This window comes from Streptosporangium brasiliense (assembly GCF_030811595.1).
GTDB lineage: Bacteria > Actinomycetota > Actinomycetes > Streptosporangiales > Streptosporangiaceae > Streptosporangium > Streptosporangium brasiliense.
The window spans coordinates 968,809-1,025,627 of sequence record NZ_JAUSRB010000001.1 but is presented as its reverse complement, the minus strand read 5'-3'; the positions used below and the strand labels follow the sequence as shown (position 1 = coordinate 1,025,627).

The 56,819-nt window shown below is 72.6% G+C and carries 50 protein-coding genes and 1 pseudogene (2 of these 51 only partly in view); 26 read left to right on the top strand and 25 right to left on the bottom strand.

From position 1 onward, the window contains the following. On the bottom strand, positions 1-208 hold the beginning of the coding sequence (locus J2S55_RS04520) for a hypothetical protein (protein ID WP_306857514.1). 329 nt of this gene lie to the left of the window's left edge; the window shows 208 of its 537 coding nt (coding positions 1-208); its start codon is at positions 206-208; its stop codon lies off the left edge, out of view. Between the two features lie 379 nt (positions 209-587). On the opposite strand from J2S55_RS04520, the gene J2S55_RS04515 reads away from it, so the two are divergent. Further along, a complete protein-coding gene (locus J2S55_RS04515; RefSeq protein WP_306857512.1) occupies positions 588-1,199 on the top strand; it encodes a C40 family peptidase in 612 nt (203 codons plus the stop codon). Positions 1,200-1,234: 35 nt separating this feature from the next. After that, entirely contained in the window at positions 1,235-2,071 is an 837-nt protein-coding gene (locus J2S55_RS04510) for an LLM class flavin-dependent oxidoreductase (RefSeq protein ID WP_306857509.1), read from the top strand. A 380-nt stretch (positions 2,072-2,451) separates the two neighbouring features. Here the strand turns inward: J2S55_RS04510 and J2S55_RS04505 are convergent, their stop codons facing one another. Beyond that, positions 2,452-2,634, bottom strand: coding sequence for a hypothetical protein (locus tag J2S55_RS04505; RefSeq protein ID WP_306857507.1), 183 nt, complete (start codon positions 2,632-2,634; stop codon positions 2,452-2,454). 705 nt (positions 2,635-3,339) lie between these two features. Between J2S55_RS04505 and J2S55_RS48210 the strand changes: the two are divergent. Together J2S55_RS48210 and J2S55_RS04500 are read left to right on the top strand one after the other, a co-directional pair. Next, positions 3,340-3,543: pseudogene (locus tag J2S55_RS48210) on the top strand (helix-turn-helix domain-containing protein); the annotation flags it as partial. A 156-nt stretch (positions 3,544-3,699) separates the two neighbouring features. Continuing rightward, a complete protein-coding gene (locus J2S55_RS04500; protein WP_306857505.1) occupies positions 3,700-4,170 on the top strand; it encodes a hypothetical protein in 471 nt (156 codons plus the stop codon). Positions 4,171-4,243: 73 nt separating this feature from the next. Here J2S55_RS04500 and J2S55_RS04495 read toward each other — a convergent pair whose 3' ends face one another. The 3 genes from J2S55_RS04495 to J2S55_RS04485 form a co-directional block, all read right to left on the bottom strand. Beyond that, positions 4,244-5,323: a hypothetical protein gene (locus tag J2S55_RS04495; protein WP_306857503.1), complete on the bottom strand. Its 1,080-nt coding sequence runs from the start codon at positions 5,321-5,323 to the stop codon at positions 4,244-4,246. A gap of 150 nt (positions 5,324-5,473) precedes the next feature. Further along, entirely contained in the window at positions 5,474-8,443 is a 2,970-nt protein-coding gene (locus tag J2S55_RS04490) for a bifunctional [glutamine synthetase] adenylyltransferase/[glutamine synthetase]-adenylyl-L-tyrosine phosphorylase (RefSeq protein ID WP_306858557.1), read from the bottom strand. 68 nt (positions 8,444-8,511) lie between these two features. Then, positions 8,512-9,213 carry a type 1 glutamine amidotransferase gene (locus tag J2S55_RS04485; protein WP_306857501.1) on the bottom strand — a complete coding sequence of 234 codons (702 nt, stop codon included), beginning with the start codon at positions 9,211-9,213 and terminating at the stop codon, positions 8,512-8,514. Positions 9,214-9,467: 254 nt separating this feature from the next. Between J2S55_RS04485 and J2S55_RS04480 the strand changes: the two genes are divergently transcribed. Beyond that, positions 9,468-10,331, top strand: a complete 864-nt coding sequence (locus tag J2S55_RS04480; RefSeq protein ID WP_306857499.1) for an alpha/beta hydrolase — start codon at positions 9,468-9,470, stop codon at positions 10,329-10,331. A 122-nt stretch (positions 10,332-10,453) separates the two neighbouring features. Here J2S55_RS04480 and J2S55_RS04475 read toward each other — a convergent pair whose 3' ends face one another. The 4 genes from J2S55_RS04475 to J2S55_RS04460 form a co-directional block, all read right to left on the bottom strand. Next, positions 10,454-11,389, bottom strand: a complete 936-nt coding sequence (locus tag J2S55_RS04475) for an acyl-CoA desaturase (RefSeq protein ID WP_306857497.1) — start codon at positions 11,387-11,389, stop codon at positions 10,454-10,456. A gap of 79 nt (positions 11,390-11,468) precedes the next feature. After that, complete coding sequence (locus J2S55_RS04470; RefSeq protein WP_306857495.1) at positions 11,469-14,894, bottom strand: serine/threonine-protein kinase; 3,426 nt, start codon at positions 14,892-14,894, stop codon at positions 11,469-11,471. A 227-nt stretch (positions 14,895-15,121) separates the two neighbouring features. Continuing rightward, positions 15,122-15,847 (bottom strand): hotdog fold domain-containing protein, encoded by a 726-nt coding sequence (locus tag J2S55_RS04465; protein WP_306857493.1) that lies wholly within the window; start codon positions 15,845-15,847, stop codon positions 15,122-15,124. A 650-nt stretch (positions 15,848-16,497) separates the two neighbouring features. Further along, entirely contained in the window at positions 16,498-16,722 is a 225-nt protein-coding gene (locus J2S55_RS04460; RefSeq protein WP_306857491.1) for a hypothetical protein, read from the bottom strand. A gap of 365 nt (positions 16,723-17,087) precedes the next feature. Here J2S55_RS04460 and J2S55_RS04455 point away from each other — a divergent pair, with 365 nt between their 5' ends. Continuing rightward, positions 17,088-17,369: a type II toxin-antitoxin system Phd/YefM family antitoxin gene (locus tag J2S55_RS04455; protein WP_306857489.1), complete on the top strand. Its 282-nt coding sequence runs from the start codon at positions 17,088-17,090 to the stop codon at positions 17,367-17,369. 16 nt (positions 17,370-17,385) lie between these two features. Continuing rightward, complete coding sequence (locus J2S55_RS04450) at positions 17,386-17,766, top strand: type II toxin-antitoxin system VapC family toxin (protein WP_306857487.1); 381 nt, start codon at positions 17,386-17,388, stop codon at positions 17,764-17,766. Positions 17,767-18,066: 300 nt separating this feature from the next. Here J2S55_RS04450 and glnA2 read toward each other — a convergent pair whose 3' ends face one another. Next, entirely contained in the window at positions 18,067-19,428 is a 1,362-nt protein-coding gene (gene glnA2, locus J2S55_RS04445) for a gamma-glutamylpolyamine synthetase GlnA2 (RefSeq protein WP_306857485.1), read from the bottom strand. Positions 19,429-19,653: 225 nt separating this feature from the next. Here glnA2 and J2S55_RS04440 point away from each other — a divergent pair, with 225 nt between their 5' ends. From J2S55_RS04440 to J2S55_RS04430, 3 genes are read left to right on the top strand one after another with little or no spacing between them, the layout of a single operon-like run. Further along, complete coding sequence (locus tag J2S55_RS04440; RefSeq protein ID WP_306857483.1) at positions 19,654-20,541, top strand: terpene synthase family protein; 888 nt, start codon at positions 19,654-19,656, stop codon at positions 20,539-20,541. A 34-nt stretch (positions 20,542-20,575) separates the two neighbouring features. Beyond that, positions 20,576-21,121: an EF-hand domain-containing protein gene (locus J2S55_RS04435; RefSeq protein ID WP_306857482.1), complete on the top strand. Its 546-nt coding sequence runs from the start codon at positions 20,576-20,578 to the stop codon at positions 21,119-21,121. Beyond that, positions 21,121-22,248, top strand: a complete 1,128-nt coding sequence (locus tag J2S55_RS04430) for a terpene synthase family protein (protein WP_306857481.1) — start codon at positions 21,121-21,123, stop codon at positions 22,246-22,248. Before J2S55_RS04435 ends, J2S55_RS04430 begins: the two co-directional genes overlap by 1 nt. 245 nt (positions 22,249-22,493) lie before the next feature. Here the strand turns inward: J2S55_RS04430 and J2S55_RS04425 are convergent, their stop codons facing one another. After that, the gene (locus J2S55_RS04425) at positions 22,494-23,471 is read right to left on the bottom strand and encodes an ArsR/SmtB family transcription factor (RefSeq protein WP_306857480.1); all 978 of its coding nucleotides are present in this window, start codon (positions 23,469-23,471) and stop codon (positions 22,494-22,496) included. A gap of 47 nt (positions 23,472-23,518) precedes the next feature. Here J2S55_RS04425 and J2S55_RS04420 point away from each other — a divergent pair, with 47 nt between their 5' ends. The 6 genes from J2S55_RS04420 to J2S55_RS04395 all read left to right on the top strand — a co-directional run bounded on the left by J2S55_RS04420 (position 23,519) and on the right by J2S55_RS04395 (position 33,433). Further along, entirely contained in the window at positions 23,519-24,730 is a 1,212-nt protein-coding gene (locus J2S55_RS04420) for an MDR family MFS transporter (protein ID WP_306857479.1), read from the top strand. A 71-nt stretch (positions 24,731-24,801) separates the two neighbouring features. Continuing rightward, entirely contained in the window at positions 24,802-26,748 is a 1,947-nt protein-coding gene (locus J2S55_RS04415; protein ID WP_306857478.1) for a sensor histidine kinase, read from the top strand. 85 nt (positions 26,749-26,833) lie between these two features. Beyond that, the gene (locus tag J2S55_RS04410) at positions 26,834-28,306 is read left to right on the top strand and encodes a BTAD domain-containing putative transcriptional regulator (protein WP_306857477.1); all 1,473 of its coding nucleotides are present in this window, start codon (positions 26,834-26,836) and stop codon (positions 28,304-28,306) included. Positions 28,307-28,656: 350 nt separating this feature from the next. Then, positions 28,657-30,621, top strand: a complete 1,965-nt coding sequence (locus tag J2S55_RS04405; RefSeq protein WP_306857476.1) for a sensor histidine kinase — start codon at positions 28,657-28,659, stop codon at positions 30,619-30,621. A 60-nt stretch (positions 30,622-30,681) separates the two neighbouring features. Beyond that, entirely contained in the window at positions 30,682-31,578 is an 897-nt protein-coding gene (locus J2S55_RS04400; RefSeq protein WP_306857474.1) for a TolB family protein, read from the top strand. 70 nt (positions 31,579-31,648) lie between these two features. Further along, positions 31,649-33,433: an NAD+ synthase gene (locus J2S55_RS04395; protein WP_306857473.1), complete on the top strand. Its 1,785-nt coding sequence runs from the start codon at positions 31,649-31,651 to the stop codon at positions 33,431-33,433. A gap of 140 nt (positions 33,434-33,573) precedes the next feature. Here J2S55_RS04395 and J2S55_RS04390 read toward each other — a convergent pair whose 3' ends face one another. The 3 genes from J2S55_RS04390 to J2S55_RS04380 form a co-directional block, all read right to left on the bottom strand. Beyond that, positions 33,574-34,191 carry a TetR/AcrR family transcriptional regulator gene (locus J2S55_RS04390; protein WP_306857471.1) on the bottom strand — a complete coding sequence of 206 codons (618 nt, stop codon included), beginning with the start codon at positions 34,189-34,191 and terminating at the stop codon, positions 33,574-33,576. A gap of 7 nt (positions 34,192-34,198) precedes the next feature. Then, entirely contained in the window at positions 34,199-35,761 is a 1,563-nt protein-coding gene (locus tag J2S55_RS04385; RefSeq protein ID WP_306857470.1) for an MFS transporter, read from the bottom strand. A 109-nt stretch (positions 35,762-35,870) separates the two neighbouring features. Then, positions 35,871-37,064, bottom strand: a complete 1,194-nt coding sequence (locus J2S55_RS04380; protein ID WP_306857469.1) for an MFS transporter — start codon at positions 37,062-37,064, stop codon at positions 35,871-35,873. Positions 37,065-37,225: 161 nt separating this feature from the next. On the opposite strand from J2S55_RS04380, the gene panB reads away from it, so the two are divergent. After that, complete coding sequence (gene panB / locus J2S55_RS04375; protein WP_306857468.1) at positions 37,226-38,071, top strand: 3-methyl-2-oxobutanoate hydroxymethyltransferase; 846 nt, start codon at positions 37,226-37,228, stop codon at positions 38,069-38,071. 88 nt (positions 38,072-38,159) lie between these two features. On the opposite strand, the gene J2S55_RS04370 is transcribed toward panB, so the two are convergent. Both J2S55_RS04370 and J2S55_RS04365 read right to left on the bottom strand, forming a co-directional pair. Further along, positions 38,160-39,167, bottom strand: coding sequence for a DUF2278 family protein (locus J2S55_RS04370; protein ID WP_306857467.1), 1,008 nt, complete (start codon positions 39,165-39,167; stop codon positions 38,160-38,162). A gap of 58 nt (positions 39,168-39,225) precedes the next feature. Then, positions 39,226-40,398, bottom strand: a complete 1,173-nt coding sequence (locus tag J2S55_RS04365) for a trans-sulfuration enzyme family protein (protein ID WP_306857465.1) — start codon at positions 40,396-40,398, stop codon at positions 39,226-39,228. 62 nt (positions 40,399-40,460) lie between these two features. On the opposite strand from J2S55_RS04365, the gene J2S55_RS04360 reads away from it, so the two are divergent. Genes J2S55_RS04360 through J2S55_RS04340 form a run of 5 tightly spaced genes read left to right on the top strand, consistent with a single transcriptional unit; the run spans position 40,461 to position 45,352 of the window. Next, the gene (locus tag J2S55_RS04360) at positions 40,461-41,897 is read left to right on the top strand and encodes an aminotransferase-like domain-containing protein (protein WP_306857464.1); all 1,437 of its coding nucleotides are present in this window, start codon (positions 40,461-40,463) and stop codon (positions 41,895-41,897) included. 57 nt (positions 41,898-41,954) lie between these two features. Further along, positions 41,955-42,863, top strand: a complete 909-nt coding sequence (locus J2S55_RS04355) for an ABC transporter ATP-binding protein (protein WP_306857462.1) — start codon at positions 41,955-41,957, stop codon at positions 42,861-42,863. Positions 42,864-42,865: 2 nt separating this feature from the next. Next, positions 42,866-43,636 (top strand): ABC transporter permease, encoded by a 771-nt coding sequence (locus tag J2S55_RS04350; protein WP_306857461.1) that lies wholly within the window; start codon positions 42,866-42,868, stop codon positions 43,634-43,636. A 10-nt stretch (positions 43,637-43,646) separates the two neighbouring features. Continuing rightward, entirely contained in the window at positions 43,647-44,750 is a 1,104-nt protein-coding gene (locus tag J2S55_RS04345; RefSeq protein WP_306857459.1) for a sensor histidine kinase, read from the top strand. Beyond that, positions 44,747-45,352 carry a response regulator transcription factor gene (locus J2S55_RS04340; RefSeq protein ID WP_306857458.1) on the top strand — a complete coding sequence of 202 codons (606 nt, stop codon included), beginning with the start codon at positions 44,747-44,749 and terminating at the stop codon, positions 45,350-45,352. Before J2S55_RS04345 ends, J2S55_RS04340 begins: the two co-directional genes overlap by 4 nt. A 46-nt stretch (positions 45,353-45,398) precedes the next feature. On the opposite strand, the gene npdG is transcribed toward J2S55_RS04340, so the two are convergent. Then, positions 45,399-46,064, bottom strand: a complete 666-nt coding sequence (gene npdG / locus J2S55_RS04335; protein WP_306857457.1) for an NADPH-dependent F420 reductase — start codon at positions 46,062-46,064, stop codon at positions 45,399-45,401. Positions 46,065-46,187: 123 nt separating this feature from the next. Here npdG and J2S55_RS04330 point away from each other — a divergent pair, with 123 nt between their 5' ends. Further along, entirely contained in the window at positions 46,188-46,766 is a 579-nt protein-coding gene (locus tag J2S55_RS04330; protein ID WP_306857456.1) for a hypothetical protein, read from the top strand. 153 nt (positions 46,767-46,919) lie between these two features. Here J2S55_RS04330 and J2S55_RS04325 read toward each other — a convergent pair whose 3' ends face one another. Next, entirely contained in the window at positions 46,920-47,861 is a 942-nt protein-coding gene (locus J2S55_RS04325; protein WP_306857455.1) for a LysR family transcriptional regulator, read from the bottom strand. Positions 47,862-47,964: 103 nt separating this feature from the next. On the opposite strand from J2S55_RS04325, the gene J2S55_RS04320 reads away from it, so the two are divergent. Continuing rightward, positions 47,965-48,234, top strand: a complete 270-nt coding sequence (locus J2S55_RS04320; protein WP_306857453.1) for a CBU_0592 family membrane protein — start codon at positions 47,965-47,967, stop codon at positions 48,232-48,234. Then, positions 48,231-48,890, top strand: coding sequence for a cyclase family protein (locus J2S55_RS04315; RefSeq protein ID WP_306857452.1), 660 nt, complete (start codon positions 48,231-48,233; stop codon positions 48,888-48,890). Before J2S55_RS04320 ends, J2S55_RS04315 begins: the two co-directional genes overlap by 4 nt. 35 nt (positions 48,891-48,925) lie before the next feature. Here J2S55_RS04315 and J2S55_RS04310 read toward each other — a convergent pair whose 3' ends face one another. Beyond that, positions 48,926-49,111, bottom strand: a complete 186-nt coding sequence (locus J2S55_RS04310) for a hypothetical protein (protein WP_306857451.1) — start codon at positions 49,109-49,111, stop codon at positions 48,926-48,928. 45 nt (positions 49,112-49,156) lie between these two features. On the opposite strand from J2S55_RS04310, the gene map reads away from it, so the two are divergent. Continuing rightward, the gene (gene map / locus J2S55_RS04305) at positions 49,157-50,005 is read left to right on the top strand and encodes a type I methionyl aminopeptidase (protein WP_306857450.1); all 849 of its coding nucleotides are present in this window, start codon (positions 49,157-49,159) and stop codon (positions 50,003-50,005) included. A 61-nt stretch (positions 50,006-50,066) separates the two neighbouring features. Here the strand turns inward: map and J2S55_RS04300 are convergent, their stop codons facing one another. From J2S55_RS04300 to J2S55_RS04280, 6 genes are all read right to left on the bottom strand, one after another. Then, positions 50,067-50,456 (bottom strand): ATP-binding protein, encoded by a 390-nt coding sequence (locus J2S55_RS04300; RefSeq protein ID WP_306857448.1) that lies wholly within the window; start codon positions 50,454-50,456, stop codon positions 50,067-50,069. A 203-nt stretch (positions 50,457-50,659) separates the two neighbouring features. Beyond that, positions 50,660-52,693 carry a bifunctional copper resistance protein CopD/cytochrome c oxidase assembly protein gene (locus J2S55_RS04295; protein ID WP_306857446.1) on the bottom strand — a complete coding sequence of 678 codons (2,034 nt, stop codon included), beginning with the start codon at positions 52,691-52,693 and terminating at the stop codon, positions 50,660-50,662. Then, the gene (locus J2S55_RS04290; RefSeq protein ID WP_306857444.1) at positions 52,690-53,331 is read right to left on the bottom strand and encodes a copper resistance CopC family protein; all 642 of its coding nucleotides are present in this window, start codon (positions 53,329-53,331) and stop codon (positions 52,690-52,692) included. Before J2S55_RS04290 ends, J2S55_RS04295 begins: the two co-directional genes overlap by 4 nt. Before the next feature lie 54 nt (positions 53,332-53,385). Next, complete coding sequence (locus tag J2S55_RS04285) at positions 53,386-54,678, bottom strand: helix-turn-helix domain-containing protein (protein ID WP_306857442.1); 1,293 nt, start codon at positions 54,676-54,678, stop codon at positions 53,386-53,388. Positions 54,679-54,915: 237 nt separating this feature from the next. Further along, a complete protein-coding gene (locus tag J2S55_RS48605) occupies positions 54,916-54,993 on the bottom strand; it encodes a hypothetical protein (protein ID WP_442480455.1) in 78 nt (25 codons plus the stop codon). Between the two features lie 815 nt (positions 54,994-55,808). After that, on the bottom strand, positions 55,809-56,819 hold the 3' portion of the coding sequence (locus tag J2S55_RS04280; RefSeq protein ID WP_306857441.1) for a PucR family transcriptional regulator. 495 nt of this gene lie beyond the right edge of the window; the window shows 1,011 of its 1,506 coding nt (coding positions 496-1,506); its start codon lies off the right edge, out of view — the gene reads right to left on this strand; the stop codon is at positions 55,809-55,811.

The window sequence follows — 56,819 nt, the reverse complement described above, 5'->3', positions numbered from 1 at the left end:
CCGTGGGACGGCCGGTGAGGGTGAAGGAGGGGGTGAGGTTCGTCAGCGTGATCGAGCCGAGCACCTCGACGTTCGCGGTGACGGTGTCCGAGTCCGTCTCCCCCGGCGCGGCCTTGGCCGCCGAACTCGTCTCCCCCATCGACATGGCGATGCCGGCCACGAGCATGCCTGTCACCATCGCCACCCGGCCTAGCCGTTTTCTTGACATCGCCGATGCTCCCGTTCCATCCGGATAGATGACCAACTGGGTTGGTTACGTCACCGAAAGTAACATCATGGCAGGGATGCAGCGGAGATTGGTCACCGTGCGTAATACGGCGTGTCGTGACTTACCCAGACCCATCACATACTCGGGCGACCCGGCGGTGCTCCGCGGGCCGTTCCGGACACCCGCGTGCGGCATGAGGGCACTCCGTCAGGAGATGACCGTTTCCCCACATCGCCGGCGTCATCGGCGCCGTCCTCCTCGCCCCTCCCCCGGTGTCCTGCCCTCGTCGTCCCGCCTTCGACGGTCGCCTGCGGCGCGGAACAGCGGCGCATTAGGCAGAATGATCCTGATTTACGGTGATAAATCGAGGTGGGTGGACATGGCTGGGACGTCCCTGGGCGGACGGTGGCACCCGAGGATCTCCGAGCATCGCCGGCCGCTGGCCGCTGCGACCGTGCTGGTGGGGACCTTTCTGGCCGTCAGCGGCTCGGTGCCGCTGCTGCCCGTCGTCCTGAACCGGGTGACCGCCATCGCCTACGCGATCCAGGCCGGGCAGGAGCAGCCGGGCTGGCCGGGCGGGGCGATCCCCTACTCCTGGGGCGGTGGTCACGACGACGCCCCCGGCCCTTCCTTCGGCACCTGCCAGGGCTACAGCGGCGCGATCCGTCCCTGTCCCGCCACCAAGACCCTCGGCCTCGACTGCTCCGGGCTGGCCAGATGGGTCTACCGGCTGGCCTACGGCCGTGACGTCCTGGGGCCGGGCAACACCGACGACCACATCAGGCGGCTGACGGAGGTGTCCGCCGCCAAGGCGCGCCCGGGTGACCTGGTGTTCTACGGCAAGATCGGCAAGCGCTCGGCGAAGACCCACCACGTGGGCATCTACATCGGCCAGGGCAGAATGATCAACGCGCTGAAGACCGGCACCGAGATACGGATCGACTCGCTGAGAGCCGTGAAGGGCTTCGCCGGCTACTTCCGTTACCTGTAGAGACATCCGTACTTGTGGAAAGCCGTAGGAGAGATATGCGCCTGGGCGTGATGTTCGACCGCGATCTGCCCCCGGAGTCACTCATCCCCTTCTGCCGCCATCTGGACGCGGCCGAGGTGGAGGACGTCTGGGTGGTGGAGGACCTGGGCTGGACCGGATCGATCTCGTCGGCGGCCACCGCGCTCGCCGTCACCGAACGGCTCCGCGTGGGCATCGGGATCACCCCGGCGCCGCTGCGCAATCCGGCCCTGCTGGCCATGGAGCTCGGCAACCTGGCCCGCATGCATCCCGGCCGCCTGGCGGCCGGGATCGGCCACGGCGTCCAGGACTGGATGCGACAGGTGGGCGCGCTGGCCCCCTCGCCGCTGGCCCTGCTGGAGGAGACCATCGTGGCCGTGCGCACGCTGCTGCGCGGCGAGACGCTCACCCTCCAGGGCCGGGCCGTACGGATCGACGGGGTGAGCCTGGTGCATCCGCCCGCGACCGCCCCGCCGGTCCTCGCCGGGGTCGTACGGCCCCGCTCACTGGAGCTGTCCGGGCGGGCGGCCCAGGGCACGATCCTACCCGAGGGGGTCGGTCCGGCCCAGATCGCGGCGGCACGGGAGCTGACCGGCGGCGACGGCCACGAGCTGGTGGTGTTCACCCACCTGTACGTCGGCGACGACGCCTCGGTGGGCGCGCGGCTGGCGGCCGGTTCGGCGGAGTTCCTGCACGTCGACCCGGACGAGGTCGTGATGGCGGTGGGCTCCCCCGCGGCCGCCGCCGACCAGGTCAGGTCGTTGTGGGAGGCGGGGGCCGACACGGTGGTGCTCCGTCCGTTCGGGCCGGACCCCCTGCCCCAGGTCGACCTGGTCCTGGCGGAGCTGCGCTAGGCGGCTGGTGTCAAGTGATCGATTTGAGACTGCGGACCGGCCGCCGGAGCCGCTCGATTCCTCGGCGCGGCCCGGCTCAAACGCTTCCGGATCCTTCGTGAGGAGTCATCGGCGAGCGGCGTGAGGCTCTGCGCGCCGGCCGGTGAACGCAGGTCAGACGGATCGGCTCTGATGGGGGTGATCCCGTTCACCCGCCGGTCCACCGGGACGCTCCGTGCCCTGCCGGGAAGGGCCCGGAACCCGGGGCGGCCGCCCGCGCCCGGCATCCCGGCGCCCTGTCCCCGGCATCCCGGCGCCCCTGTCTCCGGGATCCCGGCGCCCCTGTCCCCGGCATCCCTTCAATGATCACTCAGGCGCCGACGACCACGCCGGCCCCTGGGTCACCACCACCCGGTGGTGCACCGCGATTCGCCCCCGACGATCCTGCCGCAGGCGCGGAAGACATAACTGCTGCTCGAGTAGTTCACCACCTTGGCCGCGCTCGTGTTCGGCAGGCCGTCGCGCTGCACGGAGAAGGGACCGCACTGCACGTGGCCGTTCCCCGAGGTGGTGCTCCAGTCCATCCAGACCAGGTCACCCTGCTTGGTCGAGCCGGAGATCCTGGCCCACCCGTGATCGGCGCCGTTGACCTTGCCGACGTGCAGTTCCGCCCTCCTGCCGCCCCCAGGTCCACGCTCTTCTTGATCGATCCGGACTTGTCGTGGGGGATGCTGACGAACTTGTAGGTCGTGCAGTCCTGGATGGTCGCCTGCGCGGAGCTCGCGGGGATGATCGCCATGGCTCCGGCGGCGATGACTCCCGAGGCGGCGACGGACAGAATCCGGTGGAACGACTTCACTTTTCCTCCGAGCTGGATCGTCTGTACTGGAATTCGAATGCGCGGGTCCCCTTAATGAGGGCGCCGCCGGCCGGTCCCGGTCCCTTTCAGGGCCGGCCGGGAACGCATGTCAGGAGACTGGAATGCCGGGCCGGATTTCGGCGCCGACCGCTCCAACCGCCTCTGTCCGGCCCGCCGGGGACGATTTCACGGAGCGCATGGCGAAACCTCTCGGCCCACGCGATTCCGTGTCATCGGCCCCGTCGTCAGAACCACGCCGGCGGCAGGACTGACGTTTTCAGCAGGCATCGACCCAGGGCAAGAAATGCTGTCCGATTGGGACGCTGGGATGTCTCCACCTATCATGATCTGGAACTTTGCCTGCCCCCTGGGATATGGGTGAGACGACTCCTCAGCGGTGGGCGGCTCAGCGCGACGGCGGGAGGGAAAGATGAAACGGACAGAAGAAGCCGAACAGCTCGCTGCGCGGCTCCGGATTCTTAAGGGGCGTGCCGGAAGCAGTTTCGAGGCACTGGCCGGACGGACCGGGATCAGCCGTTCCAGCCTCCACCGCTACTGCGCGGGCACGAAATTCCCGGCCAATTACGGTGTGATTCACGCATTCGCCACGGCGTGCGGCGCGAGCGCTGAGGAGTTACGGGAGTTGCACCGGCTGTGGGCTCTGGCCGACGCCATGCGATCCTCATCCGCGCCGTCCGCGGCTCCCGCCGGGCGTCAGGAGACCGGGCATCAGGAGACCGGCGGGGTGGAGACCGGCGGGGCGCGGACGCCGCGGACGCTCATGTCTCCGTTGCGGACGCGCCCCCGTGTCCGGCTGCCGCTGGTGGTCTCCGCGGTGACGGCCTGCATCGCGGCGGCCGCCGCGGCCTTTCTCACCATGCTCGACACGGACCGCAAGAACAGGGAGCCGACGATCACGCAGAGCGGGCCGGGCACCGCTCCCACAACCATCCCGGTGCGGGTCTTCAACATCGAGGGTGACTGCAAGAGCCGCGAGGAGCGGGTCCCGGCCTGCAGTATGGGCCTGGCCCGCGACCCGCGGCTGAAATACGACACCGACAACGTGGTCAGCCACCGTGTGTGGCACGACGACATCCTGAACGCCGACTGCGTTCTTTACGACGGCGACCGGGTCGAGGACGAGACCGGCGTCGGGACGACGCGCTGGTTCCGGGTCCGGATCGACACCGTGCCCGGCGGCTCCGCCTGGCTGCCCGCCGTACGCACCCATGACAGCCCGGCACTGCCGACCTGCGCTTAGATGCTGAGCCGCTGATCCGCTGATCCGCAGGCGAGGCACCGACCACGGCCGGCCGGTCTCCGTCGCCGCCGGGCTACGGGCGGTTGCCCCGGATGCCGGTCAGCCGGCGCAGGACGTCCCACCAGAAGGAGGCGCCGAACAGCAGCGCGACCACGCTGATCAGGTAGCCGGGCCAGTGGCCGGGGGTGATCAGGCGGTCCCACCAGACGCCGCCGTTCCAGTTGAAGGAGGGATCCTCCGAGCCGTCGGGGGGGATCGTCACGCTCACGATGGCGTGGTCGAAGATCTTGACCAGGGCCGGGGAGCTGAAGGACTCGGTCACGCAGGAGTACGGTTCCACGGCGCCGGCCACGGCGCACTTGTCCTTGAGCGCGGCCAGGCCGTCCTGGCCGCCGCCGGCGATGGCGGCCACCCCGGCGCGGTAGGCGTTGTCGCGCAGCAGGGTCTTGCCGTACTCCAGCGCGTCCATGCTGAACAGCAGCGTCAGCACCAGGCCCAGCGCGAAGACCACCCACTTGACGTAGCGGCGGTAGAGCGTGGACAGCCGCTGCATCTCCCCGTCGAACCAGGACTCCACGCCCTTGCGGAACTTCCCCATGTCCCGCTGCGCGCCTTCCCAGACGCCCCTCAGGTGCCCGGCCAGCGGGCTGCCGATGGCCTCCAGCTTGGTGAGCAGGCCCTCGACACCGCCCTCCTCGGCGGAGACCAGCTCCATCATCGCCCCGGAGAAGCGCTCGGGCGGGATGTCGGCGATGCTGGTCCGCGCTCCCCGGGGCCGGTCGATCTCCTGGAGCCGGCCGTACAGCCGGCCGGTCATGTCGACCGGCGGCGCGGGCGTCTCGGTGGCGAGCACCACTTCGGGGTCCACCGGGACCGGCTCGACCACCGGCGGCGGGGGCTCCGGATCGTGCCTGGGACGCGGATCGTCCTTGGAGAAGGGCAGCCTGGCGAAGACGTCGGCCACCTTCGCCGGGATCCACGAGCGGCCCTCCTGCGGGCCGCCGTCCATGGTGTCGCGGAGATAGGCCCACAGGAACTTGCTGCGGATGCCGAACAGCCTGACGAAGCCCTCGTTGACCCCGCTCACCAGAAGCGACAGGAACAGGAAGGCCAGCACCAGGCCGATGGCCAGATCAACGTAAACAGATATCAAAATGGATCACCCGCACCGTTGATACACGCCTGTCCCGCCAAGCGCAATGCCCTCCGCGCGGACGGATCGGCCGGCGTGACGGCGGGCCGGACCGGTCTTCCCGGAAGATCCAGCTCAGCCCTTGTAGAAGGCTCAGTCTTCCTGGAAGGCTCAGTCCTCGTAGAAGACGCGCTCCACGACCCGGCGGGCCCGGCGGGTGACCCGGCGGTAGTCGTCCACGAGGTCCTCGCTGCTGTCGGGCGGATAGCCCAGGGCGCGGGAGATCAGCGCGCGCTCGCGCAGGTCGCCCGGGATGGAGTCGGCGGCGCGGCCCCGGACCAGGACGATGGCGTCGCGGATGCGCGAGGCGGACCGCCACGCCTGGGCGAGCGAGGACTCGTCCGCGGCCGTCAGCAGGCCCTCGGCGACCGCCGCGCGCAGCGTCTCCAGGGTCCGGGTGGTCCGCAGCGACGGCAGGCGTCCGGCATGGCGGAGCTGGATGAGCTGGGCCACCCACTCCACGTCGGACAGCCCGCCCGGGCCGAGCTTGGTGTGCAGGGCCGGGTCGGCTCCGCGGGGCAGCCGTTCGGCCTCCATCCGCGCCTTCAACTTCCTGATCTGCAGCACCGCCGCGTCGGGGATGCCGCCGGCCGGGTAGCGCAGCGGGTCGGCCAGCGCGAGGAGGGCCGCGCCGAGCTCGGGATCGCCGGCGGAGAAGCGGGCGCGCAGCAGCGCCTGGGACTCCCACGGCGACGACCAGCGCCCGTAGTAGGCGGCGTAGGAGGCGAGCGTGCGCACCAGCGGCCCCTGGCGGCCCTCGGGGCGCAGGTCGGGGTCGATGAGCAGCGGCGGGTCGGGGGCGGGCAGGGCCAGCAGGCGGCGCAGCTCGTTGGCCACCGCGAAGGCGGCGTCGGTGGCCTCCCTCTCCGGGACCCCCGGGAGCGGCCCGTGCACGAACATCACGTCGGCGTCGCTGCCGTAGGAGCATTCGAACCCGCCCAGGCGGCCCATCGCGATCACCGCGAACCTGGTGCCCAGGGGGACGCGCCGCTCCATCTCGACCTTGCTGATCGCGGCGTCCAGCGCGGCCTGGACCGTCGTGTCGTTGAGCGTGGACAGCGCCTGGCCGACCTTCTCGATGTCGATGTGCCCGGTGAGGTCGGCCACCGCCGTGCGGAACAGCTCCCTGCGCCGCAGCCCGCGCACCGCGGCCACCGCGCTCTCGGCCTCCGCGGGGTGGCGGCCGACCGTGGCCCGCGCCTCCGCCAGCAGCGCCTCGGCGGGCCGGGGGACCAGCTCCGCGTCCGAGCCGAGCATCGCCACCGCGTCGGGGGCGTGCAGCAGCAGGCCGGTGACGTAGCGGCTGGTCCCCAGCAGCCGGGCCAGCTGCGAGGCCACCGCGGTCTCGTCGCGCAGCAGCCGTAGGTACCACGGGGTGGCGCCGAGCTTGTCGGAGATCTGGCGGAAGCCGAGCAGGCCGCCGTCGGGGTCGGGGGCGTCGGCGAACCAGCCGAGCATGACGGGCAGCAGGGTCCGCTGGATCGCCGCGCGGCGCGAGACGCCACTGGTCAGCGCGCCGATGTGGCGCAACGCCCCGGCCGGGTCGGTGTAGCCGAGCGCCTCCAGGCGGGCCTGCGCGGCGGCGGCCGACAGCCGGGTCTCCGACTCCGGCAGGCGGGCCACGGCCTGCAGCAGCGGCCGGTAGAAGAGCTTCTCGTGCAGGCGCCTGGCCTCCATCGCGTGCCGCTTCCACCGGGTGGTGAACTCTCCCACCGGGTCGCTGGTCATGCCCAGGCTCCGGCCGATCCGCCGCAGGTCGGCGCTGCCCTCGGGCACCACGTGGGTACGGCGGAGCCGGTGCAGCTGGATCAGGTGCTCGACCCGGCGCAGGAAGGTGTACGCCTCGGCGAGGGCCTTGGCGTCGTCTCTGCCGACGTAGCCGCCCCGGGACAGGGCGGCCAGGGCGGAGAGCGTGGCGCGGCGGCGCAGCAGCGGGTCCAGCCGGCCGTGGACGAGCTGGAGCAGCTGGACGGCGAACTCGATGTCGCGCAGGCCGCCCGGCCCGAGCTTGAGCTGGCGTTCGGCCCCGTCCCCGCGGACGTGCTCCTCGACCCGGCGGCGCATGGCCTGGACGTCCTCGACGAACCTGTCACGGGTGGCGGCCTGCCAGACCATCTCGTTCATCGCCGAGACGTACTGCTCGCCGAGCTCGGAGTCGCCCGCCACCGGGCGGGCCTTCAGCAGCGCCTGGAACTCCCACGTCTTGGCCCAGCGCCGGTAGTAGGCCTGGTGGCTGGCCAGGGTGCGGACCAGGGGGCCGGCCTTGCCCTCGGGGCGCAGCGCGGCGTCCACCTCCCACAGCGACCCCTCGGGGGTGCTGGCCGAGCAGGCGCGCATCATGCCCTGGGCCAGGCGGGTGGCGAGCCGGAGGGCCTGGGTCTCGTCGACGCCCTCGCGCGGCTCGGCCACGAAGACGACGTCGACGTCGCTGATGTAGTTGAGCTCGCGCGCCCCGCACTTGCCCATGCCGATGACGGCCAGCCGTACCGAGCCGGGCTCGGCGTGCTCGGCGCGGGCGACGGCGAGCCCCGCCTCCAGCGCGGCCCCGGCCAGGTCGGACAGCTCGGCGGTGACCTCGGCGAGCGAGACCACTCCGGTGACGTCCCGTGCGGCCAGCCGGAGCAGGCGTCCCCGGTAGGCGACCCGGAGCGCCACCAGGGTGGCGGTGCCCGCGTCCGCGGCCCGCGGCTCGGGGTCGTCGGGCTCGGCGCCGACCGCGGCCAGCAGCTCGGCGCGGAGCTCCTGCGCGCTGGGGCGCCGTACGGCCGGCACGCCGCCGAGAAGGCCCCAGTGCCCGGGATGCTTGACCACGTGGTCGCCGAGCGCGGAGCTGACGCCGAAGACGCCGAGCAGCCGGGCCCGCAGGCCGGCGTCGGCGCGGAGCGCTCCGAGGACGCTCGGGTCCTGCTCGGCCAGCCGGCTCAGCGAGGTGAGCGCCAGGTCGGGATCCGCCACGGCGACCAGGGACTCCAGCAGCCCGAGGTCGCCGGCCGCATCGGGCCCCAGCCCGTCGAGCAGCCGCTCGGCCCTGGCCCCGTCGGCGAAACCGATCCTGGCCAGCCTCCCGGCGGTCGTCTGCATGCGGGGCACGGCGCTCACCGACCCTCCGTCGTCGTCGATCGCAAGTATGGGCGGCCCTTCCCCGATCCCTACCCCGACATCCCTACCCCGGCGAACCGCTCGGCGAGCTGCCGCCAGGTGCCGGTCAGGCGCTCCTCGGCCTCCTTCACCTGCGTGTTGAGCTCCTCGACCGAGTAGCCCTGGGCGGTCAGGTGGTCGGCGGAGCCGCCGGTCCAGCCGGTGAAGATCTCGGGGGTCGCCTCGGGGTGGAACTGCACCGCCCACGCCCGCTCCCCCAGCCGGTAGGCCTGGTTGGGGTAGGGGTCGCCGGTGGCCAGCCGTACGGCGCCCTCGGGGAGGCGGGTCATCACGTCTCGGTGGTACTGAACGGCAGGGGCGGGGCCGAGACCGGCGAACAGCGGGTCGGCGCAGGCCTCCGGGAGCGGGACGACCTGCCGCGCGCCCACCTCCAGCCCGTGCTCGCCCCGTTCGACGGCGCCGCCGCAGGCGAGCGTCATGAGCTGGGCGCCCAGGCAGATCCCCAGGGTCGGCACGCCGCCCTCGACCGAGGCGCGGATCAGGTCGCGGGTGGCGGGCAGCCAGGGGAAGCGCCCGTCCTCCCAGGCCGCCGCCTCGCCACCGAGCACGATCAGCCCGTCGGCGGCCCGCTCGGGCACCGCCTCGCCCAGATAGGGCCGGACCACCTCGCAGCCGGCCCCGGCCGCGGCCAGCCATCCGGCGAAGAATCCCAGGCCGGCGTCTGCTTCGTGCTCGATGACGGTAATCCTCATGCGGTGATTATCGGCCTTTGGCAGTAGAAGACCCATACCTACCCATAGCGCTTACCTCTAGTGGACATAACCGGAAGAGGATGACTATCGGGACATTGACCTCGGCTGAGGGCACCCGCCACCATGAAGGCGGTGCCAGGCGGTCGGCCGGCCGTGGGGACGGCCGCGCTCGATGAGCGGCGCGGGACCGCGACCGGCGGGACGCGGCCGCCGTCCGGCGCGTGATCCGTCCCGCCACCCCTGAGGAGAACCCCTTGAGCCCTGTCTTCGGCGATGTCGAGGTCCCCGGCGGACGGCTGCGTGTCGCCCGGTTCGGCACCGGGCCACGCCTGATCGTGGCCGTGCACGGCATCACCGCCTCGCTCATGGCCTGGAGCGGGGTCGCCCGGCGGCTGCCCGCCGAGTGGTCGCTGGTCGCGATGGACCTGCGGGGCCGGGGCCACAGCGCCGAGCTGCCCGGGCCGTACGGCCTGCGGCGGCACGCCGAGGACGTCAACCTGGTCGCCCGCTCCGTGGGCGCGGAGTCCGACATCGTACTCACCGGCCACTCGATGGGCGCCTACGTCGCCGCGCTCGCCGCGGCCGACCGCGACTACGCCAAGGTCGTGCTGGTCGACGGGGGGCTCCCGCTGCCCCTGCCGGCGGGCCTGGACCCCGACGAGGTCCTGTCGGCCACGCTCGGCCCGGCCATCGCCCGGCTCAGCCAGACCTTCCCGAGCACCGACGCCTACGTCGACTTCTTCAGGGCGCACCCGGCCTTCGCCGGCAACTGGAACGACCTGGTGGAGGAGTACGTCCGCTACGACGCGGCCGGCCCCGAGGGGGCGGTGCGCTCACGGGCGCAGCAGGAGCCGGTCCGCCAGGACGGCCGGTGGCTGCTCACCGAGAGCGAGGCGATCGGCGCCGCGCTGCACGCGCTGAAGCCGCCGCTGTCACTGCTGCGGGCCCCGCGCGGGCTGCTGGACCAGCCCGTCGGCATGATCCCCGACGAGCTGGCCGCCGTCTGGACCGGCCGGTTGCCCGCTCTGGAGGACGAGCTGGTCGAGGACTGCAACCACTACACGATCCTGATGGAGGACCGCTGCGCCGCGCTGGTCGCCGACCGCCTGGTCCGGTGAGCGGCGGCGCCGCGGCGTGACCTGCCCGGCCGGCATGGCGGGCACGGCCGGCTGGGCGGAAGCGGCCGGCGCGGCCGGCCCGGCCGGCCGCGGGGCGGGCGTCTCCCCCGCGGGCCGGCCTCTCACCCGGCGGGCACGCGCCGGGCGGCGACCCGTCCGGCGTCCGGCCAGCGGACCTCCCAGACCCAGCCGAGCCGCTCGAACAGCCAGATCAGCCGGGCGCTCGGATCGATCTGGCCGCGGAGCACCCCGTGCCTGGCGCAGGTGGGATCGGCGTGGTGCAGGTTGTGCCACGCCTCCCCCAGCGAGACCAGCGCCAGCCACCGCACGTTGCGGGAGCGGTCCCTGACCGCGAACTCCTCCTTGCCGAAGGTGTGGCAGATCGAGTTGATCGACCAGGTCACGTGGTGCAGGACGAAGACGCGCACGAGTCCGCCCCAGAAACAGGCGGTGAGCGCGGCCTGCCAGGAACCGCCCCACAGGCCGCCCGCCAGCGCGGGCAGGCCGAGCGAGAGCAGCACGACCGGCACGTAGGTCAGGTTGTGCGACAGGAACCTGATGGGCCGGTCGGCGAGCAGGTCGGGGCAGAAACGCCGCCTGGAGGTGCGCTCGGGGCTGAACAGCCAGCCGACGTGGGCGTGGGAGAGCCCCCTGGCCAGCCCGGCGAAGCCGGGACCGAACCGCCAGGGCGAGTGCGGGTCGCCCTCCTTGTCGGCGTACTTGTGGTGGCGCCGATGGTCGGCCACCCAGCGGATCACCGGCCCCTGCAGCGACATGCCCCCGGCGACCGCCATGAGCACCCGCAGCCACGTCCTGGCCTGGAAGGAGCGGTGGGTGAAGTGCCGGTGGTAGCCGACGGTGACGCCGAACCCGGTGACGAGATACATCGCCACGGCGATGATCACGTCCCGCCATCCCAGCCCCCATCCCCAGGCGAACGGGACGGCGGCCAGCACGGCGAGGAAGGGCACGACGACGAACAGGACGATCAGCAAGCGCTCGGACCACGGCACGGGCGCGGCGGCGAGGTCCGGCGGCACAGCGGAAGGGGAGGCCATGCCCGCCGAACCTAATCGCCCGCCGTGCCGGAAACTGCACCCCGGGAGGCGATTTATCCGGTGGAAGTTGTCACCCGGGTCAGCAGGTCGCCCGGTAGGGCACCTCCGGGGAGAGGTATCTGCGCCAGGCGTCCGGGGGGAGACCGCCGCCCGCGCGCCGGCAGACGACCGCCGACAGCGCGGCGGGCCCCAGCGGCCGCTCCACGATCGCCCCGTCCCAGCCGATGACGCGCAGCGACCGGCCGCCCGGGGTGAAGGCCAGGTCCAGCACCCCGGAGACGCCGAGGTCGGCCAGGCCGAAGCCCTGCCCGGTGCCGGCGTCCCACAGGCGCACGGAATCACCCGTGGTGGCCAGCAGGCTCCCGTCGGGAGAGAACACCACCCTGCCGACCTCGGACACGTGGGCGTCGGCGACCGGTCCCCGCGGCGTCCCGCTCGCCGCGTCCCACAGCCGGACCCGCCCCTGACCGTCGCCCACGGCCAGGGACCCGCCGCGGGGAGCGAAGGCGGCCGCGGTGGCCCCCTCCATCCCGGGGACGTCCCGTGCCGCGCCGTCGGCCAGGCTCAGCAGCCCGTTGCGCGTGCCGCCGTACGCCAGGCGGTCACCGCCCGGCCCGAAGGCGACGACCTGGGCGTCGACGCCCAGCGGGCGGCCGGGGCGGCCCGAGGCGACGTCCCAGATCCGCACCGCGTTCCGGCCGCCCTCCGTCCCCGCGACCGCCAGGCGGCGGCCGTCCGGGGTGAACGCGAGGGTGTAGGTCCCCCCGGCCTCCCATCTCAGCTCCCTGACCCGTCTCATCGTGGTGAGGTCCCACAGCGTGACGGCCGGGACGTCGCCGGGCCCGATGGCGAGGGTCCGCCCGTCGGGGCTGAAGGCCAGGGCGTTCTTCTGGTAGCCCTCCTGCTCCGGGCCGGGCACCTCGACACGGCGCAGCCGGCGCCGGCCCGCCACGTCCCACAGCTCGACGGCCCGCTCCCCCTCGACCCGGCGCTGCACGGCGACGAGATCGCCGCCGGGGCTGAATGCCGCCCCGAGCAGCAGGCCGCCGTCCACCGGGCGCCCGCCGGCGAAGGTGGCGACGTCCATGGAGACCACCCGGCCGGCGGGGTCGGCGTAACGCACCGTCCGCCCGTCGGCGGTGAAGCGCAGGTTCTCGGAGTCGGGTACGGCCGGCCCGCGCCGGAGCACGGACAGGCCACCGGCCACCCGCATGACCTCCAGCCCGTAGGGGCCGAGCACGGCGGCGAGCCGGCCGTCCGGGCTGAGCACCACGTTCCCGTCGACCGTGGTGTCCACGCTCCGCGCGATCAGCCGGCCGGTCCGCGGGTTCCAGAACGACGTGCTGCCGCCGCCGTTGAGCGCCAGGACCCTCCCGTCCCGGCTGACGGCCACGTCGGTGACGGCGTGACCGGCCGCCGGGACCGGCATCTCCCTGCCGGTGCGCAGGTCCCAGAGGTGGACCGGGCCACCGCCCTGCACGGTGGTGGCCGCGTAGCGGTCGTCTCCCCCGATCTCGACCTGGTACAGGCCGGGGGTGTCGGGCACCCTGAGCACGACCCGGCCGGTCGCCACCTCGCGGATCACGTGTTCCGTCTTCGAGGAGGAGACCAGCACCTTCCCCGCCGGACCGAGCCGGGCCGAGTCCCCGGCGGCCCCGAACGCGCCCGGCAGCCGGGCGCCCGTGGCCAGGTCCCACAGGGTCACCCCTTTCGGGGTGTTGACGGCGGCGTGGCGGGCGGAGGCGGAGACGCCCAGGGCGCCGAGGCCGGGGGCCTCGATCGTCCGCAGCCGCCTCCCGGTGACGGCGTCCCACACCTGGATGGCGTCCTTGCCCACGCCGACCAGGGTCGCGCCGCCGGGGCCCAGGGCGTACCGCGCGCCCGGCTCGGGGGGATCCAGCGCCCCCACCTCCTGCTGCACCAGCGAGCTGAACAGCGCCGCACGCGTCTCGCGGACGTCGGACAGCCGCCAGGCGGCCACGCTGAGCCGCATGGCCGTGACCGGGTCACCCTGCCGGAGATCGTCGGCGTAGGCCGCCAGGCGGCGCGCCTCCGCCTGCTCGAGCGAGCGGGCCAGCTCCATCCGCCGGCTCTCGGCGAGCGCGACCGCGACCAGGGTCACGGCGAGCAGCCCCGCGAGGACGCCGGTCACCGCGCGGCGGGTGCGGGCCCGCCGCCGGGTCAGGGCGGCGGCCGCGGCCAGGAACTCCGTCTCGGTGTCGTTGAGCTTCAGGTGACGGCGCCCGGTGGCGGCCCACTGCATGGCCTGCTCCAGGGGCGGCCCGTGGAACAGGTCGGTGTCCCGGTGGCCGCGCCGGTCCCAGCGCCGGGCGGCCTCGCGCAGCTCGGCGTGGACGCCCAGCCCCGGGCGTTCGACCTCGACCCACTCCCGCAGCCGGGGCCAGGCCGGCAGCAGCCCCGGCCGGGTGATCCGCACGTCCTTCGGGGACACGCCGAGCAGTCCCGCCTCGGACAGCACGGTGATCACCCTCTCGGCCCCGGGGCCGAACTCGCCGCGGTCGGCGCTGCGGACGCCGTGCCCGTCGGCGCTGACCAGGCGGAGCAGGACCTCGGGGACCTGCCGCTGCTCCTGCGGGCTCAGCCGGGCGAACACCTCCTCGGCGAGCCGTCCCAGCGTCGGGGCGCCCACGGGCCCGGCCGGGCGCAGGTCGGCGGCGACCTGCACGCCCTCGTCGAGGGTGGCGTGCCCGAGCAGCCCGAGCAGCAGGTCACGGGCCGCGGGCCGGCCTTCCGGCTCCTTGGCGAGGGCGGCGAACACCAGTCCGCGCAGCGGCTCGGGCAGCACGGACACGTCGGGCTCGCTGGTGAGCACGCGGTACATGGCGGCGCCGGCCGACTGCGCGTGGAAGGGGTCGTGCCCGGTCGCGGCGTAGAGCACGACCGCGCCCCAGGCGAAGACGTCGGCGGCCGGGCCCGCCCGGCCTCCGTTGAGCGCCTCGGGCGCCATGTACTTCGGCGTGCCGATCATGGCGCCGGTCGCGCTCAGCGTCATCTCCTCGGTCCGCGCGATACCGAAGTCGATCACTCTGGGGCCGTCCGGGCCGAGCAGCACGTTGTCCGGTTTGAGGTCACGGTGGACCACCCCGACGGCGTGCACGGCGGCCAGCGCGGTGGCCACCGCGACGGCGAGCCGGTGCACCGCGTCCTGGCCCAGCGGGCCGGAGTCCTCCACGGCCTGGCGCAGGCTGGGGCCGGCGACGAACTCGCTGACGATGTACGGGCGGTCGGCCTCCAGATCGGCGCCGACGATCCGGGCGGTGCAGAAGGAGGCCACCCGGGTCGCGGCCGTCACCTCCTTCGCGAGGCGGGCCCTGGCCTGCCCGTTGCCCGCGGCGCCGGGGTGCAGGGCCTTGATCGCGACCCGGCCGCCCGCCTCGTCGTAGGCGTCGTACACCACTCCCTGGCCGCCCACGCCGAGACGTCCCGCGAGCAGGTAGCCCCCGATCCGCTGCGGGTCGTCGGGGGCCAACGACTGTGATTCCATGTGGGATCAGACGCCGGAGAGATCGTTCTGGTTCGGCCCGGGAGCCGGCCGGCGGCACCCGGCCCCCCTGGGGGGCACGGGCGGCCCGCTGTCCCGGTCCCCCGGGGGTCACGGGCGGCCCGTTGACCTGATCCCCCGGAGTCACGGACGGCCCGTTGTCCCGGCCCCCCGCGGGTCACGGGCGGCCCCGGCCCCGGGGCGGGATCAGGCAGGGTGATCCAGACGGGTCAGGCGGGGGTGATCCAGACGGCCTTGGCGGCGGCCACCAGGGTGCCGTCCACCTCGTAGACGGCGCTCTCGCCGAAGAGCTTGCGGCCCTCGCGGCCGGTGGCGCGGCCCACCACGGAGTAGGTGCCGCCAGGGTAGACCCGGCGGTGAACCTGCGCGGTCAGGCGGCCGAGCAGGGCCGACTCGCCGGGCCCGAAGTGGGCCCAGCCGGTGACGCAGTCGAGCGCGGCCCAGATGATCGAGTCGGGGACGGCCCCGTCCTCGTCGGTGACGGTCATCGGCACCCGCCAGCCGGCGGCGACCAGGTCGGTGCCGGGCACCGGGCCGGGGAAGATCCGCAGGCCGTCGCCGGGGTCGCGCATGCCGCAGGCGAAGCAGCCGGGGAAGGCGTGACCGGTGAGCCCGGCGAAACCGCTCTCGGCGAGGGCCGCCTTGTTGAAGGGGACGAAGGCCGGGGCGTCGAGCTGCTCGGCGACCGGGATGGCCTCGACGAGGAGGGTGTCGCCGTGGGTGAGGGTGGCGGTGTTGGCCAGGTGGCGCACGGCCAGCTCGGTCTCCAGCGGCGTGGGGGCGTGCAGCGTGACCTCGACGGCCGAGTCGTGCCGGGCGCCGTGCAACGCCTCGGTGACCGTGCCCGCGATCCATCCGCCGTTCGCGGTGCCCTCAGGCCCGCGGAAACGCGCCGGAACGGTCAACACGGTCTGCAGCTCGGCAGCCGTCGTCATGCCGCACCTCCTATTGCCTTATATGGCTATTGATCCTCAAAAATCACTCTAAACAGGCCGACCGATTTTACCGGAGTCGTTGCGTACACAGCGAACCAGGGGTCGGTGATCCCGGGCAGCCGGGATCCGGGCGGCATGCCGCCCGGCGTGCGCTCACGGTGGAGGACCCGCCCCGTGGGCGGCGGCCGCACGAGCGCGCCGCCGGCTGTCCCGGAGGGAGCGCCGGCGCGCACGGCGCAGAGCATACTCCCGGGAAACTCTCCGCTGCCTGCGTTTGATCGGATATCTCGTACGGCCCACCGCCGCGGACCACGGACGGGACAGGCGGGCCGTACGGAGTCGGGCCGGCGGCGCGCCGTCTCCGCCCGCCCGCGACGTGTGAGGGACCGCCGCGGCACCGACGGGCAGCGGCCGGGCTCGGACCCGGTGACCTGCGGCGGCATACGCACCACTCGGTCCGCCCGTCACGCCGGGGCGTTCAGCCGGCGGTCACGTCCTCGACCACCGGACGACGGGAGCGGCCAGGTGTTGCGGTCACAGGCCCTCCCACCGGCATCGCGAGAAAGCGTTGCGACTTACTGGAGGGCTCGCAGCGACCCCGGGGCGGGTCTTGGCACCCAGCCATACCAGGGCAGCACCACGATCTCAGGCTACCGAGCACGCGCCAGAGCGGCCACCGCGATACCACCCAGCATCAACCCGGTGCCCGACAAGGCGAGCAGGAAAGGGCGAGCGAGCGCATGCAAGGCCACCGCTATCTGAGCTTCGCCTGCCCCGCTGTCAGCCCATATCTGCACAACGAATATGCCGTTGTACAGCCCCCATGCGATCAGCACGGTGCCAGTGGCCACGAACAAAGATGTGATCAGCCGCATGGCCGCGAATGCTAGAGGATGGGGCTGTCACCAGCACTGCTCGGGCTGCGCCGCATTCGACGCCACGTGATCCTCAGCGCCGGGCTGCCATGTGGATCTCCTGAATCCCCTCATATGTCGGCACACACGCTCGGGACGATGCCGTCAGCTACCGTCGGCTGAGACGAAAGCCCTGGCTTCCGCTTTTCAGGCGTGGCAATCGCCCTGCTCATATCACTGGGAGCCAGGGGTAGGGAGGTGCCGGCGGTGCCCTACGCGTAGCTGTGGTGGTGGTGGGCGTTGCCGTCGACGACATCGGGTCTACCGGCGGACAGATCATTCACAATGGCGTAGCACCTCGGGACACGGGGGGCCACATTGGATGCATGAAGACGATTACCCAATGCGAGTTCCGCAACAACTCCGCAGCCGTCATGGATGCGGTGGAGGCGGGCGAGGTCTACCACATCACCCGCAACGGCATCGAAGTCGCCGAATTACGGCCCCTGTCCCGCAGACGACGCCTGACCGCGGAGGAACTGGTCGCCCGCCATCGCCGGCTACCGCATGTGGACCACGAGCGCATGCGCCAGGAAGCCGACGAGTTCTTCGGCACGGAAGATCGCGTCGGCGACGACAACGATCCCCGGGAGCGCAGCCACGCCTGACCGTGACGAGTCCGGGGTGCTCGACACCTGCACTTGCATCGATCTGGATCTGATCGCCCCAACCCGGTTGCCGGCCATCCCGGAGATCACCACGATCACTCTTGCCGAACTCCACCAAGGTGTCGCCATGGCCGGAAACGCTGGGACCAGAGCCGCACGCATGGAGAAACTAGGGGCAGCCGTCACCGACTTCGAACCGCTGCCCTTCGACGGCGACGCCGCCGCCCGCTACGGGACCCTGGTGGCCCTCACGATCGCCGCCGATCGCGACCCACGCCCCCGCAGAATGGATCTGATGATCGCGGCAGTGGCATCCACTCGCGGTCTGCCGCTCTACACGCGCAACGACGCCGACTTCAAGGGGCTCGAAGGCATGGTGACCATAGTGCCCGTGTGACGGTTCCGCGGAGCGCGCCGAGGACCTGAAATCGCCAGCGCCGTCGAACACCACGAAAAGCACCCCGCAGCGGTCACGCTTCGGGGCGTCTGGGCTGTTCAGATGATGTGGTCAGGGGGCCGGACCACCGACCTTCCGCTTTCCAGACGGAGCGATGGGTCTGGGGCGGAGCCCCAAGAAACACAGCCCGAGTCCGGACCGCGCGTAGCGCGAAGCACGCAAGGCCCGGGGAACGTGTCAACGATGCGTCACGGTTGGCCCCGGGCCCTCATCCTGCGAGAATCCGCCGCCGGCCTGGGCTTACAGGACTGGAAGGTAGCGGCCGAGCTCGAACTCGGTGACCTGGCGGCGGTATTCGCGCCACTCGGTCCGCTTGTTGCGCAGGAAGTAGTCGAAGACGTGCTCGCCGAGGGTCTCGGCGACCAGTTCGCTGCGCTCCATGACCGCGATGGCCTCGTCCAGCGACTGGGGCAGCGGCTGGATGCCCAGCGCGCGGCGTTCGGCCGAGGTCAGCGCCCAGACGTCGTCCTCGGCGCCGGGGGGCATCTCGTAGCCCTGCTCGATGCCCCTCAGGCCCGCGGCCAGGATCACCGCGAAGGCCAGATAGGGGTTGCAGGCCGAGTCGAGCGAGCGGAACTCGATGCGGGTCGAGCCGCTCTTGTGCGGCTTGTACATCGGCACCCGGACCAGGGCCGAGCGGTTGTTGTGGCCCCAGGAGATGTAGCTCGGGGCCTCGCCCCCGGCCCCGGCGATCGCCTCGGCGCCGCCCCACAGGCGCTTGTAGGAGTTGACCCACTGGTTGCAGACCGCGGTGATCTCGGCGGCGTGCGCGAGCAGGCCGCCGATGAAGGAGCGGCCGACCTTGGACAGCTGGTATTCGGCGCCGGGCTCGTAGAAGGCGTTGCGGTCGCCCTCGAACAGCGACATGTGGGTGTGCATGCCGGAGCCGGGGTATTCGGTGAAGGGCTTGGGCATGAAGCTCGCCCAGATGCCCTGCTCCAGCGCGACCTCCTTCATGACCAGCCGGAAGGTCATGATGTTGTCGGCGGTGGTGAGCGCGTCGGCGTAGCGCAGGTCGATCTCCTGCTGGCCGGGGCCGCCCTCGTGGTGGCTGTATTCGACCGAGATGCCCATCGACTCCAGCATCATGATCGCGTTGCGCCGGAAGTCGTGGCCGGAGCTGTGCGGGGTGTGGTCGAAATAACCGCCGTCGTCGATCGGCTCGGGGCGCGCGCCGCGCTCGGGCCGGTTCTTCAGCAGGAAGAACTCGACCTCGGGGTGGGTGTAGAAGCTGAAGCCCATGTCGGAGGCCTTGGCCAGGGTGCGCTTGAGCACCCAGCGCGGGTCGGCGTGCGAGGGCGAGCCGTCCGGCATGAGGATGTCGCAGAACATCCGGGCCGCGCCCGGCGTCTCGCTGCGCCAGGGCAGGATCTGGAACGTCGACGGGTCGGGCTTGGCCAGCATGTCCGACTCGTAGACGCGGGCGAAGCCCTCGATGGCCGAGCCGTCGAAGCCGATGCCCTCGGCGAAGGCCCCTTCGAGCTCCGCGGGGGCGATCGCCACCGACTTGAGGAAGCCGAGCACGTCGGTGAACCACAGCCGGATGAACCGGATGTCGCGCTCCTCAAGGGTGCGGAGAACGAACTCCTGCTGGCGGTCCAAAGCTCTCTCCTTCATCGCCGACTCCGACGTGGTGCGACACGCCTGGTCTTCTACCAGTCTGCCCGCTCCGTGTTTCGCACACGTTACGAGCAACAGCGGTGAGATGCCGCATCGGAGCCGCCGTGCCCATGCGTGACCTGCCTCGTCGTGCCTCCGCGTGACCTGCCCCATCCCCTCCTACAGTGTGCGCCGGAGCGGCTGAAGTTCTATTCGGGGGAAGAGACGATGCGCACCGGACTTGACAGACCATCGGGCGGGGCCACGCTGCCGGTCCCGCTCACCGAACGGCTGGCGGCGATGGCGGCCCCGTGCCCCATGCACCCGTCGACGTACCAGATCGAGGCCGCGGTGCTCGACTGGTCCCGCAGGGTCGGCCTGGACACCGAGCCCGGCGCGGGCGCGCACCTGCTGGCCGGGCGGGCCTTCGCCCGGTACGGCATGGGCACGGCCACGCTGTTCGCGCGCTGGCTGACCTGGACCTCCCGCTTCCGCGAGGAGCCCTCGGCGCTCGCCGGGGTGCTCACGGTGGCCGGCGGCGGCGAGCCGGGGCCGCCGCTGGAGCGGGCCTTCGCCGACCTGTGGCGGATCTGCGCGCCCGGGATGGGCGACGAGTGGCGCGCGCGGTTCCTGGCCGGGCTGACCGCCCAGCACGCGGCGCTGCTCGACACCCGGACGCCGCCGGTCGAGGAGTATCCGGCGCTGGGCAGGGCCCGGTCCGGTCAGTGCCTGTTCGACCTGGTGGAGCCCTGCATGGGGGTGGAGGTGCCCGCGCCGGTCCGGGAGAGCGCGCAGTGGCGGGCGGTCGTCGAGGCGAGCGGCGACGTGACCGCCTGGTGCGACGACCTGGCCGCCGGGAGCGGCTACGTGGCGGCGGCCTCGGCCTCCCTGGGCCTGTGCGGCGCGGCGGCCGAGCAGTGGGTGGTCGACCGGGTCGTGGACCGGATGGAGGAGCTGTGGGCCGCCGCCCGCGCGGTCCCCGTGGTCGTGGAACGGCACGGGCTCGGCTTCGCCGACTCCCGCGAGGTGGTCCAGGTGGCCTGCGCTTTCTTGACCATTCCCAGGGCTTACCTGGAGTTGCTCCTAGAATCACCCCGCTATCGTCACTTGCGGTAACCGCTTGAGTTCTTCACGTAACCAGGAGGTCAAGATGAGCCCTGAACTTCTCAGGCACAAACTGGAGCGCGCCTTCGCGCACATGGACGTGAACGGCGACGGGAAGATCGAGCGCGACGACCTGCTCGGCCTGGGGGCCCGGATCCTGATCGGCTTCGGCGAGTCGCCGACCTCGCCCGCCGGCAGCAGGCTCGTCGAGGGCTTCGAGTCGATCTGGCGGACCCTCTCGGCCGAGATCGACGCCGGCGGCGACGGCGCGCTCTCCCCCGAGGAGTTCCGCACCGGCATGATCTCGGCGTTCGCCGAGGGGGACCGGTTCGACACGGCGTTCAGGCCGGCCGCCGAGGCGCTCGCGGCGCTCTGCGACGCCGACGGCGACGGGCTCGTCGACCCGGCCGGGTTCCGGGTCCTGCTGACCGCGTTCGGCACGGCGCACGACGACGTGGACACGGCCTTCGACCGGCTCGACCGGGACCGGGACGGCGCCATCTCCTCCGGCGAGCTGGTCGAGGCGGTCCGGCAGTACTACACGAGCGCCGACCCGAACGCGGCCGGCAACTGGCTGTTCGGTCCGCTGTAGTGACGCTGACACAGACGCTGACACAGACGCCGTCCCAGGAGGTCACCGGGACGGCCGGCCAGGCGGCGGCGCGGCCACCGCGGGAACGGGCTCCCGCGGTGGCCGCGGCCTTGCTGCTGCCCCTCGCCGACCGGGTCCCGGTGATGGCCGCCCCGTGCCGGATGCACTCCTCGGTCGACCGGATCGAGACCGCCCTCGCCGAGTGGTCCTGGGAGATGGGGCTGGAGACGCCCGCGCGGGCGGGGTTCGAGCGGATGGCCGGCCGGGCCTTCGCCGGCTTCGGCATGGACTCGGCCCTGCTGTTCGCCAAGTGGCTGACCTGGCTGTTCCACTTCGACGACGAGTGGGACGAGAAACCGGCCGGGCACGCCGCCGAGATCGTGGGGGCCGCCTTCGCGCGCCTCGGACGCCTGGCGCGCGTCACGCCGCCCCAGCCGCGGGAGGCCGTACCGGCCCGGGAGGGAGAAGCCGTACCGGCCCGGGAGCGGGAGGCCGTGGCGGCCCCGGAGGAGGGCACCGCGCCGGTCGAAGCGGCCTTCCAGGACCTGTGGCGGATCACCGCCGGACGGATGAGCGCGCGGTGGCGGGAGCGGTTCGCCCAGGGGCTGCGGGAGCAGGGGGCGGCCTGCCGCGCGGAGGCGGACAACCGGCGCACCGGCCGGGTCCCCTCGGCCGGGGAGTATCCGGCGCTCCGGCGCGGCACCGCCGGCCCCTACCTGTTCGACCTGGTGGAGCCGTGCCTGGGGGTGGAGGTGCCGGCCAGGCTGCGGGAGAGCCCGACCTGGCGGACCCTGGTGGAGTCCTGCAACGACGTCACCGCCTGGTGCAACGACGTCGCCTCCTACCCCAAGGAGCGCGCCAACGGGGACGTGCACAACTACGTGACGGTCGCCGCCGCCGCGTTCGGGCTCCCGGACTCCGGCGCGGTGGCGTGGGTGAACGACCGGATCGCCGAGCGCGCGCAGGACCTGCGGGCCGCCGCCATGCGGCTGCCCGGGCTGTTCGACCGGTTCGGGCTGTCACCGGCGCAGGCCAGGGACGTCAGCAAGGTGGCGTGCGCCTTCCTGTCGGCTCCCCGGGCCCAGCTGGAGTGGCTCCTGGAGTCCAGCCGGTACGGCGTGACATGAGGTGACCGCCCGCCTCGCACGGGCCTCCGGGCCTCCGCGGACCTCCGGGCCTCCGCGGACCTCAGCGGATCTCCGCGGGCCTCAGCGGATCTCCGGATCTCCGCGGGCCTCCGGATCTCCGCGGGCCTCCGGATCTCAGCGGATCTCAGCGGGGCACCGTGGAGGGGCGTGTCCGGCGGGGCGGAGCGCGCCGGGTGCCCGGCGCGGGGCGGGCGGCCGCACCACGCCGCCCCGCCGCCGTCCGGTCAGGACGCGCAGACCAGCGAGTCGCCCACCGGGGTGCGGCGGTAGACGACCTCGCGGCCGAGACGGCGGCGGGTCACCAGGCCCCCGTCGGCCAGGACGGCCAGGTGCTGGCTGACCGCCCCCGGGGTGATGGTCATCCGGCGGGCGAGCCCCGAGGTGGTCGCGGGCTCGGCCAGGGCGGTCAGGATCTGCGCCCGGGTGCGGCCGAGCAGCGCGGCGAGGGCCCCGGGGGCGGGCGGCGGGCCGGCGGCCCACAGCGTGCCCACGCCCGTCGCCGGGTAGAGGAGCATCGGCTGGTACGGCTCGACCATCACGGCCGTGTCCGGCCAGTAGAAGGCGGTCGGCACCAGCACCAGGCCGTCTCCGCCGATCGGCTCGGAGTAGCGCCAGGGCCGGGCCACGCGGAGCCGGTCGCCGTGCCAGCGCACGCTCGGGTGCAGGTCGGCGAAGAGTTCGCGGGCCCCGCCCACGGCGAGCTGCCGGGAGCGGCGCAGCACGTCCGCCTCCAGCAGGCCGTAGATCCGGGGCCAGAACTCGGCGAAGGCCGTCTCCCAGTAGCGCTCCAGGGTGTCGGCGACCCGTGCCACCCCCGCCTCGGGGTCGGCCGTGAAGCGCTCGATGACGCGGGGGTCGGACCCGCTGACCCGGCCCGCCTCCTCGGCCGCCCGCCCCGGGGGCGTGCGCCGCACCCGGTCGAGGTCGGCGGCGAAGTCGGGCATCGGGGTCTCGGGGGTGGGGGTGACGAAGTCGACGAGATAGCCCCGGAGCGGGACCAGCGCGAACAGCTCCGACAGGTCGAGACCGGTCAGGCGGGACCGTACGGCGCGCACCCAGGGCAGGTGGAGGGAGTGCCTGGCCGGGTCGCGCAGCGCGCGCAGGCTCGTGACCAGCTCCCAGATCGGGGAGAAGGCGAAGCGGATCCGGGCCACGTCGTCCGGCGCGAAGATCCACTCGACGTGGCAGGACTTTTTAGGCACGGCTAAAAGATTCGCGCATGGCGGGACGCGTGTCCAACCCTGATCACATGACGAGCACCACCCTTGCCAAGCCCGGTTTCCTGCGGTCGAAGGTCGGCGGCCTGCCCCGCGCGTTCTGGGCCCTGTGGACCGGGACGCTGGTGAACCGGGTGGGCATGATGGTCCAGCCGTTCATCGGCGTCTACCTGACCCAGGTGCGCGGCATGTCCTACGCCGACGCGGGCACGGTGATGGCGGTCTTCGGCGTCGGCTCGCTGCTGTCGCAGATCGTCGCCGGATGGCTGGCCGACCGGCTCGGCAGGCGGATCACCCTGACCGGCGGCATGGTCGCGACCGCGGTCGCCATGGTGGCGCTCGGCTACAGCGTCTCGCTCCCGGCGATCGTCGCCACCATGTTCGTGCTCGGCATGGCGGTGGACGCCTACCGGCCGGCGTCCACCGCCCTGGTGGCCGACCTGGTCTCACCCGACGACCGGCCGCGCGCCTACGGTCTGCTCTTCTGGGCGCTGAACCTGGGCTTCGCGGTGGCGATGGTGGCCGGCGGCTGGCTCGCCCGGGTCGGGTACGGCTGGATGTTCTGGATCAACGCCGCCACCTCGCTGGTCTTCGGCCTGCTGGTGTGGCGGGCGGTGCCGGAGACGCTGCCCGCGCCGGGCGCGCGCGAGCACGGCCGCTTCGCCGACGTGCTCAAGGACCGGCTGATGGTCGCCTTCAGCCTGATCACCGTCGTCTCCACCATGGCCTACACCCAGGCGTTCACCACCCTGCCCCTGGCGATGACCCACGCGGGGTTCACCACCGTCGACTACGGCCTGGTCATCGCCGTCAACGGCGTCCTGATCGTGCTCCTCCAGCCGCTGACCGGCGACTGGTTCGGCAGGCGCGACCACAGCACCGTTCTCGCCCTCGGCCTGGCGATCATCAGCGCGGGCTTCGCGCTGACCGCCTTCGTCTCCGGCCTCACCGGATACACGGCCTCGGTCGTCCTCTGGACACTGGGCGAGGTCGTCACCGCGGGTGTCCCGGGCGCGATCGTGGCGTCGCTCGCCCCGCCCCACCTGCGCGGGCGCTACGCCGGCATGTACGGCTTCGCCTGGTCGGGCGGCGCCATGCTCGCCCCGCTGCTCGGCACCCGGCTGCTGGAGGTGAGCCCCGCGGCACTCTGGGTGACCATCGGCGCCGTCAACCTGGTGGCCGCCGCGGGCCTGCTGGCGATCGGCCCGGCACTGCGCCGCCGTACGGTGTCGGCCGCACGTTGAACGCTTGTTGATTGGATTGTTGTCCGCGCCCGTTAAGGTCCCTCTGAGTACGACACAGAAGGGCCGGGGCGATGCGCGGGCTGAGCCGGTTGTCACCGACGGTGACGTCCGTCCGGGCGCGGGTGGCGGCGGTGCTGATCGCCGCCATGTCCGTGGCCATGGAATGCGTCAACATCTGGGTCACGGCGCAGCTGCCGCAGCCCTCCTACACGCCGCTGCCGTTCGCGCCGGAGGACGTGGCGGGCACGGCCTTCCCGGTCTTCGGGGCGCTGCTGGTCTTCCAGCGGCCCCGGCTGGTCATCGGCTGGCTGCTCTGCCTGGGCGGGATGTGCTCGGCGGTCAACAGCCTCACGGTCAACGTCGCCCTCCTGGGCCGGGGCGCGGTCCCCACGGCGATCTGGACGGTCGTCGACGTGAGCTGGCAGCTCACGATCCTGTTCCTCGGGGTGCTGCTGCCGCTGCTCTACCCTGACGGGCGGCTGCCCTCCCCCCGCTGGCGGCCCCTGATCTGGTTCACCGTCGCCGTCCTGCTGGCCGACACGCTCCGCGCGGAGTTCCTGCCCTTCCGGGAGCCCTACCCGCTCTCCTTCGGCTGGCGGGCCCAGGTCGTCCTGGACCAGCTCGCCAACGCGGCGATGCTGCTGGCGTTCGTCTCGCTGGCCGTGCGGTTCCGGCGGGCTGACTCCGGGGAGCGCAGGCAGATCCTCTGGCCGCTGCTGGCGATGGCGGCCTTCATCGTCCCCTGGGTGATCGGGAACCCGGTGTGGTGGCTGGCCTCGTTCACGATCCCGCTCATCCCGGCCGCGATCACGTTCTCCGTGCTGCGCCACCGCCTCTACGGCATCGAGACGCTGATCACGCGGACGATCGTCGGCGCGGGCCTGGTCGGCGTGATCGGCGGCGTTTACGTGGCGGTGGGGGCGGCCTCCAGCCTGTTCCTGTCCGACGTCGACCGGATCGGCGGCCTGTTCGCCGCGCTCTGCGCCGGGGCGTTCTTCCACCCGCTCCGGCGGGTGCTCCAGCGCGGCGCCGACCGCCTGCTCTACGGCAGCAAGGGCGACCCGGTGGCGCTGGCCGAGGAGCTCAGGCGGCGGCTGCAGCGGACCGACCCGGCCGGCGGGCTGACGGCCACCCTCGACGTGCTGCGCGAGGGCCTGGCGGTGACCGGGGTCGCGGTGCGGTTCGAGGACGGCGGGCCCGACGAGGCCGCGGCGGGTGACCTGCGGGAGGTGGTGCGCGACGTCGAGCTCGTCTGGCACGGCGAGCCCGTGGGGCACCTGCTCATCGGCCCGCCGGGGGTCAGGCGCCTGCCCGCCGCGCACAACGAGCGGGTCATCGCCGTGCTCACCCCGTACGTGGCCGACGCCGCCCACGCGGTCCGGCTGGTCGGCGCGCTGCGGCGGTCCCGCGAGCGGATCATCGCCACCCGGGAGGAGGAGCGCCGCCGCCTGCGCCGCGATCTCCACGACGGCCTCGGCCAGTCGCTCAGCGGCATGGCCATGTCCATCAACGTCGCCCGCCACTCCCTGCGCGCCTCCCCCGAGACCGCCGATCGCATGCTCACCGAGCTGCGCTCCGGCATGGACAGCGTGACCAGCGACATCAGGCACCTGGTGTACGGCCTGCGCCCGCCCGCCCTGGACGACCTCGGCCTGGCCAAGGCGCTGACCGAGATGGCCGGGCCCGACGTCGTGGTGGAGGTGGACGGCGACCTGACCGGGCTGCCGGCCGCCGCCGAGGTGGCCGCCTACCGGATCGTCCAGGAGGCGCTGACCAACGTCCGCAAGCACGCCCAGACCGATGCGGTCCGGGTCCGCCTGGAACGGGGCGACGATCTGCGCGTCCAGGTGAGCGACGACGGGGTCGGACTCGCTCCCGGCCGGCGCTCGGGGGTCGGGCTGGCGTCGATGCGCGAGCGCGCCGCCGAGCTCGGCGGCACCTGCGTGATCACTTCGCCCCCGGAAGGGGGGACGGTGGTCGAAGCTGTGCTGCCGTTGAACTTGAATGTAGACATCTGACTACCGATGATTTCTTACAGCCTGCGAACGATGGTGGGTATTGCCGTATGACATGGGACCAGGTGGCTCTACGCTTGCGCCTGAAATGCTGACATTTCGCGCCCTAGGACCGTTCCAGGCGCGCCACGGCGACGTGGTGCTCGACCTCGGCGGACAACGTCAGATGGCGGTGCTTGCCCGGCTCCTCGTAGCGGGCGGCCGCGCCGTCCCTGTAAGCATGCTCATCGACGAGCTCTGGCCGGGCGAGCCCCCGGCCCAGGCCCTGTCCACCATCCAGGGATACGTCTCGCGGCTGCGGCGCGCCCTGGAACCCGGCCGCGCGCCCAGGGAGGAGGCGGAGGTGCTGGTCTCCGCCCCGCCGGGATACGCGCTGCGCGCCGACCCCGGACAGGTGGACACCTGGAAGTTCGAGAGCGCCGTCAAGACGGAGGACGGACCGGCCGCGGTGTGGGAGCGCCTGGACGAGGCTCTCGCGCTGTGGCGGGGCCCCGCCCTGGCCGAGTTCTCCGACCTGCCGTGGGCGGTGACCGAGGCGGGCCGGCTGGAGGAGCTGCGGCTGATCGCGGTCGAGCGCCGCGCCGACGCCGGACTGCTGCTCGGGCAGTCCAGCGCCCTGGTGGCCGACCTCGAGGCGCACGCCTCGGCCCATCCGCTGCGGGAGGAGGCCTGGCGGCTGCTCGCGCTGGCGCTCTACCGCAGCGGCAGGCAGGGCGACGCGCTGGGAGCGCTCCGACGGGCCAGGGTGATGCTCCGCGACGAGCTCGGCCTCGACCTCGGCGCCACCCTGCAGCGCCTGGAGTCCGACATGCTGTCGCAGGCCGCCCACCTGGACCTGCCCGCTCCCCCCAAGGAGAAGGAGGCGGTCCCGGTGCGGACGGCCGAGCGGGCGGGGCCGCCGGAGCTGCGCGTCGTGGTGGCCGACGACCAGGCCCTGGTCCGCACCGGCCTGCGGGTCGTGCTCGACAGCGAGCCCGGCTTCCACCTCGTGGCCGAGGCCGAGGACGGCGAGCAGGCGATCGCCGCCGTCCGGGAGACCTCGCCCGACCTGGTGCTGATGGACATCCAGATGCCCCGGCTGGACGGCCTGACCGCCGCGCGGCGGATCCTGGCCGACGAGTCCCCGCCGAAGGTGATCATGATGACCACGTTCGGCACGGACGACAACCTCTACGCGGCGCTGCGGGCCGGGGTGAGCGGCTTCGTGCTCAAGACCTCGGCCCCCGAGCAGCTCATCACCGCGATGCGCGCCGCGCAGGCCGGTGACGCGCTGATCGACCCGGCCGTCACCACCCGCCTGATCGCCTCCTTCGCCGGGCACACCGACCCCTCGGCCCCGCCCGCGCTCGCCGGTCTCGGCGACGCCGAGCTGGACCTGATGAAGCTGGTCGCCCGGGGGCTCACCAACCGGCAGATCGCGGCGACCCTGTCGGTCTCCGAGCAGGCGGTGTCAGAGTCGGTCTCCAAGCTCCTGGACCACCTGGGGCTGTTCGACCGGGCCCAGCTCGTCGTCTCGGCCTACGAGTCGGGGCTGGTCAACCCGGGTGGCATAGGCAGGTAACAATGTTCGTGGCGGGGCGCGACAGCGACGAGACGGGCTCGGGGACCTCAGGCGTCTGCGGGGCCTCAGAGACCTCGGACACGCCTGAGGTCCCCGAGACTCCGGCGACACCGGGATCCTCCAGGACGCCGGACGTCTCGAAGACACCGGAAACCTCCAGGAAACCGGAGGCCCCGGAGACTCCGGCGGCCCAGGGATCGTCCGGGACGGCGGCCCGGGGGGTCTCCGGGGCCGGCGCCGCTCCCCCGCCGCCCGCTCCCGGGACGGCCGCGGACACCACGGCCGGCGCCGCCGCGCCCGCGCGCCGGAGGGGCGCCGGCGCCGCGCCCGCCCTGATGGCCTCGACGCGGTTGGTCCTCATCATCGTGGTGGCCGCCACCGCGGTCGCGCTCACGGTGATCGGCTTCGTGATCACGCTGCGCCTGCCGCCCGGCTGGTTCCCGGACATGCTCCTGACCCCCGACCTCGCCGGAGGGCTGACCTTCCCGCTGGTGGGCGCCTTCCTGCTGGCCCACCGTTCACGTCCGGCGACCGCGTGGCTGATGTGCGTCGGCGGGCTCGGCTGCGCGATCAACATCTTCGCCACCGGCATGATGCTCCGCTCGGGCGCCGAGGGCGCGCTGGCGGCGGCGGGCTACTACCGCTACGCCGCGGGGATCGGCTGGATCATGGGCGGCATGCTGCTGGCGAGCCTGCTGCCGCTGTACTCCCCCGACGGGCGGCTGCCCTCCCGGCGCTGGCGCCCGCTGGTGGTCCTGGCGGGCGCGCTGATGGTGGTGGAGTCGGCCCGCATGATCGTGCGCCCGACGCCGCCCCTGGACGACTACCCGCTGCCCCGCGTCATCCCGAACCCGCTGGCGGTCGAGGCGCTCACCCCCTACGGCAGGCAGCCCCAGCAGCTCCTGATGGTGCTGATCATGGGCGTCGCGATCCTGTCGCTGCTCTCCCTGATGCTGCGTTTCCGCCGGGCCGACCCCGTGCTGCGCCGCCAGATCGCCTGGCCGCTGAGCGCCTTCGCCCTCTACATCGTCTTCATGCTCCTCGGTGAGGACTGGGCGCCGGCCGCCACGGTCGCGACCGGGCTGATCCCGGTCGCCATCGCCTTCTCCGTGCTGCGCTACCGGCTGTACGGCATCGACACCGTGATCAGCCGCGCCTTCGTGGCCGCCGGGCTGATCACCGCGATCAGCGCGGTCTACTTCGGGGTCGGCGCGGTCACCGGGCTCGCCCTGTCCGGCTACGACCGGGTCGGCGGCCTGGCGGCGGCGCTGTTCGCCGGCGTCGTCTTCCACCCGCTCCGCCACCTGCTCCGGCGGTGGGTCGACCGGCTCATGTACGGCACGCACGGCGATCCGCGCGCCCTGGCCGCCCGGCTGGCCCAGGAGGCCGGCGAGACCGAGCCCGCCAACGCGCTCGCCGCCGTGGCCGCCGTGGTCCGGGACGGGCTGAGCGTCACCGGGGTCGTGGTCGAGGTGGACGGCGTGGGAGGCAGGCGGGTGGAGGTCGGCCTGCTGGGCCCGGCCCCGCGCGCGGTGCCGCTGGTCTGGCACGGGGAGCCGGTCGGGCGGCTGCTCCTGGGCTCCCCGGGTCCCCGCCGGTTCGCCGCGGCCCACAACGACCGGCTGATCGCCGTGGTCACCCCCTACGTGGCGGACGTGGTGCACGCCGTACGGATGACCGCCGACCTGCAGCGCTCCCGCGAGCGCATCCTCACCGCGCGCGAGGAGGAGCGCCGCCGCCTCCGCCGGGACCTGCACGACGGGCTCGGCCACGCGCTGACCGACATGGCGATGTCGATCAACATGGCCAAGATCAGCCTGCGCACCGCCCCCGCCTCCGCCGACCGGCTCCTGTCCGAGCTGCGCAGCGGCATGGACGCGGTCGGCCAGGAGATCAGGGAGCTGGTGTACGGCCTGCGCCCGCCGACCCTCGACGAGCTCGGCCTGGCCGGCGCCGTACGGGCGCTGGCCGTCGAGGGTGAGCCGCGGGTGGCCGTCGAGACCGAGGGCGACCTGTCCGACCTGCCCGCAGCCGCCGAGGTGGCCGCCTACCGGATCGCGCAGGAGGGCCTCACCAACATCCGCAAGCACGCGGGGGCCCGTTCGGCGGTGGTCTCGCTGCGGCGCGGCGAGTCGCTGGTGGTCCGTGTCCAGGACGACGGGCACGGGCTGCCCGCCGGGCCGCGTTCCGGCGTGGGCCTGCTGTCGATGCGCGAGCGCGCCGCCGAGCTCGGCGGGACGTGCGTGATCGGCGCGGCGCCCGGCGGCGGCACGGTGGTCGAGGCCGTCCTGCCGATTCCGGCCGGCCGGATGTAAACCTTTCCGGCCGCTCAGATCTCTAACTAGCTGTTGGTGGACTGATCTGAGGAGATCGTTGTGAAGCACTGGGCCATGGCCGTCGGCGCCGCACTCGCCGTGTCGACCGCCGCCGTCGCCGCTCCTGCCCTGGCCTCGTCACAGGCGGCGCCGGTCACGGGCGCCATCTACCTCGGCCACAAGGGCGGCAAGGTCGAGGTGCTGACCCACCGGGGCGGCTGGAGCGGCCTGGCCGTCGGCGGCGGGAGCTTCGCCGGGCAGTTCTCGGCGGCGCCCGACGGCAGGCGGATCGCCTGGATCGACGACAGGAGCCGCCTGCACGTCAGGTCCGCGGGCGGGGACAAGGTGATCGCCAAGGACGCCGCCTACGGCGGCCCCTGCCTGACCCCCGCCTGGACCGCCGACGGCAAGCGGATCGCCTACCCGAAGAAGGGCACGGCCGCGGCCACGACCGTGATCGTGGTCGGCGCGGACGGCAGGAACGCGGTCGACTCCGGCAGGACCCTCGGCCCCTGCCATCTGACCTGGTCGGCCGACGGCAGGACGCTCGCCGGTTACGCCGGCGACACCGTCGGCGTCCACCTGCTGGACACCAGGTCCCGCCTCTCCCGCAAGGCCCCCGGCATCAAGCTCGCCAACCACGTGGAGAGCCTGTCGCCCGACGCCCGCCGGGTCGTGGTGAACGCCATCGGCCCCGACGCCCCCGGCGGCGACGGCTCCTGGCCGCTGTCGTTCACCCCGTCGATCCACGACACCGAGACCGGCAAGAAGATCTCCATCCCCGTCAGGGGCACGCTGCTGGGCGCCCGTTACCTGCGCGACGGCCGCCTCGCGGTCCGCGTCAAGGGCGCGGCCGCCCACACCCTGGTGGTCCTGGACGCCTCCGGCAAGGAGCTCCAGCGCGTGACCGAGCCCGCCAGGGCCAGGGATCTCGGCCTGCTCGGCGTCCTCGGCTAGCCGGTCGCACACCTGGCGACCTCGATCGCCCTGGACGGCTCTCCGCGCGACCGGGAATAAGGTGGAGCACGTGGCTCAACTCCGTATCGCCCTGGCTCAGACCGATCCCGTGGTCGGCAACCTGGCGGCCAACGCCGACAAGGTCGTCGAATGGACCCGGCGCGCCGCCGACCGCGGCGCGCACCTGGTGGTGTTCACCGAGATGTTCCTGACCGGCTATCCGGTCGAGGACCTGGTGCTGCGCAGCTCGTTCGTGGAAGCCTCGATCGCCGCGGTCGAGGCCCTCGCCCGCCGGCTGGCCGACGAGGGTCTCGGCGAGGTCCCGGTGGTCGTGGGCTACGTGGACCGGGCGGACCTGGCGCCGCGCGTGGGGCAGCCCAAGGGCGCCCCGCTGGACGCGGCCGCGCTGCTCCACCGGGGCCAGGTGGTCACCAAGACCGCCAAGCACCACCTGCCGAACTACGGCGTCTTCGACGAATACCGCTACTTCGTGCGCGGCGACCGGCTGCCGATCTTCCGGCTGCACGGCGTCGACGTGGCGATCGCGGTCTGCGAGGACCTGTGGCAGGAGGGCGGGCCGGTCGCGGTGGTGGCCGAGGCCGGAGCCGGGCTGCTGGTGGTGCCGAACGCCTCGCCGTACGAGAAGGAGAAAGACGACGTGCGCCTCGCGCTCGTCGCCCGCCGGGCGCGGGAGGCCGGCTGCGCCCTCGCCTACGCCAACCAGGTGGGCGGGCAGGACGAGCTCGTCTTCGACGGCGACTCGATCATCGTCTCCGCCTCCGGCGAGCTGGTCGCGCGGGCCGCGCAGTTCGCCGAGGAGCTGCTGATCACGGACCTGGAGCTGCCCGAGGCCAGGTTCGGCGGCCTCGGCACCTTCCAGGTCGACGCCGGCGACGGGACCGTCATCACGGTGGAGCGGCTGGAGCTGTCGGCCTACCCCGTCGAGCCGTACGCGCCGGAGCCGCCCTCGATCGCCCCGCAGCTCGACGACGTCGCCGAGGTCTACTCGGCGCTGGTCCTCGCGGTCCGCGACTACGTGGCCAAGAACGACTTCCAGTCGGTCATCCTGGGCCTGTCCGGCGGCATCGACTCGGCCCTGACCGCCACGATCGCCTCCGACGCGATCGGCCCCGACCGGGTGCACGTGGTGATGATGCCCTCGCGCTACTCCTCCGAGCACTCCCTGGAGGACGCCCAGGAGCTGGTGCAGCGGCAGGGGATCAACGCCCAGCTCGTGCCGATCGCCGACATCGTCGACAGCTTCGAGAAGGAGATCGAGCTGTCCGGCCTGGCCGCGGAGAACCTGCAGGCCCGGGTCCGCGGCATGATCCTGATGGGCCTGTCCAACCAGCACGGGCACCTGGTCCTCACCACCGGCAACAAGAGTGAGCTGGCCACCGGCTACTCCACCCTCTACGGCGACTCCGCCGGCGGCTTCGCGCCCATCAAGGACGTGCTCAAGACCCTGGTGTGGAAGCTGTCGCGCTGGCGCAACGCCCAGGCCGGGACGTCGGGCGAGTTCCTGTACGGCTTCGCGGAGCCGCCCATCCCGGAGAACTCCATCGAGAAGGAGCCCAGCGCGGAGCTCCGCCCCGACCAGCGCGACACCGACTCCCTGCCGGAGTACGACGTGCTGGACCGCCTCCTGGACGACTACGTCGAGAAGGACATGGGCTCCGCCGAGCTGATCGCCGCCGGCCACGACCCGGCCCTCGTCGCCCGGATCATCCGCCTGGTCGACCTGGCCGAGTACAAGCGCCGGCAGTATCCCCCGGGCCCCAAGATCACTCCCAAGAACTTCGGCCGCGACCGCCGCCTGCCCATCACCAACCACTGGCGCGAGACGATCGCCTGAGCCCCGGAGCCCTCCGCCGCGCCCGGGGAGCGGCCGGCGCGCCCGGGGGCGCGGCCGCTCGGCGCCGGGCGGATCCGGCGGTCCGGCTCCGACGGGCCCGTCAAGCTCCAGGCGGTCGGCCTACGGGGTGCGCGGCGGTCTCAGCGGGGGCCGAGGCCGGCCATGAGCTGGTCGACGATCTGTTCGGCGATGTCGTCCGGGATCTCCTGCTCCTCGCCGAACCCCGCGCTGCGGACATACCACATCATGGTGCCGACCAGCGTCGCCATCGCGACGGGCACGTCGAGATCCGCCCGGAGCTCGCCCGTCGCGACGCCGCGCTGCAGCACGGCGGCCATCACGGCCCTGCGCGGCTCGATCGTGGCCTGCCGGATCCGCTCCACCAGGCGCGGATGCCGCTCGGCGTCGTTCATCGCGATGTTCATGACGCACCGCCTGCGCGCGTCGCACGAGTCGCGCCGGACGACCTCGAGGTAGGCGATCAGGTCCTCGCGGACCGACCTGCCCCTCATCTGCGGCAGCGGCGACTTGAGCTGCGCCAGGGCGTCGACGACCAGGTCCTCCTTGTTGGACCAGCGCCGGTAGATCGTGGTCTTGCCCACCCCGGCCCGGGCGGCGATCGCCTCGATGGACAGCTCGGAGACGTTCATCCCCTCGCCTATCAGGTCGAGGGTCGCGTCGATGATCGCCTTCTCTGCCCTGGCGCTGCGGGGGCGGCCCGCCGGGCGGGCCGCCTGCGTCTCGTCAATCGTGGTCATCGTGTGCCTACACTACTGCCGGTTCCTTGTCCTGAGAGATGTGCTCGACAGGGGGCAGCGCGGCGCTCTTGCCGGGCAGCCACTTCAGCACCACCAGGGCTCCGAGCAGCGCGACCACGGCCGAGACCAGGGCCGTGGTGTGCATGCCGTCCATGAAGGCCCGCTTGGCGGGCTCGATCAGCGCCGCGCCGCGCTCGCCGAGCCCCCCGGCCACGCCGAGCGTGCCGGTCAGCGACTCGCCCGCGATGTGCCTGAGCTGCTCGGGCAGGCCGGTCAGCGAGGGGGCGATCTCGTCGCGGTAGATGGCCGACAGCAGGGAGCCGAGCAGGGCGACGCCGAGCGCGCCGGCGACCTGGCGGACCGTGTTGCTCATGGCCGAGCCGACACCGGCCTTCTCCCGAGGCAGCGCCTCCATGATCGCGGTGGTCGCGGGCGGCATGAGGTTGGCCATCGCCGCGCCCTGGACGAAGAAGACGATCTCGATCGCCAGGATCGAGGTGTTCTGGTCCATCAGGGCGTAGGCGGCCAGCGCGCCGGCCACGATGACCATGCTCACGGTGGCGGTCAGCTTGCCGCCGAAGCGCTTGGCCAGCTGCTGGCTGAGCGGGGCGAAGATGATCTGCGCGGCGGCGAACGGGATCATCAGCGCGCCCGCCTGCAGGGCGCTGAAGCCCAGCACGATCTGCAGGTAGAAGACCAGGAAGAACATCGCGCCCATCATGGCGAAGAACACGATGCCGATCATGCCGACCGCGGTGGCGAAGCGGGGGTCGCGGAAGTAGGTGACGTCGAAGGCGGGGTGGTCGATGCGGCGCTCGTACCAGACGAAGGCGGCCAGCACGGCCACGCCGAGGAGCGTGGGGACCAGCACCTCGGCGCTGGCCACGGTGGCCAGCTCGCCGCCCCGGATGATGCCGTAGGTGATGGCGACCAGACCCACGATGGACAGGATCACGCCGACCGGGTCGAGCTTGGACGGCTTGGGGTCACGCGACTCGGGCACGACCAGCGCGATGAGCACCATGCTGATCAGCACGATCGGCAGGTTGATCAGGAAGACCGAGCCCCACCAGAAGTGCTCGATGAGCAGACCGCCGGTGATCGGGCCGATCGCCACGGCGATGCCGACGCCGCCGGCCCAGACGCCGATCGCCTTGCCGCGCTCCTGCGGCGGGAAGACGTTGGAGATGATCGCGAGTGTGGCCGGCATGATCGCGGCGCCGCCGATCCCCATGAACGCCCGGGCCACGATCAGCTGCCCGGGATCCTGGGAGTAGGCGCTGGCCAGCGAGGCGAGGCCGAAGAGCACCATGCCGATCATCAACATGCGCTTGCGCCCGGTGCGGTCACCGATGACACCGAAGGTGAACAGCAGGCCGGCGAAGACCAGGGTGTAGGAGTTGATCGCCCATTCCATCTGGCTCTGGGTGGCGCCCAGGCCCTCCACCGGGTCGGCGATCGTCTTGAGGGCGACGTTGAGGATCGTGTTGTCGAGCACGACCGCCAGGAGGCTGAACACCAGCACCCCCAGGACCTGCCACCGCCTCGGGTGGCCAAGCTGCTGTTCCATGGGACCCCATTTTCGATACGGTAAAGTTTCGCAACGCAACCGTAGCGCCTATCTTTTCGATACGCAACAGTTTCGTTTCGTATTCACCTCTCGTTAACGGGATGGGGGCTCAGGCCGCGACGGGCACCGGCTTCTCGGCCGCCGCCGGGATCCGCCGCCAGAACGGCAGCGCCACCAGCACCATCGCCATGCCGACCAGGCCCGCGAGGGCGAAGGTCCAGCCCGTGCCGGCACCGTCGATGACCGCTCCGGCGATCGGCGCCGAGACCGCGCCGCCGATGAGCAGAGCCGTGCCGTGCAGGCCCATCGCCTCCCCGCGGGCACCCGCCGGGACCCAGCGGCTGAGGGTCTCGACCGTGGACGACAGGCCGGGGGCGCACAGCACTCCCGCCGGGACGAGCGCGACGATCACCCACCGCCAGTCACCGCCCACCAGGCCCACCGGGACGGTGAGCAGGCCCATCGCACCGATCAGGACCAGCGGGGAGAAGCCCCGCGACAGCCCGCCGTAGACGAAGCCGCCGACCAGCGAGTAGACGCACCACAGCCCGATCGCCAGGCCGGTCCACGCCGTGTCGCCGGCCTGCTCGACGGTCGCCACCAGCGCCAGCTCGGTGGCGGTCAGCACGAAGGTGGCCGCCGACGCGGTGCCCAGCAGCGTGATCAGGCCCGGGGTCAGCCACTGGCGCCGCAGGACCTTCTCCGCCGGCTCCTGGAGCTCCTCGGCCGAGCGGATCGGCGGGTTCAGCAGGATCAACGCCACGCCGGCGCCGGTCAGGCCGACCGCGACGACGCACATCGTCCACGCGCTGCCGAGCGAGGTGATCCCGACGACCCCGAGGGCGGGTCCGGTCATGTAGGACAGCTCGACCATGATCGAGTCGAGGGAGAAGCCGATCCTGCGCTGCGCGGGCGGGACCAGGGCCGTCAGGCACTGCCGGATCACGCTGAAGACCGGCAGACCCAGCAGCCCGGCCACCACCGAGGCGACCACCAGCGCGGGGTAGGGCAGCGCCCACGCGCAGGACCAGAAGGCGAGCTGGGCGACGGTGGTCACCACCAGCACCGGACGCAGGCCGTGTCTGTCGACGAACCGTCCGGCCAGCGGCGCCCCGACCGCCATCCCCACCGTGGTGGCCGTGCCGACCACCCCTGCCGCCAGCCAGCCCATGCCGAGACTGCGGATGTGCAGCGTCAGCGTGATGCCCGTCGCCGTGGACGGGATCCGGGCCACCAGGCCCACCAGCAGCAACGTCCGCACACCCGGAAGGGCGAGCAGGCGACGGTAAGGTTCGATAGCCATTTTGATTACTTACCTCCGCATGCATTGTGGCGTACGGCACCGACACCTCCGCCACTGGATTACCGCCGGGGCCGGGGGTGTTTAACCAGCCGACCGCGTGCAATCATCGGAAACGTCCGGGGACGCCACTGGGGCGCCTCGAGACTCTTCTGGAGGGTTTGATGTCCTCTTCCGTCACCAGTCGGCCGACCGCCCTCTACGGCGGCCAGACAGGGCGAAGGATCACCGTCCGCGACATCGCCGCCGCCAAGGAGCGGGGTGAGAAGTGGCCGATGGTCACCGCGTACGACGCGATGACCGCCAGGGTCTTCGACGAGGCCGGCATCCCGGTGCTGCTCGTCGGCGACTCGGCCGCCATGGTCGTCTACGGCTACGACTCGACGCTGCCGGTCTCGGTGGACGACCTCATGCCGCTGACGGCCGCCGTGGTACGCGGCTCGTCACGCGCGCTGGTCGTCGCCGACCTGCCGTTCGGCTCCTACCAGTCCTCACCGCAGCAGGCCCTGGAGACGGCCGCCCGCTTCATGAAGGAGGCCGGCGCCCACGCGGTCAAGCTGGAGGGCGGCCGCCGGGTGCTCCCCCAGGTCGAGGCCCTGGTCTCGGCCGGCATCCCCGTCATGGCCCACCTGGGCCTGACCCCCCAGTCGGTCAACGCCTTCGGCGGCTACCGGGTGCAGGGCCGCGGCCAGTCCGGTGACGAGCTCATGGCCGACGCCAAGGACCTGGAGTACGCCGGGGCCTTCTCCGTGGTCCTGGAGTGCGTCCCCAGCGACCTCGCCGAGCGGGTCACCACGTCCCTGTCGATCCCCACCATCGGCATCGGCGCCGGTCCCGCCACCGACGCCCAGGTCCTGGTCTGGCAGGACCTGATGGGGCTGACCGCCCACCCCGCCAAGTTCGTCAAGAAATACTTCGACCTGGCCGGGGAGATGGACAGGGCCGTCCGCGCCTACGCCGACGAGGTGACCAGCGGGGCCTTCCCCACCACCGAGCACAGCTACCACTGACGCGCCGCCGCCGCTCCGGCGCCCCGGGAGATCCCGGGACCGCTGGGGCGGCGGCCCGTCCACGCCCCGCGCGGGATCCGCGCCTGGCTCAGAAAGTGACCGTCCAGCCCTCCCGGCCGCCCTGCTCCGCGCTGTAGGAGACCCCGTGGACCTTGAGGCCGGCGGCGTCGAGCAGCGTGATCGCTCCCCCGCCGTTGCCCAGCGTGAACGGGGCGCCGACGGCGATCGGGAGCGTGGCGCCGGGGGCCAGCGGGCCGGGCGGCAGCGGGAAGGCGTTCTTCTGCCGGTCGGCCAGCCGCCACCCGGTGAGGTCGACCGGCTCCGGGGAGGCGTTCAGCACGGTGACGACCTCGCGCTCGGGCGCCGGCCCGACGGGGTTGACCAGCGCGGCGAGGACGCGGACGGGCTCCTGGCCGGTGGCGGGCCGCTCGGGCGCGCCGTCCAGGGCGTGCCCGGTGGTGTCGTCGGTGTGCCAGGCCTGGGACTGGAAGGCCAGGAAGATCGCGATCCAGCGCGGTTCGGCGGGGAAGCGCAGGAGCAGGCCGCCGTCCTGCCACACGCCGTCGTCCCCGCGGAAGCGGCGGGAGTTGCCCTGGTTCATGTGGATGTCGTGCACGCCGTTGCCCGGCCGGAACCCGAAGACCTTGTCGGGGGTCGCCGGTTCGGGGCCCCAGCGCTCGCCGAAGGCGTATACGGTCGCCCCGGGATCGGCGATCGCCCGCTGGACGTAGTGGTCGAGCCTGTCGGCCAGGTCGTTGTCCACCCCCGGCAGGTCGGGCGGGAGCGGGCGCAGGGCCGCCGGATCGAACAGGTTGCCCCGGATGTAGTCGAGCGCCGCGCCTCCGGGACGGGACGGCAGCGCGTTCCAGCCTCCGGCGGCCTGGGCGAGGAACTCGGTCACGGGGTGCCGGAAGTCCTCGTCGACGAGATGGAGCAGCTCCGAAGGGGCCTGCTGGGACTCGACGTTGACGGCGATCCGGTAGGAGGTCCCCGCCCCGTCGACGAGGTGGACCTGGTAGTGCGGGGTGTCGGCGCCGTCCTCGCGCCGGCGGTCCACGGCCCGCCCCACGAGAACCCCGTAGCTCTTCAGCGGCATCGATCCACCTTCCGAAAGGGCCGACTTTTCGCTCTACACAGTGGCATTACGTGAAAAATCAGGAAAGCGCCTGAGCAAAATCGGCCCAGAGATCCTCGATGTGCTCGATGCCCACCGCGACCCGGACCGTTCCCTCGCCGATCCCGTGGCGGGCGAGCTCCTCGGCCGTCAGCGAGCGGTGGGAGGTGGTCGCCGGGTGCAGGATGAGCGTCTCCACACCGCCGAGCGAGGGCGCCAGCAGCGCCAGCCGTACCGAGCTCATGAACCGCTCCCCCGCCGCGCGCCCGCCGGTCAGGTCGAAGGAGAAGACGCCGCCGAAGTCCGGCAGCAGCTCCGTGGCCAGCTTGTGCGAGGGGTGCGAGGGCAGGCCCGGCCAGTGCACGGCCGACACCGCCGGATGGTTGTCCAGGCGGACGGCCAGCTCGCGGGCGTTGGAGCAGTGGCGCTCCATCCGCAGCGGCAGGGTCTGCAGGCCCCGCAGGGTGAGCCAGGCGGCGAACGGGTCGGCGGTGGCGCCCAGCTCGACCGCGAAGTGCCACACCTTCCGGTAGAGCTCCTCGGAGGCGAAGACCGCGATGCCGCCGACCACGTCGGTGTGCCCGCTCAGATACTTGGTCGTGGAGTGGACGACGATGTCGGCGCCGTGCTCCAGCGGGCGGCACAGGATCGGCGAGGCGAAGGTGTTGTCCACCACCGAGACCAGCCCGGCCTCGCGGGCCGCCGCGCACATCCCCGGCAGGTCGGCGACCTGGGTCACCGGATTGGCGATCGTCTCCAGGTAGACCAGCCTGGTCTCGGGCCGTACGGCCGCGCGCAGCGCCGCCGGGTCGTCTTCGGGCACGTAGGAGACCGTGATCCGGAACCGCGCGACCAGGTCGTTGATCATCGCGGCGGTGCCGCCGTAGAGCGGCTTCTGCGCGATCAGGTGGTCGCCGGGCTTGAGCAGGCCGAGCAGCACGGAGTTGACGGCCCCCATGCCCGATCCGGTGGCGACGGCGCCGACGCCGCCCTCCAGACCCGCGACCGCCTCCTCCAGCGACCGGACCGTCGGGTTCGACAGCCGCCCGTAGACGAAGGGCCCGTCGGGACGGCCCATCCCGTCGGCGAAGACGGCCGGGTCGTCGAAGACGAACCCCGAGGTCTGGTAGAGCGGCACCGCGATGGGCCGGCTGCCCTGGAGCTGCGGCTGGGGGAGGTGGACGGCACGGGTCTCCGGACGAAGTTCAGTCATGCATCAAGAATGTCCGGCTGATTGGCCGCTTGTCAGAGCCAATCGGGCAAGATTGGTCCATCATGCGAGCCAATTCTGAGCAACTCGTCGCCCGTCTCGGACGCTGGTCGTCCGGCCGGGGCCCCCTCTACCTCCTGCTCGCCGTACGGCTGCGCGCCCTGATCGACGACGGCGAGCTGCCTCCGGACACCCTGCTGCCCCCCGACCGGGTCCTCGCGCGGTGGCTCGCGGTGGGCAGGGGCACCGTGGTCGCGGCCTACGACCAGCTCCAGCAGGAGGGCAAGGTGGTGCGCCGGCAGGGCAGCGGCACCCGGGTCTGCGCCGCCGACCTGCCCGCCACCCGCGGCATCGCCCCCAGCGGCGTGGTCAACCCCCTGCTCCTGCACCTGCTGTCCCCGCCGGACGGCGTCACCCTGCTGACCTGCGCCGCGCCGGACGAGCCTCCCCCGGCGCTGATCGAGGCCTACCAGGCGGCGGCGGCCCGGCTGGCGCGGGTCCGGCACGACATCGGCTATCACCCCGCCGGGCACCCGACGCTGCGTGAGGCCCTCGCGTCCTACTACCGCGCGCGCGGCGTGCCCACCGCCGCCGGGCAGATCCTGGTCACCAACGGCGCGCAGCAGGCGCTGACCCTGCTGGCGAACCTGCTGGTATCCCCCGGTGACACCGTGCTGACCGAGGCGCCCACCTACCCCGGCGCGCTGGAGTCGTTCCGGGACGCCGCCGCCCTGTTCCGCACGGCCGCCGACGCCGGGGAGTTCTGCGCGGCGCTGGCCGACCGGCCGGCCGTGGGCTACACCGTCCCGACGGGCCACAACCCGACCGGCGCGGTCATGCCCGCGCTGACCCGCCGCCGCCTGGCCGCGCTCGCCGGCGAGCACGACGTGCCGGTCATCGACGACGAGGTCCCCGCCGAGCTCTTCTTCGCCGGCGAGCCCCCGCCCCCGCTGGCCTACTACGGGACGGCGGAGCAACTGATCACCGTCGGCTCGCTGAGCAAGCTGGTCTGGGGCGGTCTGCGCGTCGGCTGGATCCGAGCGGCACCGCCGCTGATCTCACGGCTGGCCCGGCTGCGGGCCGTCCACGACCTCGGCGGCGACGTGCTCGCCCAGCTCGCCTCGGCCTGGCTGCTGTCCCGCGTCGACGAGCTGCGCCGCGAGCGCACCGCCCTCCTCCGCCGGCGCCATGACCACCTCCGCGCCGAACTGGCCGGGCGGCTGCCCGACTGGACCTCCGGACCCGCGCTCGGCGGGCAGACGATCTGGGTGCGGCTGCCGTACGGCGACGCCGACGCCTTCGCCCAGGTGGCCCTCCGCCACCGGGTGGCGGTGGCCCCGGGACGCTCCTTCGACCCCTCGGGCGGCCACGGCGACCATCTGCGGCTGCCGTTCCTGTTCTCCGAGGAGACGCTCACCGAGTCGGTCGCCAGGCTCGCCGCCGCCTGGCACGACTACGACGGGGGCCGCCACCCCCACACCCTGCGGGCCCTCGTCGTCTGAGCGGAGTCGTGAATTCCTCACTGTCGCCGGGCGCGGGCGGCCTTCAAGATCGAGGACATGACAGCGATTCAGGTGGACGGGCTCACCAAGAGCTACGGAGACTTCGTAGCCGTCGGAGGCATCTCCTTCGACGTCCCGCGCGGCGAGATCTTCGCCCTGCTCGGGCGTAACGGTGCGGGGAAGACCACGACGGTGGAGGTGCTTGCGGGCTTCCAGGTTCCGGATGAGGGCACGGTGCGCGTGCTGGGCCTCGACCCGGCCAGGGACCGGGCCAAGGTCCGCGCGAGCACCGGGATCATGCTCCAGGAGGCGGGATTCTTCCCCGACCTGACCGTGGCACAGACCGTGGACGCCTGGCGGGACTTCGTCGCCGCCCCCCGGCCGCGCGCGGAGACCCTGGAGTTGACCGGGCTGGGCGCCAAGGCCGGCACGAAGGTGCGCCAGCTCTCCGGCGGGGAGAAGCGCCGCCTGGACCTGGCCCTGGCCCTGCTGAGCCGGCCCGACGTCCTGTTCCTCGACGAGCCCACCACCGGGATGGACCCCGAGGCGCGCAAGCACACCTGGGAGGTCATCCGCGACCTCGCCGGGCAGGGCACCACGATCCTGCTCACCACGCACTATCTGGAGGAGGCCCAGCGACTGGCCACCAGCATGGCGATCATGGATCGGGGGCTGATCGTCGCGCACGGCGGCATGGCCGAGACCCTGGCCTCCCAGGCGGGCCGGGTCGCCTTCGAGCTTCCTACCGCCGTCGCCCCGGAGGACCTGCCGATCCCCGTCACCTCGGTGGAGGGCCGCACCGCGGTCTGCCGCGCCGCCGACCCCGACCTCGCCGCCCAGACCCTGCTGGGCTGGGCCGGCGAGCGCGGTCTGCGCCTGCGCGGCCTGGAGGTCCGCACGGCGACGCTCGAAGACCTGTTCCTGGACCTCGCCGCCGGCGAGAAGAACGACAAGAAGGTGGCATGACCATGTCCGCACGCGATCTGGCGGTGGTGACCCGCTTCAGCGGCCGTCTCTTCTGGCGGGACCGCACCGCGTTGAGCACGTCCGTGCTGCTGTTTCTGGGCCTGGGCATCGGGCTGCCGTTCATGATGGACAAGGTCCGCCCGGGCCACCCGGAGTTCCTGCTGAACCAGCACCTGGGGGTGCTCGCGATGGTCCTCGTCCTCACGACGTTCAACCAGATCGCGGTCACGCTCACCGCCCGCCGCGACCAGCTCGTCCTCAAGCGGATGCGGACCACCGGGCTGAGCGATCCCGCCATCCTCGGCGGGGAGATCGGCAGCCTGGTCGTCCAGAGCACGTTGCTGACGGCCGTGGTCTCGGTGGCGCTGTACTCGCTGACCGGCCTGCCCGCGCCGCGCGACCCGCTGCTGTATCTGGTGTTCGTGGTCGCGGGCGCCGCCGTCCTGTGCCTGCTGGGAACGGCGTTCACCGCGATCGTCCCCCGCACGGAGCTGGCGGCCGTCATGGCCATGCCGGTCTTCTTCCTGGCCGGTGTCGGCGCCGGTGGCTTCGGCCCGGTCCTGGAGATCCTTCCCGGCTGGGTCGGCACGGTGCTCGGCCTGCTGCCCACCGGCGCCGTCGTCGAGGCGGCCCAGGCGGCCTACGCTGCGGACGGCACCCTCGCCGGTGACCTGCGGGCGGCCGCCGTACCGGCCCTGAAGCTGGCCGTCTGGGGGGTCGCCGGGCTCCTCGCGACGGCGCGCTGGTTCCGATGGGAGACCCGAAGGTCATAGGTTCGCTGATATGCGGATAAACCCCCAGCGGCTGGCGATCGGTGTGATCGTGCTGCTCTCCGTGGGCTTCACGGTCTCCCCGGTGATCGTGATCGCCCGGTACGGCGGAGCGGCCGGGGTCGCCGTGCTCTCGGCCGTGCTGCCCGGTTTCTTCATTCCGCACTTCCTGCACGTCCGCGCCGCCCTGCGTGGCGCCGAGCCGGGTGGACCGGTCGCCGGGCTCGTGGTGCAAGCGGTCTCCGCCTACGCCCCGATGGTGATCCTCCCGGCCGAGGTCGGCGGCTTCTGGTGGGGCACCCAGGCCATCCTGCTCGGCTCGGTGCTGCTGCGCCTGCGGCTGCCGTTGGCCCTGGGCTGCCTGGCCCCGATGGCGGTGGTCGACTTCATAGCCGCCGGGAGCGCCGACCCGCAGGGTTTCAATCCGCTCGTGGGTTTCTCCGCCGTCACCACCCTCTTCGTCACCGGATTCGTGATCTACGGGGTGGTCCGGCTGGTCGTCGTCAGCAGGGAGCTGGAGCAGGCCAGGACGGAGCTGGCGGAGGCCGCGGTGCTGCGGGAGCGGCTGCGGATCTCCCGGGACCTGCACGACGGGCTGGGCAGCAGCCTGACCGCCGTCGCCCTCAAGGGCGACCTCGCCCGCAGGCTGGTCGAGCGCGACCCCGAGGCGGCGCGGGCGGAGCTGTCGGAGCTGGTCCACGTGGCCAGGGACGCCGCCCAGGAGGTGCGGCAGGTCGCGCGGGGCTACCGGGAGATGTCGCTGCGGGAGGAGGTGCACCGGGCGGTCGCGCTGCTGGAGGCGTCCGGGGTGAGCTGCCAGACCAACCTCGCCGAGCTCCGGGTGTCCGGGCCGGTCGACGAGGCGCTGGCCTGGGCGGTGCGCGAGGGGATCACCAACGTGGTGCGGCACAGCCGGGCGACGATCTGCTCGATCACCACCTCCGCCGGGGCCGGCACCGTACGGCTGGAGCTGGTCAACGACCGCGCCCACGGGCGCTCGGTCGGCGGCAACGGGCTGACCGGCCTGAAGGAACGGGCCGGCGGCCTGGGCGGCTCGGTCAGCGCCGGGCGGACCGAGAACGGCGGGTTCCGGCTCGCGATGGAGGTGCCGGCATGATCCGTGTGCTGCTCGCCGAGGACATGCACATGATCAGGGCGGCGCTCAGCGCACTGCTGAGGCTGGAGCCCGACATCGACGTGGTCGCCGAGGTCGTCCGCGGCGACCGGATCGTCCCCGAGGCCCTGCGGACCCGGCCGGACGTGGCGGTGGTCGACATCGACCTGCCCGGAGTCGACGGCATCACCGCCTCGGCGGAGCTGCGCAAGACGCTGCCCGGCTGCCGGATCCTGATCCTCACCGCGATGGGCCAGCCGGGCCAGGTGCGCAGGGCGCTGGCGGAGGGCATCGAGGCGTTCCTGGTCAAGGACGCCCCCGGCGACCACCTGGCGGAGGCGGTCCGGCGCACCGCCCAGGGCCTGCGGGTGCTGGACCCCGAGCTGGTGGCCGCCGCCATCGAGTACGGCGCGAGCCCGCTGACCCCTCGCGAGGCCACCGTGCTCAGGGAGGCCGCGAAGGGCGCCCCGGCCGAGGAGATCGCCGGACGGCTGCATCTGTCCACCGGGACGGTACGCAACTACCTGACCAGCGCCATCACCAAGACCGGCGCCCGCAACAAGATCGACGCGGTCCGGATCGCCGAGGACGTCGGCTGGATCTGAGACCTGTCCCACGGGCCCTGCCGGCACGGGGTCCGCCGGAACGGTGTCAGACGTCGGTGACGCGGAGGCCGGCGTGGGCCTTGTAACGGCGGTTGATGGAGATGAGGTTGGCGGTCAGCGCCTCGACCTGGTGGGCGTTGCGCAGGCGGCCGCCGTATACGCCGCGGACGCCCGGGATCCGGCCGGCGAGCTCCTGGACCGTGTCGGTGGCCTCACGGTCGTCACCCAGGACGAGCACGTCCAGGTCGATCTCGGCGACCTCGGGGTCCAGCAGCAGGACGGCCGAGACGTGGTGGAAGGCGGCGACCACGCGACTGTCCGGGAGGACCGCGGCGGCCTGCTGGGCGGCGCTGCCCTCCTCGACGGCCAGCGCGTAGGCGCCCTGCTTGTCGAAGCCCATCGGGTTGACGCAGTCGATGACGATCTTGCCGGCCAGCTCGGCCCGCAGGGACTCCAGGGTGGACCGGTGGCCTTCCCACGGGATCGCCACGATCACCACGTCGGCCTCGGCCGCCACTGTCGCGTTGTCCGCACCGCCGACCGGCACCCCGAGTCCCGCCGCCACCTCCCGCGCCCGCTCCGCGCTGCGCGAGCCGATCAGCACGGTGTGGCCCGCCATGGCGAACCGCCTGGCCAGGCCCTTGCCCTGATCGCCGGTGCCGCCCAGGATCCCGATCGTGATCTCGCTCACGTCCAGACTGTCAGTGCTCACCCGTCGCTCCTCGTCGTCCTGGTCCGTCGGCGCCGGGTCCGTCCGGCCGTACGGCATGCTCAGATCATGCCAGGGCCCGTGTTCCCGGGACCAACCTGGGGTGACTGGGGCACCATGGAGCACATGGACGCTCGGTCGGTGGCACTCCTGCGCGAGATCCTGGACTCGACCGGCTGGGTGGAGCACACCCGCCGGCTCGGGCTCGCCCTGCGCGCGACGCGATCCCCCGGAGGCCTGCTGGTGGTCGGCACACCCGAGGAGGAGCCCTGGCACCTGACCGCGCATCTCGGTGATGAGGCCCGGCTCGCCGGGCTGCCCCAGCTCGCCCCCACGCTGGTGCGCTGGGCGCCCGTCCCCGGCTCGCCGGCGCACCTGCGGGTCGGGCTGGAGCGGATCGAGCAGGCCAGGCGGGGCGAGACGCTGTTCGTCGTGGCCGAGGAGCAGGCCCCCGGGCCCCTGCTGGAACGGGTGAGCGACGCCCGGCGCACCGGGGCCACCGTCCTGGCCCTGGACGGCGGCGACCCTGAGCTGGAAGGGCTGGCCCACGACGCGCTGACGGTCCCCGGCCAGGCCCCGATCTCCTTCGACGGGGCCCAGCACCTGATCAGCATGGCCGCGGGCGAGACCGACCGCCGTCCGGGCCTGCGTGACCGGCTGGCCCGGCTGCTGGAGCGGGTCAGCGGCCCCCACGTCACCGACTGACCGGAGCCGCCGGGCCGCACCACCGGGACCACCCCGCCCGCGTCCGGCCGGGATCGGCGGGTCAGCCGGACGCGGACGGCCAACCGGACTCAGCGGGCGCGAGTAGGTCGACGACCGGCGGTCAGCGGGCACGAGCGGGTCAGCGACCGGCGGTCAGCGGGCGCCGTAGCGCTCGCCGAGCCGTGCGGGCAGCCCCTCGGCGGCCTCCCTGAGCGCGGCGACGACCACGGCCTGCACCGGGCCGGGCTCCCCCGACCGGGTACGGCTGACGCGGGTGACGGCGTTCAGGCGGCGGGCGCCGACGCCGGTGATGTCGGTGACCACGACCTCGCCCGCCGGGACCTCCAGCAGGGCCAGCGACGGCACGATCGCCACCCCGTGCCCCGCCGCCACCAGGGCGAGGGTGGGCGGGAACTCCTCGATCACGTGAGCCCGGTGCGGGGTGAAGCCGTGCAGGGCGGCCAGCCGCTCCAGCGCGTGCCCGCACGCCTGGTCCGGCGGTCCCGCCACCCAGGGCACACCGGCCAGTTCCGCGACGTCACGCGGGATCTCCGTCCAGCCCGGCGGCACCACGATGCGGTATTCGTCCACGTAGAGGCGGTGGGAGACGATCGAGGAACGTGCCGGGGCGGGCTTGTCGGCGTCCTGCTCGGTGATGGCCAGATCGATGCCGCCCAGGCGGAGCTCCTCCAGGGCCGGCGGGCCGTACAGCTCGCGGATGCGGGGCCTGATCTGCGGGTGGCGCTCGGCCAGCGTGCCCAGGGCGGGCACCAGCAGGTGCTTGATGACCGTCGGGAAGGCCGCTATCGACACCGGCCCGGCCAGCAGCTCGGCGAAACGGGTCAGCTCCCGCTTCGCCTCGGCCAGCTCCTCCTCGACCCGCTCGGCGTATCCGGCGAGGACCCGCCCGGCCGGAGTGAGCGTGATCCTGCGCTGCGACCGGTCCAGGAGCGCCAGCCCGACCTCCCGCTCCAGGAGCGCGAGCTGCTGGGAGACCGCCGAGGCGGTCAGGTGCAGCGCCTCGGCCGCCCGCATGACGCCGCCGCGACGTGCGACCTCATGGAGTATCCGGAGCCGCCGGGGGTCGATGTCCATATAGCTGAGCTTACGCGGATATTAAGGAGGCTTAACTTGCCCTTCAGAGAGGCAGCCGGGGATCATTGCGGCATGCACCCCTTTTCTGACGGCATGTAATTCGATGTCCGTCTTTGTCAACGTGCTCGGCTGGATCGGCGCCGGTCTCATGCTGTACGGCTACGCCATGGTGTCCGCCTCCCGGATGGCCGGGGACGGCATGCCGTACCAGACGATCAACCTCGTCGGGGCGGTCGCCCTGATGATCAATACGGCCTACCACTCGGCCTGGCCCTCGGCGATCCTCAACGTCGTCTGGGGGGTGATCGGCCTGGCGGCCGTCACCCGGATGGCCAGGACCAGACCCAGGAAGAAGACGGTGAACACCCCATGACCCGGCTGGTAGAACTGAGCCACCCCATCACCGAGGGCATGCGCACCTATCCGGGCGTCCCCGGACCGCGGCTCGGCGCGCACCTGACCAGAGAGGCCTCGCGCGAGGTCTACGCGCCCGGCACCGAGTTCCACATCGGCAGCATCGAGCTGGTCGCCAACACCGGCACCTACCTGGACACCCCGTACCACCGCTACCCCGACGGCGCCGACCTGTCCGGGGTGCCGCTGGAGGCGATCGCCGACCTGCCGGGAGTGGTCGTGCGGGCCGAGGGCCTGCGCTCGGTGGGGCCGGACCGGTTCGCCGGACACGACGTGCGGGGGAAGGCCGTGCTCGTCCAGACCGGCTGGGACCGGCACTTCGGCACCGAGGACTACTTCCACGGCCATCCCTACCTCGAACCCGCGGCGGCCGAGTGGCTCGTGGCCCAGGGCGCGGCACTCGTCGGGATCGACACGCTGAACATCGACGACACCCCGCCGCGCGGCGAACGCCCCGCGCACACGCTCCTGCTCGGCGCGGGCATCCCGATCGTGGAGCACATGACCGGCCTGGGCGCGCTCCCCGAAACCGGCTTCCGCTTCCACGCCGTCCCGCCGATGGTGGTGGGCATGGGCACCTTCCCGGTCCGCGCCTACGCGGTCGTGAACGGCTAGCCACGCCGGTCCCGGGCGGCGCCCGCGGCCGTCCGCTAGCTGTCCTCCCCCTCCCAGGTCTTGTCCTCCTCCCGCCACGCCTCGTTGCGCTCGGCCGCGGTCTTCAGCGCGTTGGCCGCGGCCTCCCGGGTCTCGTAGGGGCCGAGCCGGTCCTTGTTGGGGCACCCCTCGTCGGGTTCGACCGCCATGTGCTTCAGGCAGAACCACCACTGATCGCTCATGACGGCAATACTGCCCACTGGGAAGCACAACTAGACTGGGGGACCATGACGACACTGCTCCAGCCCGGGCGGATCTCGCCCATCCGCAAGGTCCCCGCCGGCATCGAGCGGCCGGAGTATGTCGGGAAGAAATCCCCGAAGACCGGCGAGTCCGATGTCAAGACACCCGAGATCATCGAGCGGATGCGGATCGCGGGCAAACTGGCCGGCCAGGCGCTCGAGGAGGTCGGCAGGCACGTGGCGCCCGGCGTCACCACCGACGAGCTCGACCGGATCGGCCACGAGTTCCTCTGCGACCACGGCGCCTACCCCAGCACGCTCGGCTACCGGGGCTATCCCAAGTCGCTGTGCACCTCGATCAACGAGGTGATCTGCCACGGCATCCCGGACGACACGGTGCTGCGCGACGGCGACATCGTCAACGTGGACATCACCGCCTTCATCGGCGGCGTGCACGGCGACACCGACGCCACCTTCCTGGTCGGCGACGTGGACGAGGAGTCACGCCTGCTGGTCGAGCGCACCCGCGAGGCCACCGACCGCGCGATCAGGGCCGTCGCGCCCGGCCGTCAGCTCAACGTGGTCGGCCGCGTCATCGAGGCCTACGCCAAGCGGTTCGGCTACGGCGTGATCCGCGACTTCACCGGCCACGGCATCGGCACCACCTTCCACTCCGGCCTGATCGTCCCGCACTACGACGACCCGTCGCTGGCGGTCACCCTGGAGCCCGGCATGACGTTCACCATCGAGCCCATGCTGACCCTCGGCACCATCGACTACGACATCTGGCCCGACGGCTGGACCGCCGTGACCAAGGACCGCAGGCGGACCGCCCAGTTCGAGCACACCATCCTGGTCACCGACACCGGCCGGGAGATCCTGACGCTCCCCTGAGGCCCCGGCCGGGAGCCTCCCGCACGCTGTGCCCCGCCCCCGCCATGGCGGTGCCGCTCCGTCAGCGCCTGCGGGGCACCACCCCGGTGACGGTGGTCCCGCCGCCCTCGACGCCGTTGACGGTGAGCGTGCCGCCGAGACCGGCGAACTCGGCCCGCATGACCGCGATCCCCCGGCCGGCGGCGGGGCCGGAGAAGCCGACGCCGTCGTCGCTCACGGTCATGCGCAGGCCGCCGCGGCCCAGGGTCACGGCGAGGGAGACCGCACCGGCCCGGCTGTGCCGCTCGACGTTGGACAGCGCCTCGCCCAGCGTGGCCATGACGGCCCGGGCCGTCCGGGGATCGACGTCGTCACCGGGCAGCGCCCAGATCTCCGCGACGGTCCCGGTGCGCTCGGCCCACTCGGCGAGATGCTCCTCAAGAGCCTGCGCCAGGCTCCGGTCCCCACGCATGCGCACTTCCTCGGACACTGCTCGACCTTCCTGATGCGCAGCCACCGGTCTCACGCCGAGCGTGCGGCCGATAGGTGTCACTGGGCGTGGCGCGCGGCCACCAGACGCCGCACCCACCGCGTGCTCCCCGGACCCCGATCGCCTACAAGGCTACCGGAGGCACCCGAAACGGTGGCGGCGGATAGGCAGCAGTAACCGGCCGGTTACTCGGCGCGCTCCCTCTTGTTGAGCTCGGCCAGGTAGTCGTTGTAGGCGTCGAGCTGCGCGTCACCGCTCCCGCCGGTGCGGGCCGCGGCGGCGTCGGCCCGGCGGTCGGCGCGACGGGCCTTGCGGTCGTCGTCCTGCCACCACTGGAAGGCCAGCGCGAGCAGCACGATCAGCGTCGGGATCTCACCGAAGCCCCAGGCGATGGCGCCGCCGGTCTGCTGGTCGGCGATCGCGGAGGTGCCCCAGGTGCGGCCGAGCTGGTCGTACCACTCGGCGGCGAGGACGGTGCCCATGCTCATCAGCGCGATGCCGAAGAACGCGTGGAAGGGCATCGTGACGAACAGCAGCATCAGCCTGGCGTAGTGGGGCAGCTTGTGGGGCGCCGGGTCCACACCGATGATCACCCAGAAGAACAGGGAGCCGCTGAGCAGGAAGTGCACCGTCATGGCGATGTGGCCCAGGTGCTCCTCCATCGCGGCGGCGAACAGCGGGGTGAAGTACAGCGCGTAGGTGGAGGCGACGAAGATCGCGGTGGCGATCGCCGGGTGGGCGACGAAGCTCACGAACCTGCTGTGCAGGATGGTGGTCAGCCACTCACGCGGGCCCCGGTCGCCCCGCCGGGCGGCGGGTTTGAGCGCACGCAGCGCCAGCGTGACGGGGGCGCCGAGCACCAGGAAGATCGGCACCAGCATGGACAGCGTCATGTGCTCGGCCATGTGGACGCTGAACAGCACCTTGGCGTAGCGGGCCACGCCGCTCTGGGTGGCGATGACCAGGATCAGCAGGCCGGTGAACCACGCGGCGGTGCGGCCCATGGACCAGGAGTCGCCGCGCCGGGCCAGCCGTATGATCCCGGCGAGATAGAGCCCGCCGAGCAGGGCGATCAAGGTGCCGGAGAACAGGTCGAGCCACCACAGCGAGGCCAGGCCGGCCAGTGAGATCTCCGGCGGCATGGGGTAGCCGAGCAGTTCGAAGGCCCGGTCGGCCGGCAGGAGCGCCGGGGGCGGGGCGGTGCGGGAGAGCGCGACGGCCAGCCCGACGGTCGCGGCCATGACGAGGACCTCGCAGGAGGCGAAGCGGACGAAGACGCCCGGTCCGCCGGCGGCCAGCTCGGGCAGGGTCCGCTTGCGGTGCCACCAGCCGATGGCGCCGAGCGCCGCGAACGCGACGGTCTTGGCCAGCAGCAGCAGGCCGTAGGCGGAGGTGAACAGCTCCGAGAGCGAGGTGAGCCGGGCCAGCACGCTGAACAGGCCCGACAGTCCCACGGCGATGAAGCACCACATCGCCATCGAGGAGAACCGGGCGGCGGCGACCTCCAGGTGCGACTGGCGCCGCAGCGCGTGGGCGCAGAGCACGGCCAGGCCGCCCACCCAGAGCGCGAGGGCCATCAGGTGCACCGCGACGCCGGTGGTCGCCAGGTCGTGGTTGGGCGAGGAGGAGGAGTGGCCGGTCAGCGCCGGAGGCAGGAGGGTGGCCAGGGCGAGGACGAGCAGGCCGCCGGCCGCGCCGACGGTGATCGCCCCACGGGCGAACAGCGCGATCGCCACCCCGAACAGCACCACCAGGGTGAGCGCGATGCCCTGGGAGACCTGGCTGGCGTAGCTGGTCAGCTCGTTGCCGCCGAGCACGTCGGCGACGGGCAGGCCGAGCGCGTCGGACAGGCTGAACACCATCGTCGCGGCCGCCGCGCCCGCCCAGACGAGCGCCAGCCACGAGGCGGCCTTGGCGTAGACGAGGGCGGACCTGCCGAGCATCCCCTTGTCGCTGGGGAGGAAGACCGCCGCGGCCAGCAGCACGCCCACGGTGAGCACGCCCGCCGCGTCCATCGTCAGCTTGGCCAGGGGCAGCCCCCAGCGGGTGAGCGCACCCTGGTCGGGCAGTCCGGGGATGATGCGCGGGGTCGCGGCGCCTCCGGCGATCATGGCGATCACCAGCCCGACCACTGCCGCGGCCACGCCCGCCAGGGCGAGCCTCGCCGTCCGGCCGGTCCCCGCCCCCTCGGCCTGGGCGGCCCGCTCCTGCCTGCTCACGGCTGCTTCTTGTTGCGCATGCTGAAGAACAGACCGATGCCGACGCCGGTCACGCCGCCCACGATGAGCCACATCCAGCCGGGCACGCCGCCGGAGTCCTCGGGCGCGTCCTGCGTCTGGGCCGCGGGGGCCGGGCTGAGCGCGGCGGTGGCCGGCCCGGCCGTGACCCCGGTCGCGGCGGGCGCCGGGGTCGCGCTCTCGGCCGGCGCCGCGGTCGCGCTCTCGGCCGGTGCCGGGGACTCGGAGACCGTCTCGGACGGGGTCGCCGACGGGGAACCGACGAGGGTGAAGGGGATCTCCCCCTCGATCGGGTGACCGTCGGAGGAGACCACCCGGTAGGCGATGACGTATTTGCCGGGCGGCAGGTCCTCCTTGAGCGCCTGGGTCACCACCGCGCCGTCGACGACGGGCTTGCCGTCCTGATGGGCGACGTTGTCGGCGGTGTGCACGACGACGTTCGGGAAGCGCACCGAGGCGCTGAACGTCAGCTTCACCTGCTTGAGGCTCTCGACCTTGGCGCCCTTGGCAGGGTCACTGCTCTTGAGCGTGTCGTGGGCGAGGGCGGGTGAGGCGAAGGCCGTGCCGAGGACGAGGACGGCGAGAAGCGCGAGAACGACCGCGACAGGGGAAGTCTTCATGGCAGTCTCAAGGCTACCGACGCCACCACGCGGTCCTGACCTCCCCGTCCCGATCTAGAGGCCCACGCAGGCCAGCGCCCGCTGGTAGGCGTCGACACTGCGGGCCGGCTCGTCGACGCGCTCCAGGACCCGCGCGACGGTCAGCCACGCGTGGGCCGTGTAGCGGGTGGTCGGCGACTGGTCCAGGCACTCCGCCCCGGCCAGCAGCTCCTGCACGGCCATGTCCTGCCGGCCCAGCTCGGCGAGGGTCTCGCCGTGCAGCAGCCGGGCCTCGGCCTGCAGCACCTGCGGCATGCCGTCAAGCAGGTCGCAGACGGCGCGCATGTGCTCGCCCGCGCGCTCGGGCCGGGAGAGCAGCAGCTCCACCCGGGCGAGGTTCATCGCGCAGCGCATCTTGTCCATCGGGCTGGCGGAGGACTCGATCAGCTCGCTCTCCACCTTGAGCAGCACCTCACGCCAGGCCTGCGCCTCCATGGGCCGCACGGTCAGCAGCACCTGGGCGTAGTCACCGCGCAGGCGGGCCAGCCGGCGGGGGTCGCCGTACTCGGACTGGATGGCGATGGCCCGCTCGACGTGGGTGACGGCCTCGTCGGCGTGGCCGGTCTCCACCGCGACGATCGCGGCGCCCCAGTGGGCCAGGGTGAGCGACTGCGGCGAGCCGAGAAGGTCGGCGGCGGCGAGCACCTCCGCCGAGAACTGGCGGGCCCGCAGCAGGTCGCCGCGCTCGACGTAGGCCGCGAGGAGCTGGGCGCCCAGCCTCATCAGGTCGTCGGTCCAGGCGGGCCGGACCGCTCCGCCGAGGATCTGCTCGGGGATGTGCACCGCCTGGGCCAGGTCGCCCTGCTCGCGGTAGCACCGCGAGAGCGCGACGGCGACCGCGACGTGACGCTCGGGGGCCATCGCCGTGGCGTCGTTGCGGCGCAACCTGTTGAGCAGGACGATCGCCTCCTCCAGGTCGCCGCAGGCCTCGGTCGCCAGCGCCAGGCCGTATTCGGCGTCCTGCCTGAGCTGGGGCAGGCCCGCCAGGCCGTTGTCGGCGAGGATCTCGGCGTAGCGGGCGCGCGCCTCGACGACCTCGCCGTTGTCCATGGCCAGCTGCGCGTAGTTCAGCGCGAGCTCGATCTCCTGCATCTGCTCGGCCGTCACACCGTTGATCAGATACGTGAGGGAGCAGTCGAGCTTTTCGGCCAGGAGCTCCAGCACCGCGAGGGTCGGAGTGCGCTTGCCGCTCTCGATGAGGGACACATAGCTGTCCGACAGTTCTGGATGAGCCAGCTGCGCCTGGGAAAGGCCCCGTTGCCGGCGGACGGTCTTGATGCGCTGCCCGACCAAGTCTTGACCAGTCACGTTACCCCTTGAAAGATGTCATTCGAGCAGCAGAACCTACGACAGGAGTCTCCCCGTGCGCCGACGTCTCGCCTTGTCCGCCCTCGCCATGCTATTTACGGCCGCCTTTGCCGTCACCGGCAATGTTACGACCGCAAGCGCTGATTCGTCTGCCCCCTCAGGGTCCACCTCTGAGTATTCTTCCGAGTTGAACATCCTGCAGGGCCTGGGCTGGAACCACCCGGACTGACCGGAGGGTCAGCTCGCCCGTAGGGCGACGGACAGGTCCGCCCGGTCGGCCGTCGCGGACGGATCCCGGTTGGTGAGCTTCTCCATCCGGCGTGCGCGGTAGCGGACCGTGTTGACATGGACGTGCGGGCGTTCCGGAAACCCACGCAGTCGAAGAACGCCTCAAGCGTCCGCACCGGCTCGGAACGGTGCGGCGGTCATCGTCGGGCAACGACCCCAGCATCCTCACCGCGGACGACCGCCGCACGTCGCCGGGGACGGTGACCGGCGACAGCGCGTGCATGCAGACCTCGTCGCCGGTCACCGCTCCCCGGCGCGGGCGCCGACCGGCTGATTCGACCGCACAAGAAGGACTTTTCTGCATTTTTCCCTTCTTCCTGCGGTCAGGAAACGGGCCGGTGCCTCCCTGGCGGGCCTCCCCGGCCAGGACAGGGCGCGGCTCGACCCCCACGGCGCGTCGGCCGGCCGCCCCAACATCGACATAGCGTGAGAAAACTACATTCCGGGGCCGAACACAAGAGCAGGATAGTGCTCGGACGGCGCGCCTACCAGATGGTTGAATTCACCGGCGATCAAGGGCTCCACCCGGCGTGGCCGCCCGCCTCACCGCACCCGCCCCGCCCGGCGCGAGCGCCCGGCCCGGCCCGGCCCGAGGGATCCGGATCGGCCGGTCATCCCCCCGATATCCGGCCCACCCGGCGGCCCGATCGCCTAATTGAGCGGTATCGGGCCTAAGAACATCCGGTGCACTATTAACACATTACAAATGCCGTTATGTTTACGATGAGCGACTTGCCCGATAGGCGTATGCCGTCCGCCCTATAAAGGTTATTCACCGGCGCTCGGGACGGGCCGGGTCCGGCCGGAACATGATCACGACGCCCTGCGGCCGGGAAACGGGATCATGACGCCCTGAGGGCCAGGAACAGGTCCACCCGGTCGGCCATCGTGGACAGGTCCCGGCCGGTGAGCTCCTCTATCCGGCGGACGCGGTAGCGGACCGTGTTGACGTGGACGTGCAGGCGTTCGGCGCAGACGTTCCAGGAGCCCACGCAGTCGAGGAACGTCTCAAGCGTCCGCACCAGCTCGGAGTGGTGCCGGCGGTCGTAGTCGACCAACGGGTCGAGCGTCCGGTCCGCGAACGACCGCCGCACGTCGCCGGGGACGGTGGCCAGCAGCAGCGCGTGCGTGTAGATCTCGTCGCTGGTCGCGACCCCTCCGCCGCGCGCCTCGGCCAGCCGCCGCGCGTGCCCCGCCTCCTCCGCCCCGCCCCGGACCGCCGACGGACCGGTCAGCGCGGCGCTCACCCCGATCGACACCCGGACCCCGCTCAGCCCGGCCATCAGGGCCCGCGCGCCCGCCCGCAGCGTCTGCGCCAGCTCGCCCGCCGTACCGGCCAGCGGCACCAGCGCCACGGCGCCGTCCGCCACCGCCGCGGCCACCGCCCGGGGGCGCAGCAGTTCCTCCAGGACCCGGCCGCCGAGCCCGGGCAGGTCCGGATCCCGGGCCGTCCCGGCCCACGTGACGGTCGCGTTCACCACGGAGTACGGCTCGGCCGGGCCGATGCCGCAGGTCCGCAGCCCGGCGTTGAGCTCGGCCGGATCGCTCCCCGCGGAGGCGGCCAGCGAGATCAGCTGCTCGGCGAGCCGGCGCTCGACCCGCCGGCCCTCCTCCATCCTGGTCCGCTCCAGGGCGACGCAGGCCGCCAGCTCGAAGCCGAGGTCCGCCTCGCCGAGCAGGTCGCCGCCGCAGACCAGGGCCCAGCCCGCGGCACGGTGCTCGCGGCCCACGGCGAAGATGGTGAAGACCCCCGTAGGGGTTCGGACGGCGGACGGCAGCCGGGGCGCCGTCAGGTATTCGTGCGCCAGCCGTACGGCGTCCGCCGGGTCCAGGGCGCCGGCGACGACCGAGCC

Bases quoted from the DNA above. Each gene is read 5' to 3' on its own strand.
- J2S55_RS04515 (WP_306857512.1), top strand. From the start codon at position 588: ATGGCTGGGACGTCCCTGGGCGGACGGTGGCACCCGAGGATCTCCGAG.
- J2S55_RS04510 (WP_306857509.1), top strand. From the start codon at position 1,235: ATGCGCCTGGGCGTGATGTTCGACCGCGATCTGCCCCCGGAGTCACTC.
- J2S55_RS04505 (WP_306857507.1), bottom strand. From the start codon at position 2,634: ATGGACTGGAGCACCACCTCGGGGAACGGCCACGTGCAGTGCGGTCCC.
- J2S55_RS04490 (WP_306858557.1), bottom strand. From the start codon at position 8,443: ATGCAGACGACCGCCGGGAGGCTGGCCAGGATCGGTTTCGCCGACGGG.
- J2S55_RS04485 (WP_306857501.1), bottom strand. From the start codon at position 9,213: ATGAGGATTACCGTCATCGAGCACGAAGCAGACGCCGGCCTGGGATTC.
- J2S55_RS04475 (WP_306857497.1), bottom strand. From the start codon at position 11,389: ATGGCCTCCCCTTCCGCTGTGCCGCCGGACCTCGCCGCCGCGCCCGTG.
- J2S55_RS04470 (WP_306857495.1), bottom strand. From the start codon at position 14,894: ATGGAATCACAGTCGTTGGCCCCCGACGACCCGCAGCGGATCGGGGGC.
- J2S55_RS04465 (WP_306857493.1), bottom strand. From the start codon at position 15,847: ATGACGACGGCTGCCGAGCTGCAGACCGTGTTGACCGTTCCGGCGCGT.
- J2S55_RS04460 (WP_306857491.1), bottom strand. From the start codon at position 16,722: ATGCGGCTGATCACATCTTTGTTCGTGGCCACTGGCACCGTGCTGATC.
- J2S55_RS04455 (WP_306857489.1), top strand. From the start codon at position 17,088: ATGAAGACGATTACCCAATGCGAGTTCCGCAACAACTCCGCAGCCGTC.
- J2S55_RS04440 (WP_306857483.1), top strand. From the start codon at position 19,654: ATGCGCACCGGACTTGACAGACCATCGGGCGGGGCCACGCTGCCGGTC.
- J2S55_RS04435 (WP_306857482.1), top strand. From the start codon at position 20,576: ATGAGCCCTGAACTTCTCAGGCACAAACTGGAGCGCGCCTTCGCGCAC.
- J2S55_RS04420 (WP_306857479.1), top strand. From the start codon at position 23,519: ATGACGAGCACCACCCTTGCCAAGCCCGGTTTCCTGCGGTCGAAGGTC.
- J2S55_RS04415 (WP_306857478.1), top strand. From the start codon at position 24,802: ATGCGCGGGCTGAGCCGGTTGTCACCGACGGTGACGTCCGTCCGGGCG.
- J2S55_RS04410 (WP_306857477.1), top strand. From the start codon at position 26,834: ATGCTGACATTTCGCGCCCTAGGACCGTTCCAGGCGCGCCACGGCGAC.
- J2S55_RS04390 (WP_306857471.1), bottom strand. From the start codon at position 34,191: ATGACCACGATTGACGAGACGCAGGCGGCCCGCCCGGCGGGCCGCCCC.
- J2S55_RS04385 (WP_306857470.1), bottom strand. From the start codon at position 35,761: ATGGAACAGCAGCTTGGCCACCCGAGGCGGTGGCAGGTCCTGGGGGTG.
- J2S55_RS04380 (WP_306857469.1), bottom strand. From the start codon at position 37,064: ATGGCTATCGAACCTTACCGTCGCCTGCTCGCCCTTCCGGGTGTGCGG.
- panB (WP_306857468.1), top strand. From the start codon at position 37,226: ATGTCCTCTTCCGTCACCAGTCGGCCGACCGCCCTCTACGGCGGCCAG.
- J2S55_RS04370 (WP_306857467.1), bottom strand. From the start codon at position 39,167: ATGCCGCTGAAGAGCTACGGGGTTCTCGTGGGGCGGGCCGTGGACCGC.
- J2S55_RS04365 (WP_306857465.1), bottom strand. From the start codon at position 40,398: ATGACTGAACTTCGTCCGGAGACCCGTGCCGTCCACCTCCCCCAGCCG.
- J2S55_RS04360 (WP_306857464.1), top strand. From the start codon at position 40,461: ATGCGAGCCAATTCTGAGCAACTCGTCGCCCGTCTCGGACGCTGGTCG.
- J2S55_RS04355 (WP_306857462.1), top strand. From the start codon at position 41,955: ATGACAGCGATTCAGGTGGACGGGCTCACCAAGAGCTACGGAGACTTC.
- J2S55_RS04350 (WP_306857461.1), top strand. From the start codon at position 42,866: ATGTCCGCACGCGATCTGGCGGTGGTGACCCGCTTCAGCGGCCGTCTC.
- J2S55_RS04345 (WP_306857459.1), top strand. From the start codon at position 43,647: ATGCGGATAAACCCCCAGCGGCTGGCGATCGGTGTGATCGTGCTGCTC.
- J2S55_RS04340 (WP_306857458.1), top strand. From the start codon at position 44,747: ATGATCCGTGTGCTGCTCGCCGAGGACATGCACATGATCAGGGCGGCG.
- J2S55_RS04330 (WP_306857456.1), top strand. From the start codon at position 46,188: ATGGACGCTCGGTCGGTGGCACTCCTGCGCGAGATCCTGGACTCGACC.
- J2S55_RS04325 (WP_306857455.1), bottom strand. From the start codon at position 47,861: ATGGACATCGACCCCCGGCGGCTCCGGATACTCCATGAGGTCGCACGT.
- J2S55_RS04320 (WP_306857453.1), top strand. From the start codon at position 47,965: ATGTCCGTCTTTGTCAACGTGCTCGGCTGGATCGGCGCCGGTCTCATG.
- J2S55_RS04315 (WP_306857452.1), top strand. From the start codon at position 48,231: ATGACCCGGCTGGTAGAACTGAGCCACCCCATCACCGAGGGCATGCGC.
- J2S55_RS04310 (WP_306857451.1), bottom strand. From the start codon at position 49,111: ATGAGCGATCAGTGGTGGTTCTGCCTGAAGCACATGGCGGTCGAACCC.
- map (WP_306857450.1), top strand. From the start codon at position 49,157: ATGACGACACTGCTCCAGCCCGGGCGGATCTCGCCCATCCGCAAGGTC.
- J2S55_RS04300 (WP_306857448.1), bottom strand. From the start codon at position 50,456: ATGCGTGGGGACCGGAGCCTGGCGCAGGCTCTTGAGGAGCATCTCGCC.
- J2S55_RS04290 (WP_306857444.1), bottom strand. From the start codon at position 53,331: ATGAAGACTTCCCCTGTCGCGGTCGTTCTCGCGCTTCTCGCCGTCCTC.
- J2S55_RS48605 (WP_442480455.1), bottom strand. From the start codon at position 54,993: ATGGAGAAGCTCACCAACCGGGATCCGTCCGCGACGGCCGACCGGGCG.